Raw genomic sequence first — 42,340 nt, 5'->3', positions numbered from 1 at the left:
AGCCTGTCAGCGCCGATGATACTACCCAACTCGGGTGGAAAAGTAGGACACCGCCGAACACACACAGAAACACCCCCCACACACGTGGGGGGCGTTTCTATTTCCAGGGTGGTAATTCCATTCTTTGTTGATTCGTCCATTATTGGAATGGCGAATTGTCGCAAAATCGGTGCACCCCGTATCCTGAACACGAGGCTTTTCCGGGAAACGGGCAGGAACAGACGTGGTCGACAACAGGCAGGGCGGCGAACGGCGGCCGGCACGGGATTCCCGTGGCGGCGGTCCGCGCGGTGAACAACGGCATGGACAGCGCAGTCAGATGCCACAGCGGGGCGGTCCTGACCGCGCCCGACGCGCACAACCCCGGCCGGCCGGCGATGGCAGGGACGACGGCGATCGTCGCAGCGGCCCCGCGATTCCCCATGAGATCGAAGCCAAACAGTTGGCCCCGGATGTCCGCCGTGAGTTGAGCACGCTCGACAAGAGCACCGCGGACACCATCGCGCGGCATCTGGTGATGGCAGGCGAACTGCTGGACGACGACCCCGAGGCGGCGCTCGCTCATGCGCAGGCCGCCCGCACCCGCTCGGGTCGCATCGCGGCCATTCGCGAGGCCGTCGGCATCGCGGCCTACCGTTGTGGCGACTGGGCCCAGGCGCTGGCCGAACTCCGTGCCGCCCGCCGCATGGGGAGCAGATCGACGCTTCTGCCGCTGATCGCGGACTGCGAACGTGGTGTCGGACGCCCCGAGCGCGCCATTGAATTGGCCCGCACCCCGGAAGCGGAGGCGCTGACCGGAGACGATGCCGACGAGCTGCGCATCGTGGTCGCCGGCGCCCGCGCCGACCTGGGACAGCTGGAGCAGGCGCTTGCGCTGTTGTCCGCACCGGCGCCCGATCCGTCGAAGTCCGGCCAGACCGCGGCCCGACTGTTCTACGTCTACGCCGAGACGCTGCTCGCGCTCGGCCGCAGAGACGAGGCCCTGCAGTGGTTCCTGCATTCGGCCAGTGCTGATGTCGACGGAGTCACCGACGCCGAAGAACGAGTCAGCGAGCTCGCCTGACGTGACGACTCTGGCCCACCTTCACGACTGTCTGCTGCTCGACCTCGATGGGACGGTGTTCCGGGGGCATGAACCCACCGACGGAGCCGTCGGCGCTTTGGCCGACACTTCGTCGCGAACCCTGTTCGTCACCAACAACGCTTCGCGCCGTGCCGAGGAGGTCGCCGAGCATCTGAGGGACCTCGGCTTCACCGCCAGCGCCGAGGACGTCGTCACCAGTGCGCAGAGCGCGGCCCATCTGCTGGCGGCCCAATTGGCGCCCAAGAGCCGGGTTCTCGTGGTGGGCACCGATGCACTGGCCGAGGAGGTCAGCACGGTCGGCCTGACCCCGGTGCGGCTGTTCGCCGACGAACCGGTCGCCGTCGTGCAGGGCCATTCGGTGGAGACGGGGTGGGCCCAGTTGGCCGAGGCCGCGCTGGCCATTCGGGCCGGTGCGCTGTGGGTCGCCGCGAACGTCGACAAGACCCTGCCGTCCGAGCGCGGCCTGCTGCCCGGCAACGGGTCGATGGTCGCGGCGCTGCGGACCGCGACCGACGCCATCCCGCAGGTGGCCGGCAAGCCTGCGCCCGCCCTCCTCAATGACGCGCTGTCCCGCGGCTCCTTCCAGACTCCACTGGTGGTCGGGGATCGGCTCGACACCGACATCGCGGGCGCCAACGCAGCCGGCCTGCCCAGCCTCATGGTGCTGACCGGCGTCAACACCGCGCGTGACGCGGTGTTCGCGATCCCCGACCAGCGGCCCACCCACATCGCGGAGACGCTGACCGGTCTGCACGCACCCGCCGCCGACCTCGAGGTCGCGGCGAACGCCGCGTGGCGGGTCACCGTCGGCGACGGAGTCGCGACCGTCACCGCCGCCGGCACACCCGCCGACGACCTCGCGGTGGTGCGGGCCGTCGCCCGCGCTGTCTGGGACGCTCCCGACGGCCAGGTGGTCTCCGTGCGCGGTGGCGATGATGACGCGGCGGGCGCACTGGCCCGGTGGGCCCTGTCCGACTGAGCGATCGACTAGCGTAGGCGTCGAGATGACCACCGACCCGAACCAGATCCGCTCCCTGATCGGCGCGATCCTTGCTGAACTGCCCGACACCGATTCGGAGTCCGGGCCGACCACGGCTGGCGACGTAGACATCGACACGATCGCCCAACGACTCGAAGAGGCGCACGACGTGTTGGTCCTTGCGCTGGAGTCGGTCGAGAAGGGCTGAACAGACCATGGCACGGCGTACGCGGGTGGACGCCGAGTTGGTCCGCCGTGGACTGGCGCGCTCGCGCCAGCAGGCGGCCGAACTCATCAGTGCGGGCCGGGTCAGCATCGACGGTCTGCCCGCCGCAAAACCGGCGACCTCCATCTCCATCGACGCATCTCTCAAGGTCGCCGATGCTGGGGAACGGTCGTGGGTGTCGCGCGGCGCGCACAAGCTCATCGGCGCCCTGGACGCATTCGGGATCGACGTGACGGGCCGGCGCTGCCTGGATGCCGGCGCCTCCACGGGCGGCTTCACCGAGGTGCTGCTGGATCGCGGTGCGCGGGAGGTGGTCGCGGTCGACGTCGGCTACGGCCAGCTGGCGTGGTCCCTGCGTTCCGACGACCGGGTTGTCGTCATCGAGCGCACCAACGTGCGCGACCTGACGCCCGAGACCATCTCCGGTCCCGTCGACCTGGTGGTGGCCGATCTGTCGTTCATCTCGCTGTCCACGGTGCTGCCCGCGCTGACTGCGTGCGCCGGCCCCGACGCCGATATCGTTCCTATGGTGAAGCCGCAGTTCGAAGTCGGGAAGGGCCTGGTCGGCGCGGGAGGCGTGGTGCATGAACCGGGCCTGCGTGCCGATGCGGTGCTGCGGGTGGCGCAGCGTGCCGCCGAACTGAACTGGCACACCATGGGTGCGGTGGCCAGCCCGCTGCCCGGTCCGTCGGGCAATGTGGAGTACTTCCTCTGGTTGCGCGGCCACGCCGAGCAGGCGCTGTCCGACGAGGATCTCGAACCGGCGATCCGACGCGCCGTCGACGAAGGGCCGCGATGACAGGCGAACGCACCGTGCTGATGGTTGTGAACACCGGCCGCGACGAGGCGACCGAAGTCGCATGCCGCGTGGAGAAGGTGCTGAGCGACAACGGAATCGGGCTGCGCCTGTTGACCGCCGAGGCGGTTGACCGCGGCTCGCTGAAGTTGGCGCCGGACGATGTGCGGGCGCTCGGCGCCGCGATCAACGTCATCGACCCCGACGAACAGGGCGCGCACGGCTGCGAACTCGTGCTCGTGCTCGGCGGTGACGGGACCTTCCTGCGGGCGGCGGAACTGGCCCGCGACGCCGACATTCCGGTGCTGGGGGTCAACCTCGGGCGGATCGGGTTCCTGGCCGAGGCGGAGGCCGACGCGATCGACAGCGTGTTGGACCACGTCGTTCAGCGTGACTACCGGGTGGAGACCCGGATGACGCTCGACGTCGCGATCAGCGTCGACGGCACGGTGCTCAGCCGCGGCTGGGCCCTCAACGAGGCCAGCCTGGAGAAGGGCCCGCGGCTGGGCGTGCTGGGCGCGGTGGTCGAGATCGACGGCCGACCGGTGTCGTCCTTCGGCTGTGACGGCGTGCTGGTGTCGACGCCGACGGGGTCCACGGCCTACGCGTTCTCGGCCGGCGGGCCCGTGCTGTGGCCGGATCTGGAGGCCATCCTGGTGGTGCCGAACAACGCGCACGCACTGTTCGCGCGGCCCATGGTCACCAGTCCCGCGGCGGTGATCGCGGTGGAGACCGACGCCGACAGCCATGACTCCCTGGTGTTCTGCGACGGCCGGCGTGAAATGGTGCTGCCGGCGGGCGGCCGGATGGAGGTCACCCGGTCGGCCAAACCAGTCAAGTGGATTCGTCTCGACAGCGCCCCGTTCACCGACCGCCTGGTGCGCAAGTTCCGGCTGCCGGTCACCGGGTGGCGCGGAAAGTAGACCGTGCTCTCCGAAATTCGCATCGAGTCTCTGGGCGCGATCAGTGCCGCCAACGCCGAGTTCGACCGTGGCCTGACCGTGCTGACCGGCGAGACCGGCACCGGTAAGACCATGGTCGTCACCGGCCTGCATCTGCTCGGCGGCGCCCGCGCCGATGCCAACCGCGTCCGTTCGGGTGCGCAGCGCGCCGTGGTGGAGGGTCGGTTCATGACCACCGACATCGACGGCGACCTGGTCTCTGCGGTCGACGAGATCCTCGACGCCTCGGGCGCCGAACGCGACGAGGACGGCAGTGTCATCGCGCTGCGCTCGGTGAGCCGCGACGGTCCGTCGCGCGCCTATCTGGGTGGGCGCAGCGTTCCGGCGAAGTCGTTGAGCACCTTCACCACCCAGCTTCTGACGCTGCACGGGCAGAACGACCAGCTGCGGTTGATGCGGCCCGACGAGCAGCGGGCGGCGCTCGACCGGTTCGCCGACGTCGCCGACAAGCTGCGGCGGTATCGGGCACTGCGCGACGAGTGGCTGCAGGCGCGGCGTGATCTGGTCGAGCGCACCAACAGTGCTCGCGAACTCGCGCAGGAGGCCGACCGGCTGACATTCGCGCTCGAGGAGATCAACGCCGTCGATCCCACTCCCGGCGAGGACGAGGCGTTGGTCGCCGAGATCCGCCGACTCTCGGAGTTGGATGCCCTGCGGGAGGCCGCGGCCGCGGCCCGGATGTCGCTCAGCGGCGGCGACGACGCCGACGGTGCGACCGACACGTCGTCGGCCGCACAGTCCCTGGCGCAGGCCGCCGCCGCGCTCGAGGCCACCGACGACGCGACACTGCAGGGGCTTGGGCAGCAGCTCGCCGAGGCGCTGACCGTCGTCGCCGACGTGTCCAGGGAGGTCGGCGCCTACCTCAACGACCTGCCCAGCGATGCCAGCACGCTCGAGGGCAAGCTCGCGCGCCAGGCCGAGCTGCGGACCCTGACCCGCAAGTACGCCGCCGACGTCGACGGGGTGCTGGCCTGGGCCGCGCAGAGTCGCGAGCGGTTGGCTCAACTCGACGTGTCCGAAGAGGCGCTGGCGGGCCTGCGGCAGCGGGTCGACGACCTGGCGGTCCGAGTCGCCGAGGCTGCCGGGGTGCTGACCCGGGTCCGCACCAAGGCCGCGAAGTCGCTGGCCAAGGCCGTCACTGAGGAGTTGGGCGGTCTGGCGATGGCGCAGGCCGACTTCACGATCGGCGTCACACCGATCCCGGCGGCCGCCGACGACTCCGCACCGCTCACGCTGCCGACCGGTGAGGTCGTGCACGCCGGGTCGGCCGGTGTCGACGCGGTCGAGTTCGGGTTCACGGCGCATCGTGGTTCGACGGTGCTGCCGCTGGCCAAGAGCGCCTCGGGCGGTGAGCTGTCGCGCGTGATGCTCGCGCTCGAGGTCGTGCTCGCAGCCTCGGTCGAGGGCACCACGATGGTGTTCGACGAGGTGGACGCCGGCGTGGGTGGTCGCGCCGCGGTGCAGATCGGGCGCAGGCTCGCGCGGTTGGCGCGCACCCATCAGGTGATCGTCGTGACACACCTGCCCCAGGTCGCGGCCTACGCCGACACCCACCTGGTGGTCGACGCCGTCGGTGGGAACGGATCCAGCCGGGTGCGTCGACTCGACGACGACGAACGGGTCGCCGAACTGGCCCGCATGCTGGCCGGGCTGGGGGAGTCGGACACCGGTCGAGCGCACGCGCGGGAGCTGCTCGCGGCTGCACAGGAAGATCGCGTTTCCGCTTCATAACTGTTGCGGATGTGACGCAATGTGACTTCTGAGGCAGATGTTACGGCGCGCCTCCCGGGACGAACCCGGATCTGCCGACAGAATCGGCGCCATGAGGATGGCAGCGCTTCTGACACGTAATGGCACCTCTCGGCCCGGCGTGGTCGGTACGGCCCGGGTGGACCGTGACATCGACCGCCTGCTGCGCCGGATCGAGCCTGGCGACATCGTCATCCTCGACGTGTTGGACCTCGACCGCGTCACCGCGGACGCGTTGGTGGAAGCGCAGGTCGCCGGCGTGGTCAATGCCTCGCCGTCGATCTCCGGTCGGTACCCCAACCTGGGCCCCGAGGTGCTGGTGAACAACGGCATCGTGCTGATCGACGAGACCGGCCCCGAGGTGTTCAAGAAGGTCAAGGACGGCGCCAAGGTGCGCCTGCACAACGGTGGCATCTACTCCGGTGACCGGCGGCTCATCCTGGGCACGGAGCGCACCGACGAAGAGGTCATCGAGAAGATGCATGAGGCCAAGAGCGGCCTGGTCAGTCACCTCGAGGCGTTCGCGGGCAACACCATCGAATTCATCCGCAGCGAGAGCCCGCTGCTCATCGACGGCATCGGCATCCCCGACATCGACGTCGACCTGCGTCGCCGTCATGTGGTCGTGGTGGCCGAGGAGGCGAGCGCGGCCGAGGACCTCAAGGGCCTCAAACCCTTCATCAAGGAGTACCAGCCCGTCCTGGTCGGCGTCGGCACCGGCGCCGACGTGCTCCGCAAGGCGGGTTACCGTCCCGCACTGATCGTGGGTGACCCCGAGCAGATGAGCGCGGAGGTGCTCAAGTCCGGCGCCCAGGTTGTGCTGCCCGCCGACGCCGATGGACACGCTCCGGGCCTGGAGCGCATCCAGGACCTCGGCGTGGGCGCCATGACGTTCCCGGCGGCCGGGTCGGCCGCGGATCTGGCCCTGCTGCTGGCCGATCACCACGGCGCGGCGCTGATCGTGACGGCGGGCCACACCGCGACGATCGAGGAGTTCTTCGACCGCACGCGTCAGCAGAGCAACCCCTCGACGTTCCTGACCCGGCTCAAAGTGGGTGAGAAGCTCGTCGACGCCAAGGCCGTGGCGACGCTGTACCGCAGCCGGATCTCCGGCGGTGCGGTCGCCCTGCTGGTGCTCGCGATGCTGGTCGCGGTGATCGTCGCGCTGTGGGTTTCGCGCACCGACACCATCGTCATCGAATGGGCGACGCACTACTGGAACCGCCTCACCCTGCTGGTCCACGGCTGGATCACCTAGGCCACGCGGGCAGTCTGTTCGGTAGAAAGGAATCGCCGTGATATCCCTACGCTCGCACGCCATTTCGCTGGCCGCGGTCTTCCTGGCGCTGGCGGTCGGCGTGGTGCTGGGGTCGGGTCTGCTCTCCGACACGCTGCTCTCGAGTCTGCGGGAGGAGAAGCGCGACCTGCACGGGCAGATCAACGCCCTCACCGATGACAAGAACGCGCTCAACGAGCGCCTGCGAGCCGCGGACGACTTCGACACGCAGGTGGCGCCGCGGATCGTCCGCGATGCGCTCGCGGGCAGGTCCGTCGTGCTGTTCAGGACGCCGGACTCCAACGACGACGACGTCGACGCGCTGGATCGGCTGATCCGCGATGCGGGCGGCACCGTCGGCGGCACCGTCAACCTGACGCAGGAGTTCGTCGACGCGAATTCGGCCGAGAAGCTGCGCACCGTGGTGAACTCGCCGATCCTGCCCGCCGGCACGCAGCTGAGCACCACGCTGGTGGACCAGGGTTCACAGGCCGGTGACCTGCTGGGCATCTCGATGCTGATCAATCGCGACCCGAAGGCACCGCGCGTCGACGACCTGCAGCGCCAGACCGTGCTCACCGCACTGCGCGACACCGGGTTCATCACCTACTCCGGCGACAACGTGGGCGCGGGGGACACCGCGATCGTGGTCAGCGGCGGTCCACTCGGTGACGACGGCGGCAACCAGGGTGCGACCGTGGCGCGGTTCGCGGCGGGGCTGGCTCCGCACGGTTCGGGCACGGTGCTCGTCGGTCGCACCGGGTCGGCCACCGGCACGGGCGCCGTCGCGGTGCTGCGGTCGGATGCCGGCCTGACGTCGGCGGTCAGTTCGGTCGACGACATCGACGTGGAGTCGGGGCGCATCACCGCCGTCCTGGGCCTGCAGGACCTGATCAAGGGCGCAAAGCCCGGTCAGTACGGCGTGGGTCAGGGCGCCACCGCGCTCACCGTCGCCCAGTGACGCCCTCGGTGTGAAACGGACAACCCCCGGCGCGTCAGCAACGACCTGACGGGGTCGGTGTTAAGGTGGACTTCCGTGGGTCAGCAGGCCCAATTCCTGCTCCATCGCCACGGAGGTTGCACTTGCCATCGCTACGCAAGCATCCACAGACCGCCACTAAGCACATCTTCGTCAGCGGCGGTGTGGTGTCCTCGCTCGGCAAGGGTTTGACCGCCAGCAGTCTCGGACAGCTGCTCACCGCGCGTGGGCTGCAGGTGACGATGCAGAAGCTCGATCCCTATCTCAACGTGGACCCGGGCACCATGAACCCGTTCCAGCACGGTGAGGTGTTCGTCACCGAGGACGGCGCCGAAACCGACCTCGACGTCGGGCACTACGAGCGCTTCCTGGACCGCAACCTCTCCGGTTCGGCGAATGTGACCACGGGACAGGTGTATTCGACCGTCATCGCCAAGGAGCGTCGCGGCGAATACCTCGGTGACACCGTGCAGGTCATCCCGCACATCACCGACGAGATCAAGCGCCGCATCCTGGCGATGGCCGAGCCCGACAGCGACGGCAACCGTCCCGACGTGGTCATCACCGAGATCGGCGGCACGGTCGGCGACATCGAGTCACTGCCGTTCCTCGAGGCCGCCCGGCAGGTGCGCCACGAAGTCGGACGCGACAACTGCTTCTTCCTGCACGTGTCGCTGGTGCCGTTCCTCAAGCCCTCGGGTGAGTTGAAGACCAAGCCCACGCAGCACTCGGTCGCGGCCCTGCGCAGCATCGGCATCACGCCCGACGCGCTGATCCTGCGGTGCGACCGCGACGTGCCCGAACCGCTCAAGAACAAGATCGCGCTGATGTGCGACGTCGACATCGACGGTGTGATCTCGACACCGGACGCGCCGTCCATCTACGACATCCCCAAGGTGCTGCACCGCGAGGAACTCGACGCCTATGTGGTGCGGAGGCTCAATCTGCCGTTCCGCGATGTGGACTGGACACAGTGGAACGACCTGCTCCAGCGCGTGCACGAGCCCAACGAAACCGTGCGAATCGCCTTGGTGGGCAAGTACATCGACCTCTCGGACGCTTACCTGTCGGTCGCCGAGGCGCTGCGTGCGGGCGGGTTCGCACACCGCACCCGCGTCGAGATGCGCTGGGTGGCCTCCGATGACTGCGAGACCGAGGCGGGTGCTGCGGCAGCGCTCAGCGAAGTCGACGGCGTGCTGATCCCCGGCGGCTTCGGCATCCGCGGCATCGAGGGCAAGCTCGGGGCCATCCGCTATGCCCGCACGCGCGGCATCCCGTTGTTGGGACTGTGCCTGGGCCTGCAGTGCATCGTGATCGAGGCGGCGCGCTCGGTCGGGCTCACGGAGGCCAGTTCGGCCGAGTTCGACCCCGACACGCCGGACCCAGTCATCGCGACGATGGCCGATCAGGAGCGCATCGTCGCCGGTGAGGAGGACCTCGGCGGCACCATGCGCCTGGGTGCCTATCCCGCTGTGCTGCAGAAGAAATCGATTGTCGCGCAGGCCTACGAGGCCACCGAGGTCTCGGAGCGGCACCGGCACCGCTACGAGGTCAACAACGCCTATCGCGACAAGATCGCCGAAAGCGGGCTGCGATTCTCCGGGACCTCGCCGGACGGCCACCTCGTCGAGTTCGTCGAGTACCCGCCCGAGGTGCACCCGTTCCTGGTCGGCACCCAGGCCCACCCGGAGCTCAAGAGCCGACCCACCCGCCCGCACCCGCTGTTCGCGGCGTTCGTCAAGGCGTCGATGGAATACAAAGCGGCCGAACGTCTTCCGCTGGATCCCTCGGAGCTGAAGCACCGTCACGACGGCGGTGACAGCGATCACGCCGCTGAGGACGAGCTGATCTCCGAGTCCGCAGCGCGTGGCTGAGCACGGGTTCGACACCGTCTCCAGCGAGACGGTGTACACCGGCAAGATCTTCGCGCTGCGCGCCGACGACGTGCGCATGCCCGGCGGCAACATCGCGCGCCGAGAGGTGATCGAGCACTACGGTGCCGTGGCCGTCGCCGCGATCGACGACGACGGCAACATCGTGCTGGTCTACCAGTACCGGCATGCGCTGGGCCGGCGCCTGTGGGAACTGCCCGCGGGCCTGCTGGACCTCGACGGCGAGCCGCCGCAGGACACCGCCGCACGGGAACTGGCGGAGGAGACCGGCTTGGCCGCGCAGGACTGGTCGGTGCTGGTCGACCTCGACTCCACGCCTGGGTTCACCGATGAGAGTGTGCGGGTGTTCCTGGCCACCGGCCTCAGTGACGTGCAGCGCCCGGAGGCCGACGACGAGGAGGCCGACATGCGGGTCGAGCGCGTCCCGTTGGCCGATGCCGTGCAGATGGTGTTCGCCGGCGACGTCGTCAACTCCACTGCGGTGGCGGGGATTCTGGCCGCCCACGCGGTGCGCACCGGCGTGGCTGCGCCGCGGCCCGTCGACGCCGATTGGACCGACCGGCCCCACCGGTTCGCGGCCCGGAAGAGGTCGGCGACGACGTGACCACGGTGCGGCCCGCGCTCGACGGACAGCTGCAGGGGTACCTCGACCACCTGGCGATCGAACGTGGCGTGGCCGCGAACACCCTGAGTTCCTACCGGCGCGATCTGCGCCGCTACCAGGACCACCTGACGTTGCGCGGAGTCGACGATCTGGCCAAGGTCACCGAGGCCGACGTCAGCGATTTCCTCGTCGCGCTGCGGCGCGGGGACCCGGACACCGGGGCCGCCGCCCTGTCCGCGGTGTCGGCCGCACGGGCGCTGATCGCGGTCCGTGGCCTGCACCGTTTCGCCGCCGCCGAGGGACTCACCGACGTCGACGTCGCGCGAGCCGTGAAACCGCCGACCCCGTCGCGACGCCTGCCGAAGGCGCTGTCTGTCGACGAGGTGCTCGCCCTGCTGGAGGGCGCCGGCGGTGACAGCCCGTCGGACGGACCACTGACGCTGCGCAACCGGGCGCTGCTGGAACTGCTGTATTCGACGGGGGCGCGCATCTCCGAGGCGGTCGGCCTCGACGTCGACGACGTCGACACGCAGTCCCGTGCGGTGCTGCTGCACGGCAAGGGCGGAAAGCAGCGCCTGGTCCCGATCGGGCGGCCCGCGGTCGCGGCTCTGGACGCCTATCTGGTGCGGGGACGTCCCGGACTGGCCGGCCGGGGTCGAGGCACTCCGGCGATCTTCCTCAACGCCCGTGGTGGGCGGCTGTCCCGGCAGAGCGCCTGGCAGGTGCTGCAGGACGCCGCCGAACGAGCCGGGATCAGCGCGGGAGTGTCACCGCACACGCTGCGGCACTCGTTCGCGACGCACCTCCTCGAGGGCGGCGCCGACGTCCGCGTCGTGCAGGAACTGCTGGGCCACGCGTCGGTGACGACGACACAGATCTACACCATGGTGACGGTGCACGCGTTGCGCGAGGTGTGGGCCGGAGCCCACCCGCGTGCCCGTTAGGCGACTCCGGCTGCGAGAGCCGAGAGCACCGCGCGGCTCGACTGCCGGGTGCCGACGGTGATCCGCACACCCCCGTCGGCGTAGCCGCGCACCCGCACGCCGGCCTGGGCGTACATCCGTTCAGCACTTGTGACGCCGTTCGGCACGTACAGGTAGTTCGCGTGGGACTCGGTGCAGCTGACACCGAGGGCACGCAGGCACGCCTGCAGATAACCGCGCTCATCGACGACGGCCCGGATGCGCTGTTCGAGCTGCCGTTGCGACCGGTACGACGCGACGACGGCGGCAAGGCTGGTCACACTGCTGCCGAACGGCAGCTGCGTCGTCCACAGCGCACGGGCGACGTGCGGCGCGCAGCACCCATAGCCGGTGCGGATGCCCGCGAGCCCGTAGGCCTTGGAGAAGGTGCGCACCGCAAGGACATTGGGGAAGTCGTCGATGAGCTTCTCGACGTCGATCCGATCGTTGGGCTCGACGAATTCGACGTAGGCCTCGTCGAGCAGGACGACGGTGTCGCGCGGGATGCGCATCAGGAACCGACGCAGTTTCGCCTCGGACTCCAGCGTGCCGGTCGGGTTGTGCGGTCGGCACAGCACCACGACCCGGGCGCCGACGGCGGCCCGCGCCATGGCATCGAGATCGTGGTGGCCGTCGTCGGCCAACGGCACCGGGACGCAGATCAGCGACGCGATCTGCGCGAAGATCGGGTAGCCGTCGAACGTGGGGTAGGCCAACACGATTCGATCGCCCGGTGACGTCAGCGCCCGCAGCGCCTGCATGATCACGCCGGTGGCCCCCGCGCCGATCACGATGCGCTCATGGGCCACGCCCATGTGGTCGGCGATCACGGCGCGCAACTCGACCGGCAGGAACTCGGGGTAGCGGTTGGCCGCACGCGCGGCTCGCGCCATCGCGGCCTGCACCGAGGGCAGCGGCGGGAAGGGATTCTCGTTGAGCGACAAAGCCATCGGATCGCTGCCATCGGGCAGCGCCACCCGATCGAGTGGGCTGAGGCTGTGCAGGGGCTTCACGGCGGGCTACCCTCGTCCGCCCCAGCGGATCGCGGCCGCCCCCGCGAAGTCTCCGGCGTGCGCGAATCCGGCCATCAGGGCGACGTCGCCCGGCTTGACCTGTCCGTCCTCGATCGCGGCCGCGAAGTTGACCGGGATGCCGACGGCGAACAGGTTGCCGCATTCGTGGAACGTGTCGCGGTGGCGTTCGCGCGGAAGTTCCAGCGCCTCATTCCAGTTGCGCAGAAACACCCGGTTGGGCTGATTGGTCACCAGCAGGTCGATGTCCTTGGACTTGACGCCGATGCGGTCGCAGACCGCCAGCGCGACCTCAGGCACCACCCGGTTGCCGCGGGCGAGCACCTTGGCGATCTTGGCCTCGTTGAAGCTGACGTAACCCTCGCCGGGTCCGGCCTGCCACCACAGCCGAACGGGGTCGGATGTCAGCGTCATGTCGCCGGCGAACTCGCCGTAGTAGCGGCACTCGATGTCGAGGATCGGCGACGTGTCGGACACCGTCAGCAGTCCGACGGCGGCACCGTCTCCCGGCACCGACGACTGCGCCTTCTTACGCACCTGCTCCTGGACGAACACCTTGCCCGCGCAGGTCTGCGACACCGCGATCAGCGCCGTGCGCCCGGCCCCGGAGGACAGCATCTGCCGGGCCATCTTCATCATCAGGATGAACGCAGCGCATCCGCCGTTGTGCACGTCGATGATCCATTCCGGCGTCATGCCCAGGCGGTCCGCGACCTCGCCGCCGCAGCCGACGATCGGCAGATCCGGCAGCTGGGAATGGGTCAACAGCACGTCGACGTCGGCGAGCACCGCCTCGCCGTGCCGCTGCACCAGACCTTCGACGGCGCGTTCGATCATGTCGACGTTGCTCACCTCGAGACCGGCATGGTGGCGGTACTCCGGTGCCCGGAACATCAGGCTGTCCCTGAGATCGTCGGTGCCCGCGAACTGCGCGAAATACTCTGCCGGCACGCGATTCTCGGGAAGGTGGGTGGAAACGTCGAGCAGACTCACCGGGTAGCCCATGAAAGGTCTCCTGTCATCCAAGCCGGCGTGATGGGCAGACCGTTGCGGTGCCGGTACTCCGCGATGGCCTTGAGGTTCTGCAACTCCAGGTGGTGCCCGGCGCCGAACATGTCCCAGAAGTCGCCGACCCACACCGGGCGCTGCGGGGGAGCGGTCTCCGGGTACGGGTTCTTGTCGTAGAAGGGGTGGCGGCAGTTGGTCCACAGCACCACCGAACCGGGCCGGTCGAGGACGGTCTGCGCGTCGACGACCCGCATCAGGTAGATCATCCAGAGGTGGCGCCCCTGGTCCCAGGCGCAGTGGTAGTCCACGGTGCGGGCTTCTCGGTTGGCGACCGTGCGGGTGTAGATCTCGGTCTCCGAGCCCAGGCGGTCGTAGGCCAGCCACAGCCCCGGCTCCTCGGTCCTCTCGAATCCGCGAAGGCTGTAGGTCCACTCCTCGAGGCACCGGGTGTCGGAGAGGTAATCGAACAGCTCGTCCGGCGGGCAGTCGACGTAATCGTTGACCGTGCAGTACTGGCCGAACACCTGGTCGTGCGGGTACACCGACCGCATCATCTCCATGATGATCGGAGTGGCCTTCTCCCTGGGGCTGGTTTCGATGCGGTGCACACCGTCGATCGGGTCGGCATTGCCGGCGTGCGCGACGATGTCCTCAAGCGCGGGCAGCGACATGATTGGGGACCTCTCTCTGTTCTGAACTGGTCGGGGGGCGCTGGTGTGCCGCACCGAGGAACGGCGCGAACGGGGGGATCTCGTCGGCGGAGCAGTCGATGCTGATCACCGACGGCCCGCGCGTGTGACACGCGCGGTGCAGTGCCTCATGCAGTGCGGGCAGGTCGGACACCTCGGTGGCCGGCAGCGTCGGGAACATCGCGGCCAGACCGGCCGCCAGACGACTGGGCCGGAACCGGTTGTAGGTGTAGTCGCCGCCGTAGAACAACTGCTCCCGCGTGACGCACATGGCGTGCGCGTTGTTGTTGAACAGCACGAACGTGATCGGCAGCCGATGCTCGACCGCGGTGTGGATCTCCATGCCGTGCATGAAGAAGGATCCGTCGCCGGCGATCACCACCGTGGGTCGTCGGCGCCAGCAGGCGACCCCGATGGAGGCTCCGAAGCTGTACCCCATGCCACCCATGCCCAGGGCGACGAGGAACCGGCCGCCCGGGCGCACCGGCAGGTCGTGGATTGCGGCGGCGCCGGTGTTGCCCGCGTCGGCCACGATGTCCACCCCGTCGGCCAGGTGCTGGTCGAGGGCCGTGACGGCGTCGGCGTAGCGGATGCCGGGCCCGTCGTACGGCGGTGGCGAGAGTCGTGTCGGCGGTGCTGCCGGTGCCTGACGGGAGCGGCTGTGGCCGAGGATGTCCGCCAGTTCGGTCAGCGTGGTGTGCAGGTCGTCGGAGTGGAAATGCACCGCCTCGACGAAGGGGCGCGCCGAACCGATCGACAGCGTTCGGGTTCGGCTCAGCGCCTGCTGCAGCCCGGCGCTGGCGGTCGCGGGCAGTCTGGTGCCGATCAGCAGGCACAACGCGGCGGCGTCGACGGCGTCGGCGACGCCGGGATGGCCCATGACGCCGGTGACACCGACCCAGTCGGCGCCGCGGTGTTCCACGCAGTCCTTGGCGTCGGGTGCGGCGGCGATCCGGGCGCCGAGCGCGGCCCGGAGGCGTTCGACAGCGTCTCGTGCGTCATCACGGGCGACCTGGTCGCCGACGATGATGGTCACGGGGCCGGTGTCGATCGCGTGCGCGATCAGTCGTGGGTCGACGTGGCCGCCGGGCGGCTGGATCGGGCGGGGGCGGCGTCGGTCCCGGTGGGTCCGGGCCTGCTGAATGTCCTTGGGGAGCAGCAGCACTGCGGGCCCACCGGTGCGGGCGGCGGCGATCGCGTCGCTCAAGGCGGTATGGATCTGCGCGGACGACTCGATCCTGCGGCAATACACCGACACCTGGGCGAACAGCGCCTCGGCGTTCAGCGATCCGCCGCGGCCGCTGGTGTCCTGGAAGCTGCCCCGACCATCCATGGCGATGGGTGCCTGTCCGACCAGGGCCAGGACGGGAACGCGGCTGGTGAATGATTCGCCCAGTGCGGGAACGAGGTTCAGGCTGCCTCCACCGGAGGTGGCCAGCACGACACCGAACGGGGCGCCGGCGCGTGCGTATCCATCGGCCATGTTCGCCGCGGCCGCCTCATGTTTGGCCAGCACCCCGGTGATCTCCGGTCGGGCCTCCAGAGCGTCGTAGACGTCTTCGATATTGGCTCCGCCGACACCGAACACATGGGTGATTCCGCTGTGCGCCAACGCTTCCACGATCTCGTCGGCCACGCGGGGGAATGCGTTGGCGGCGGTGTCCGGCACAGTGTGCGAAGTCATTCGGCGAACGCCTGCATGGTGGGTCTCACAGGCAGTTCACGATGTGGTTCGGCGTCTGGTTCATGGATCTGCGCTGAGATGTCGCTGAGAGATCGCCGTGCCGGTGGCGGACGGATCCGCGCCCGAGTTGCCCGCGCCAGCTGACCGGTCCCTGGGCAGCGCGGATATCCGGATTCGACGGTTGCCCGCGGGTCTGCCTTCCCGTGCCGACGTGCGCGTTAGACTTCCCTGCAATGTCCGCCACACGACCGACTGAGGGGGGCGACCGGCCGTGACCGACGAGGCTGCCGATAACACGGAAGTCGGTCTGACGGGGCGCCCGCCGCGTCCGATCCCCGAACCCCGACCGCTGTCCAGTCATGGGCCCGCCAAGGTCATCGCCATGTGCAACCAGAAGGGCGGCGTCGGCAAGACCACGTCGACCATCAACCTCGGTGCTGCGCTGGCCGAGTACGGGCGGCGGGTGCTGCTGGTGGACCTGGATCCCCAGGGCGCGCTGTCGGCGGGCCTGGGCGTGCCGCACTACGAGCTCGAGCACACCGTGCACAACCTGCTGGTCGAGCCCCGGGTGTCGATCGACGAGGTGCTGGTCAAGACGCGGGTCAGCGGCATGGACCTGGTGCCCAGCAACATCGATCTGTCGGCCGCGGAGATCCAACTGGTCAACGAGGTCGGCCGTGAACAGTCGCTGGCGCGCGCCCTGCACCCCGTGCTGGATCGCTACGACTACGTGCTGATCGACTGCCAGCCGTCGCTGGGCCTGCTCACCGTCAACGGTCTGGCCTGCTCGGACGGCGTCATCATCCCCACCGAGTGCGAGTACTTCTCGCTGCGCGGCCTCGCCCTGCTGACCGACACCGTCGACAAAGTGCACGACAGGCTCAATCCGCGACTGGCGATCAGCGGAATCCTGATCACCCGGTATGACAGCCGCACTGTCAACGCCCGGGAGGTGATGGCACGCGTCGTCGAGCGGTTCGGTGACCTGGTGTTCGACACCGTCATCACCCGGACCGTGCGATTCCCCGAGACCAGCGTCGTGGGTGAACCCATCACCAGTTGGGCGCCCAAGTCCTCGGGAGCGCTGGCCTACCGAGCGTTGGCCCGCGAGGTCATCGATCGATTCGGAACGTGACGGACACGCAGCCGCCGAACGGAGCCGATGAGGCAGGGCAGCCGCAGACCGGATTCCAGGTTCGGCTGAGCAACTTCGAGGGACCCTTTGATCTGCTGCTGCAGCTGATCTTCGCGCATCGCCTCGACGTCACCGAGGTGGCCCTGCACCAGGTGACCGACGACTTCATCGCCTACACCAAGGAGATCGGTTCCCAACTCGAACTCGAGGAGACCACGACCTTCCTGGTGGTGGCGGCCACGCTGCTGGACCTCAAGGCCGCTCGTCTGCTGCCCGCGGGCCGGGTGGACGACGAGGAGGACCTGGCGCTGCTGGAGGTCCGCGACCTGCTGTTCGCGCGACTGCTGCAGTACCGCGCGTTCAAGCACGTCGCGCAGATGTTCGCCGAACTGGAGGCCGCGGCACTGCGCAGCTATCCGCGCGCGGTGGCGCTCGAGGACCGGTTCGCCGATCTGCTGCCCGAGGTGATGCTGGGCGTCGACGCGAAGGCGTTCGCCGAGATCGCGGCGGCCGCGTTCACGCCGCGACCGGTGCCGACGGTCGGCACCGACCACCTGCACCATCCGAAGGTGTCGGTGCCCGAGCAGGCCGAACTCGTGCTGCGGATGCTGGAGAGCCGCGGGGCGGGCGAGTGGTCCTCATTCACCGAACTGGTCGCCGACTGCGAAATCCCGATCCAGATTGTCGGGCGCTTCCTGGCGCTGCTCGAGTTGTACCGAGCCCGGGCGGTAGCATTTGAGCAAACAGAACCGCTTGGTGTGCTCCAGGTTACGTGGACCGGAGACCGTCTCACGGACCAACAATTGCGCGATGAGCTGGTGGAAGAACAAGAATGACCGACGAGGTGGCAGGTCCTGATGCCGTCGAAACCGTGACGACGGCTGAGCCGACAGACCCCGGTGACGTCGAATCCCACGCCGAGGCGCCGAGCGCTTCCGAGGCCGGTTTCGACGCTGCTGTGCTCGAGGGCGCTCAACTCGACGGCGCCGAACTCGATGAGGCCGAACTCGATGACGACGAACTCGGCCGCGTCCTGGAGGCGCTGCTGCTGGTCGTCGACACGCCGATCAGCGTCGACGCGCTGGCCGGCGCCGCCGGCCAGCCCGCGTACCGCATCATGGCCAAGCTCGCGCTGATGGCCGAGGAGTTCACCGCCCGCGACAGCGGCATCGACCTGCGGGAGGCCGCGGGTGGGTGGCGGCTGTACACGAGGTCGCGGTTCGCCCCGTACGTCGAGCGGCTGCTGCTCGACGGGTCGCGGTCGAAGCTGACCCGGGCCGCGCTGGAGACGCTGGCTGTGGTGGCCTACCGGCAGCCCGTGACCCGAGCGCGCGTGAGCGCGGTGCGCGGGGTCAACGTCGATGCGGTGATGCGCACGCTGTTGGCGCGCGGCCTGATCACCGAGGCGGGCACCGACGCCGACAGTGGCGCCGTGACGTTCGCCACCACCGAGTTGTTCCTGGAGCGGTTGGGGTTGACGTCGCTGACGGACCTGCCCGACATCGCTCCGCTGCTGCCCGATGTCGACGTGATCGACGACATCTCCGAGACGCTGGACTCCGAACCGCGTTTCATGAAGCTCGATGGCGGGCCCGCGCCTGAGGCGGCGCCGGCCCTCGATGTGGATGAGGACCAGTGATGCCGGATTCGTCGGTTGAGGGCGTGCGACTGCAGAAAGTGTTGTCGCAGGCTGGGATTGCGTCACGGCGCGTCGCCGAGAGGATGATCCTCGACGGCCGCGTCGAGGTCGACGGCCGGATCGTCACCGAGTTGGGCACGCGGGTTGACCCGGACAACTCAGTGATCCGGGTGGATGGTGCGCGGGTGATGCACGACGACACGCTGGTGCATCTGGCGCTGAACAAGCCGGTCGGCATGCAGTCGACGATGTCCGACGACCGTGGTCGGCCGTGCATCGGCGATCTCGTTGAGCATCGAGTTCGCGGCAACAAGAAGCTGTTTCACGTCGGTCGCCTGGACGCCGAGACCGAGGGACTGATCCTGCTGACCAACGACGGCGAGTTGGCGCACCGGTTGATGCACCCGTCGTTCGAGGTCCCCAAGACCTACCTGGCCACCGTGACCGGCAAGGTGCCCAAGGGGTTGGGCAAGAAGCTCAAGGCCGGTGTCGAACTCGAGGACGGGCCCGTGCAGGTCGACGACTTCGCGATGGTCGACTCCATCCCGGGCAGGTCGCTGGTCAAGGTGACCCTGCACGAGGGCCGTAAGCACATCGTGCGCAGGCTGCTGGACTCGGTGGGCTTCCCGGTGGAGGCGTTGGTGCGCACCGACATCGGTGCGGTGTCATTGGGGGATCAGCGTCCGGGCAGTCTGCGGGCGTTGACGAGCAAGGAGATCGGGGAGCTTTACAAGGCGGTTGGATTGTGACCACTGTGGCGATTGACGGACCGGCGGGCACGGGGAAGTCGAGCGTGTCGCGCGGTCTGGCCACCGCGCTCGGCGCCCGATACCTCGACACCGGAGCGATGTACCGCATCGTGACGTTGGCGGTGCTGCGCGCCGGGGTGTCGCTGGACGATCCCGCCGCGATCGCGGCCGTCGACGCCGACCTGTCGGTGAGTTACGACCCTGCCGACTCGCGCGCTTTCCTTGCCGGAGAAGATGTCTCGGCTGAGATCCGCGGTGACGCCGTCACCCGCGCGGTCTCTGCGGTCTCTGCGGTGCCCGCGGTTCGGGCGCGCCTGGTGGACCTGCAGCGAGTGCTGGCCGGGGGTTCGGACAGCATCGTAGTGGAGGGCCGCGACATCGGCACCGTGGTGCTTCCCGACGCCGACGTGAAGATCTTCCTCACCGCGTCCCCCGAGGTGCGCGCGAAGCGGCGCAACGACCAGAACGTCGCCGCCGGGCTCGGCGATGACTACGACGCGGTGCTGGCCGACGTCCTTCGCCGCGACCACCTGGACTCGACCCGCGCGGTCTCGCCGTTGCGGGCCGCCGAGGACGCCATCGTCGTCGACACCGGCGACATGACCCAGCTTGACGTCATCTCGCATCTGGCAGATCTGGTTCAACAACGCAGTGGGGCGGTTCGATGACCGACGAGGACGGCACCTGGTCAGACGAAGCCGACTGGGAGATCGACGCTTCGGACTACGCCGAAGAACTCGAGGAGTTCACCGCACCGCCGCCGGTGATCGCGGTCGTGGGTCGGCCCAACGTGGGCAAGTCCACACTGGTGAACCGCATCCTGGGTCGCCGCGAGGCCGTCGTGCAGGATCTGCCCGGCGTGACCCGCGACCGCGTGTCCTACGACGCGCTGTGGTCCGGGCGACGAATCGTGGTGCAGGACACCGGCGGATGGGAACCTGATGCGCAGGGCCTGCAGCAGTTGGTGGCCGAGCAGGCCTCGGTGGCCATGCGCACGGCCGACGCCATCATCTTCGTCGTGGACTCCGTCGTCGGGGCCACCTCCGGTGATGAGGCCGCCGCGCGCATCCTGCGCCGCTCCGGCAAGCCGGTGTTCCTGGCGGCCAACAAGGTTGACGGTGAGAAACAGGAACCCGAGGCCGCCGCACTGTGGTCGCTGGGGCTGGGGGAGCCGCACCCGATCAGCGCCATGCACGGCCGCGGTGTCGCCGATCTGTTGGACGCCGTGGTCGCCGATCTGCCCGAGGTGTCCGAGGTTTCGGGCAAGTCCGGTGGCCCGCGACGCGTGGCGCTGGTCGGCAAGCCCAACGTCGGGAAGTCGTCGCTGCTGAATCGCCTGGCCGGTGACGAGCGTTCCGTGGTGCACGACATGGCCGGCACCACCGTCGATCCCGTCGACTCGCTGATCGAACTGGGCGGCAAGACATGGCGTTTCGTCGACACCGCGGGCCTGCGTCGCAAGGTCGGTCAGTCCAGTGGCCACGAGTTCTATGCGTCGGTACGCACCCACGGGGCGATCGACTCCGCCGAGGTCGTGATCGTCCTGATCGACGCCTCACAACCGCTGACCGAACAGGATCAGCGCGTGCTGTCGATGGTGATCGAGGCCGGTCGCGCGCTTGTGCTGGCGTTCAACAAATGGGACCTCGTCGACGAGGATCGGCGCTATCTGCTGGAGCGCGAGATCGATCGCGAACTGGCTCAGGTGAAGTGGGCGCCGCGCGTGAACATCTCGGCGATGACAGGCCGGGCCGTGCAGAAGCTCGTGCCGGCCCTGGAGACCTCGCTGGCCTCCTGGGATGCCCGGATCACCACCGGCCAGCTGAACACCTTCCTCAAGGAGGTCGTGGCGGCCACGCCGCCGCCGGTGCGTGGCGGCAAGCAGCCCCGGATCCTGTTCGCCACCCAGGCCACCGCGCGTCCGCCCACATTCGTGCTCTTCACCACGGGCTTCCTGGAGGCCGGGTACCGCCGTTTCCTCGAGCGTCGACTCCGCGAGACCTTCGGCTTCGAGGGCAGCCCGATTCGCGTCAACGTGCGGGTGCGCGAGAAGCGCGGCAAGCCCCGCAAGTGAGCGATTTCGGCGCGCTTTCCGGCGCCCAGCGCACGTAACCGCGCCGAAATCCCCGCGAGTAGGGTCGGGCGGGTGTCCGTCGCCCACATGATCTTGATCGCGGTCGCCGGTGTCGGCGCCGGCGCGATCAACGCCATTGTCGGGTCCGGCACGCTGATCACGTTCCCCACGCTCGTCGCGCTCGGCTTCCCGCCGGTCACCGCCACGATGTCGAACGCCGTGGGCCTGGTGGCCGGCGGGGTCTCGGGCACCTGGGGGTACCGCCGCGAACTGCGGGGGCAGTGGCATCGACTGCGCTGGCAGATCCCGGCATCCCTGGTCGGTGCGGGCCTCGGAGCATGGCTGCTGCTGCACCTGCCGGAGAAGGTGTTCACCCAGATCGTCCCGGCCCTGCTGGTGGCGGCGCTGGTGCTCGTCGTGATCGGCCCGCGCATCCAGTCGTGGGCCCGTGAGCGTGCCGAGCAGGCCGGGCGTTCGGTCGAACACATCACGCCGGGACGGATGGCGGCTCTGGTCGCCGGAACGTTCGCGGTCGGCGTGTACGGCGGTTACTTCACCGCGGCCCAGGGCATTCTGCTGATCGCGGTCATGGGCCTGCTGCTGCCGGAGTCGATGCAGCGCATGAACGCTGCCAAGAACCTGCTGTCGTTGCTGGTCAACATTGTGGCGGCGCTGGCCTACACGGTCGTGGCGTTCGACCGGATCAGCTGGCTTGCGGCGGCCCTGATCGCGATCGGTTCACTGGTCGGCGGCTTCCTGGGCGCGCACTACGGCCGACGGCTCTCCCCGAACGCCCTGCGCCTGGTGATCGTGGTGGTGGGCCTCATCGGGCTGTACCGACTGCTGGCGGTGTAGGCTGATCGAGATTTGCTGACGTAGGGAGGACCGGTGGCTCACCAGCCGATGTGCATCGCGCCGTCGGTCCTGGCTGCCCTCGAACCGTTCTGGCCGTCGCGCCGGTTGCTTGCTTTCGACGAAATGTGTTGTACGCGCTGAATTTCGCGCGTCCCCATTTCCTCCTCGGCTGCATCTGCGGCCATTGACCGAAAGCATCGCAGCCCGTGCGCTCACTGTTGATCTTCACCCTTGTCGGAGTCGGCGCCCAGTTGGTTGACGGCGCACTTGGAATGGCCTTCGGTGTGACGGCGTCCACGCTTCTGGTGCTCAGCGGCGTCGCGGCCGCGCAGGCCAGTGCCGCAGTGCATCTCGCCGAGGTCGGGACCACCCTGGCGTCGGGGTTGTCGCACTGGCGTTTCAAGAACATCGACTGGAGCATCGTCGCCAAGCTCGGTGTCCCCGGCGCGGTCGGCGCATTCCTCGGGGCGACGGTGCTGTCGTCGCTGTCGACGGAGGACGCGGCCCCGCTGATGGCCGCGATCCTGCTCGCGATCGGCCTGTACGTGCTGATCAGGTTCTCCCTCGGCAGACCGCCCGGCCTGGCCGCGACGCACACCCGGCACACCGCCAAATTCCTTGCCCCGCTGGGACTGTTCGGCGGCTTCATCGACGCCTCCGGCGGCGGCGGATGGGGACCTGTGACCACAAGCACACTGCTGTCCCGCGGGAAGACCGCGCCACGCACCGTGATCGGGTCCGTCTCGGCGTCGGAGTTCCTGGTCGCGGTCTCGGCGTCACTGGGATTCCTGGTCGGCCTTCGTGAGGAGTTCCTGCACAACCTGCCGATCGTGCTCGGACTGGCGGTCGGTGGAATCCTGGCCGCGCCATTGGCGGCGTGGCTGGTCAGCCGGGTCAGCCCAGCGCTTCTGGGCACCGCGGTGGGCGGTGTCATCATCCTGACCAACAGCCAGAAACTGGTGAAGTACTTCGGAATTGCCGGTCCATGGTCGACGGGCATCTACGCGACCATCGTCGTCGTCTGGGCGGGACTGCTGTTCTACGCGTGGCGGGCCATGCACGCTCCAGCCTACGTGCCCGACGAACTGGAGGCCTCGGTCGGCGAACCCGTGCCCGACGAGACCGCGGGCTGACTCACGGTGCCGGTGCGGTAGACTCATATCAACGTTGGCGCATGAGAATGCCGGCCAACGACGTCGTGGAGCCAGTGATCATCCCGCATGTTGGGCCGTGAAGGCCAGCGGTGATCAGTGCGTCAGCACCGGATTTCTTACGGCGATCGAAATTGCCGACCGGCAGTCTCGCCCCAGTGTTGACGGCCCTCCAGGCCGCATCACGTCTCTGTGCCTGAAAGGCGATATGAGTAACCCTCAGACTTTTTCTGACCTCGGCGTGCGCGCATCCATGGTGCAGGCCTTGGCCGACATCGACCGCACCCAGCCGTTCCCCATCCAGGCCGCGACCCTGCCTGACACCCTGGCCGGACGCGACGTCCTCGGGCGCGGCAAGACCGGCAGCGGCAAGACGCTCGCGTTCTCGATCCCGCTGGTGAGCCGCCTCGTCGGCGCCTCACGCACCCCGTCGCGGCCGACCGGCCTGGTGCTGGCGCCGACCCGCGAACTGGCCACGCAGATCACCGCCACGCTGGAACCCCTGGCTGTCGCGCACGGACTGAAGGTCACGACCATCTTCGGTGGCGTGGCGCAGAGTCGCCAGGTCACCGCGCTCAAGGCCGGCGTCGACATCGTCGTCGCCTGCCCGGGCCGCCTCGAGGACCTGATGCGCCAGCGCCTCATCAGTCTCGACGCCGTCGAGATCACCGTGATCGACGAGGCCGACCACATGGCCGATCTGGGCTTCCTGCCCGGCGTCACCCGCATCCTGGCCGCCACGCCCGCCGATGGGCAGCGCCTGCTGTTCTCCGCGACGCTGGACAACGGTGTCGACAAGCTGGTCAAGCGGTTCCTGCGCAACGAGGTGCTGCACTCGGTCGACGAGGCCAATTCACCCGTCGCCGCCATGACGCATCACGTCTTCCACGTCGCCGGCGTCGACGCCAAGAAGCAGCTGGTGCACCGCCTGGCGTCCGGCACCGGACGGCGAATCCTGTTCATGCGCACCAAACATCACGCCCGCAAGATGGCCAAGCAGCTGACCGACGCCGGCATCCCCGCCGTCGATCTGCACGGCAACCTGTCGCAGCCCGCGCGTGACCGCAACCTGGCCGCGTTCTCCTCGGGCGAGGTCCGGGTGCTGGTGGCCACCGACATCGCGGCGCGCGGTGTGCACGTCGACGAGGTCGAGTTGGTGGTGCACATCGATCCGCCCGCCGAGCACAAGGCGTACCTGCACCGGTCGGGTCGCACCGCGCGTGCCGGCAGCGCCGGTGACGTCGTCACGGTGGTGCTGCCCGAGCAGCGCAGGGACACCCAGACGCTGCTGCGTCGTGCCGGCATCTCGGTGACCCCGCAGACCGTCGATGCCGACTCCGAAGCCGTGCACGCGTTGGTGGGGGAGATCGCGCCCTACCGGGCTCCTGCTCCCAAGGCGGCCCCCAAGGCCCCGCCGTCGCGCCCTGCGGGCGCGGGGCGGTCCGGTTCGGGCTCCAACTCGCAGCGTCGCCGCGGTTCCGGCCAGGGCGCGGGTGCGCACCGTGGCTCGGGGCAGGGTGGCGGCACGCATCGCGGTGACGGGCACGCCGGTGGCGGTGCGGGTGCTTCACGGTCCTCGCGGGGTGGCCGCGGGCGCCGTCCTGCGGGTTCGCGGAACGCAGGCTGACTCGAAGCGCCGCGCGGGCACCCGGATTGGGATTCGCGCGGCGCTCTGAGGTAGGCTTTCGTCTCGCTGCCGGAGTTACTCCGGAGGCAACGGGCTGTGGCGCAGCTTGGTAGCGCACTTGACTGGGGGTCAAGTGGTCGCAGGTTCAAATCCTGTCAGCCCGACCAAACGTCAGAGGCACTTTCTGCTCATGCAGAGGGTGCCTCTTTCGCGTTCGTAGGCCCATTGTTTACACCCTTCAGGTGTTGCCCTGTCGTACCGTGCAGGCACACTCGCAGCATGACTGACTACATCTACCGCGCAGACGGGAATGCTGCTGGCTACATCCGCGGGCGGTTCATCCACGACATGCGTGGAAAGCCCATTGGCCAAATCAGCTCGTCGGGTCACGTCCACCGCCTCACCGGACAGTACGTAGGAGAGATCTACGACAGCCAGATTGTGGACATGCACCACGGGAACTACGGCAACATCGGCAACCCTGGAAACCCCGGCAATGCCGGTAGTCCCGGCAATCCCGGAAACCGTGGGCGTCGGGGATGTCCGTACAGAGACGTGTTCGACAAATTGCTTTAAGCCGGATGAAGCTTTGCGGCCAATAATTGGACGGCGCTCTTGGCCTGCTCTTACGTCGTGTGGCCATACGGGTCTGCTGCACGATCAGCTGACAGTTTCGGTCACGCGGCCTGACGGGCCCGTGTGGTCATAATCGCTTCGAATTCGACCGGGGTCAACCGCCCGAGTCCAGATTGGCGCCGGCGGCGATGGTAGGTCCGTTCGATCCAGGTGACGATCGCGATCCGCAGCTCTTCTCGTGTGCTCCAGCGACGGCGATCGAGCACGTTCTTCTGCAGCAGGGCGAAGAAGCTCTCCGTGGCCGCATTGTCGCTGGCGGCACCGACGCGGCCCATCGATCCGACCATCTCGTGATGGTTCAGTGCGTGTACGAATCGCCTTGACCTGAATTGAGATCCGCGATCGGAGTGCAGAATGCACCCGGCCACCTCACCGCGGCGAGCCACCGCACTGCTGAGCGCTGTGGTGGCCAGCCGGGACTTCATCCTAGAGTCGATCGAGTACCCGACGATGCGGGTGGAGAACACGTCCTTGATCGCGCAGAGATAGAGCTTGCTTTCATCGGTGCGATGCTCGGTGATGTCAGTGAGCCACAACTGATTTGGGGCGTCAGCGGTGAAGTCACGCTCAACGAGGTCATCGTGTACCGGCGGTCCCACTCTGCCGTTCTTGCCCCGTTTTTTCCGAACACGCTCCACAGCCGATTCTGCGAGCCGATCCGCCAGGCGGTGCGCTCGGCCATCGATTCGTCGGCATCCTGGGCCTCCTCCACGAGATAGCGGTACCCGAACTCGGGGTCGTCTTGGTGGGCGTCGAAGAGGGCGTTGGTGCGGTGGGCCTCGATGCGTTCGGCATCGGTGATGGGATTGGCCAGCCAGCGGTAATACGGTTGGCGGGCGAGCTTGAGTACCCGGCACGTCACCGCGACGGCGATCCCGTCAGCGGCGAGCTCAGTTACGAGCGGGTAGAGCCTTTTCCCGGAAGGTTGGTCTGCGACAGATGGGCCGTGGCCCGGCGCAGCACCTCGTTCTCCTGCTCCAACAGCTTGATCCGACGCCGCGCCTCACGTAGCTCAGCGGACTCGGTGGTGCTCTTGCCGGGCGTGGCGCCCTCATCGATGTCGGCCTGGCGCATCCACTTGTGCAGCGTCACCGGGTGGACCCCGAAATCGGTGGCGATCTGCTCGATGGTCACACCGTCATCGCGGTTGCGAGCGACCCGCACGACGTCGTCGCGGAACTCACGGGGATAGGGCCTTGCCATGAGGACATCCTTCCGGCCTGCCCACGCTGGGCAAGCCAACTCGGATGTCACCTATTCGTGCAGCAGACCCGTGAGCCAGATGCCCGCGGCGGCTGGCAAGAGTGTTCGGCGATCGACCGGCGCCCGCCTCTGCGACCAGACCGGCCGAAGCCGGCGGCAGCGGTAGCGGTACGGGACCGCTCACATACGTCCAGCACGGTCGCGGAGACGTTACTCCGGATTCGGCCACGGCGATTGCTGCCGTGCCGCTTCTTCGCGAGGGGCTCGCTAGAGTCCCGTCGCGAACAAAACCCAGTTACGCCTAGCGACCTCTCATGATCCGGCGTCCGTGCCGGTGTCAGGCTCCCGGTCGGGACGCTCAATGAGTTCACGTGCAGCCATATTGTCTTCTAGATCGATGATCTCGTTGAGCGCTCCGAGTAAGCCTTGAGGATTATCGAGCAATCCCGGCCGACTGTCGAGAATGGCTGCTTCGCGCGCCGTAATGCGACGAGAGACCTGTCGCTTACTTCCGTTCGGAAGAGTGACTCTGTACGAGATAACCCCGTGCAGACAGACCGCATAGTCGTTGTCTCCCGCCGATTGAGAGATCGTCAGCAAGGTTTGCGCGATGGTGTTGTCCACATGTGCAATTGACGTACTCACGTGCGACTTGCCGTATTGCTCTATCACCGCGAGAGCCTCGTTCAGTTTTTCGGCAATCTTTTCTTTATTTGCAGGCCTCTTGAACCAAGTCTTAATGGACCCGAAGACCGATCCTCGCTCGACCTTCTCGATCCGATGGCTGAGGCTCAAACTGTCGAGAAGGCCGCTGACCTGCTGGTAGAAGCCCATGACCAGGGCTGCATCATCTGAATCTATATAGAAGTAGGCCGGACCCGCATCAGCGTCTGTCTCCGCGTCAACCAACCGGGGGCCGGTCCCGATTAACGCGGCACTCTCACCCTCAGAGGTTCGACGCCAAAGACGTCTGAAACGAGATGGGATTCTGAATGCGGCGCCAGCAATTATAGCCTGGGCTAACAGTCGGACTTTACGACGAAGAGGGTTCCGATCTCGCTCTATCTGCTTCCTTATTCGGTCTGTTTCCTCGGCAAACTTTCGGGCCCAGTCCGCGTTGTGCTGCTCCCCCTATGCGGACATCTTGACTGGGTCCCACTGCGATCCTGGCTTTCGTCTCCGAGTTCGCGCCTTGCTGGATCCACCTGCCTCGGAGCCGTCGGCCCAACGGTCGTCGTGTTTACCCACAGGTCCCCCTCAAGAATTTGAATTCAGCGTGGTATCAACGTTAACAGCGGACACGGTCTTTCTCAGGTCACTTGGCATGGTGCGTGTGCCTTTGGTGTGTGCTGTCTTGACCATCGTGCCGACCGCGACTCGGGCACGTGGGAAACAAAGTGCGGTCGTACCGCCATTCATACCGCCATTGCGTCGACTTAAACACGGTTTTCCGCGTTCGTCCGTGACCGTCTGCACGCAACCTAAACCTCTGCGCCACAACGCAAAAAATCGACTGTGGTGGATGCTTACGCATACCGCCTTTTAGTCTGGGGGGCAAGTGATCGCAGGTTCAAATCCTGTCAGCCCGACATAGCGAAACCCCTTCCGAACAGCATCGGAAGGGGTTTTCTCGTCTCCGGAGACGCTCCGATTCGAGCCTGATGACACGAGGTGACACTCAACGTCGGTATCGCCGTGCACCGTCACCGTCATGGCGCGCATCCCCGCCTACGTGAAGGTCGTCGAGCTGTCCAGCGGGGCGGCCCGCTACGAGGTCCGCATCGAGACTGGCAGGGCCGACGGAAAGCGGCAGCAACAGCGGCGCCGGTTCACGTGGCTGCAGGACGCGATCGACGCGTGCAAGGGTGAGCGCGTAGACCGCAGTCGCGGAGTGCAGGCGACACCCAGAGGTGTCACCTTGCGAGAGGCGGCGGATGCGTACCTCGACGCCCTGCAGGGCACTCAGCTTCTCATGCGATGGTGTGCTTCTCGGCCGAGCCTGACACCAGGACCAACCGCGTGTAGTCGTTCGCCTTCCCTTCGTCCTTCACGAACTCGTTGTCGTAGAACAGAACGACGTTGGAACCTGCCCCTTGCGCACTCGGGAAGATCATCCCGTCCAGCCGTCCGGGGAACGACTGTCGGATGTACTCCGTGAACACCTGCGTAGGGACATATTCGATGTGTTCTCGAGCATCCAGCTCGACTGGCTTGATGACATCTGCGACGAAGCGTCGCAGGAACCGCGTCATGAAGAAGCGGTCAAGCTGCGCGGGGTCGAACCTCATCCGGAGCGAGGCGGGCCCAGTTCGCTGGTAGCCAGAGGGTGTCGCGCATCGCTTTCGCCATGTCGCCGCGGATCTCATCGACATAGCCGTCGCCTGGTGGCATCAGGTCATCGAGGACGTCGTCTGCATCGCAGGTCTTGACCATCGTTTCGCCGTCGAACTCGATCGGACCGTCGGCCCGTTCGTAGAAGCGGGAGGCTGCGCTGATGAATGCCGATAGCACAATGTCGAGTGACGCAGCTACAGGTTCTTCGGACCCATCGCTAGACGCGCCGCAGTACGAACAGGTTTCCTCGTCGAGGTTGCGCTCTACAAGTGCCCGCAGGTACGAGTCATTGAGGTGTGCTGGACATATCGACTTGTCCGACGGCCAGTAGCCGTCCTCATCGGCTGCCATCATGGCGTTCTTCGCGAATCCCATGGTTCCCCATCCCTAGCGTGACTGCTGGCGCCGACGTCATGCTTACGTGCTGTTGGATTCGAGTGTTACCACAGCGATCTTGTCTCCACCCATCGGTAGAGCTGTTACACGACGGTCGGAATCGGTGTGTTTGCCCCCGCAATTCCGCCGGTAACTTCATTGCCAGGGATCTGCCGTAGCGCGCAGCAGTCGCCCCCACGCCAGCTCCTGTTCGAGGTGCGACTGCACTGCCGGCGGTAAGACGGGCGGGTCGTTTAGATCGTCGGCGGCTGTTCTGAATTGGACGCAGCGGAGCCCAGATCGGTTCCGCGGTTTATCGGCATGCACTGTGCCTGCGGCCGTAGTCTCACCCGCGTGGACGAGCCCGATCGCACAGAGGTTGATTCCCCAGGCGCAGGTGCCTTCCTGACCCTCGGTCACGTGCTCGCCGCAATCGGCGCCGAGCACGATCCGCCCATTGGGCTCGACGATATCCGCGTGATCCGGCACAGCTTCAACACCGGTGAAGCCCTGGGTTTGCGGGGGCCCGACGATCTGACCGAGGAGAAAGTCCGCGAGTACACACGGTTTCAGGGCGCCTCACCCCGCCAGTTCCCCGCCGACCCTGAGCGCTATTGGGTGGTATTGGTCGCTGACGGCAAGAAGCGGTCGCGGCTCTGGGGTGCGTTCGAGAATCGTGGCGAGATCGTCGCCGAGCGTACAGCAGAAGTCCGCTACTTCGATCTGCGCCGAAGCGACATCCTGAAACCGCTTGTGAACCGGCTCGTCATCGAGTGGGACACTCCGCGTACCTGGCACCGGCGGGCGACCAACGCCGCGCACATGCCTGTTCTTGAGATCGCCGACCGCGACAGGGTGCCGTTCCCCGGATTCGACAACGTGCTGCTCACCTTCCACGAACTCCTCGAGATGGTGTCGGACCGTCGCTACGAGGCATGGCAGGTAGCCCTATCGCAGGTGCAGGGCATCTACCTAATCACCGACGCATCGAACGGCAAGCAGTACGTCGGAAAGGCCGATGGTGCAGAACGGATTCTGCAACGCTGGCGGTCCTACGCCCAGGACGGCCACGGCGGCAACCGCGCACTCCGGGACCTCGCCAAGGTCAGCATCGGGGCCGGCGGCGGCAAAACCGACCATGCCCGGCACTTCGTGTTCAGCATCCTCCGGGTGTTCGGACCCAGCACATCGCCATCGGAAGTCGACAAGGCCGAGTCGCACTATAAGAAGGCACTGATGACCCGTGAACACGGCCTCAACCGGAACTAACGGCAGCCTCAGTGAGCGGAGCTGCCAGGTACCCGGCGTCGCGGCCTGCATGAACGCGGCCCGCACATCATCTTGCCGGTGTCAGCCACATGATCACGGGCATGACTCATCACTGCTCGAAGGTCCAGTACGCCATCGCCAACCCGAGCACCCGCGCCGAGATCGCCGCCGCGGTCCACCCGTGAGGGTGCTCCCGGCCGGCGGTGCCTCCAACATCCCAGCCTTCGTCGCGCTGATCGGGCGAGCGCTCGACGTCACCGTGCTAATCGACTCCGGGACCGAAGGCGCGGGGAAGCTGGAAGCCGCGCTCGCCGCCGTCCGCATCCCGGGAAAGCCGCCTGATCCAGGTCGGCGAGATCATCAGCCGCAAGCATGCTGATGTCGAGGATCTTCGCCGTGGACGAGTACCTGAGTCGGTATAACGCAGCGTTCGGCACGACGGTCGCCGAGGGCGACCTGCCGCACGGCGACCGGATCATCCACCGGCTTGAGAAGGTGCGTCGGGGGGAAGTTCGACCACTACCGACCGGCGGAACAGTTGCTGCGAGATCCGGCGGTGCTCGACGGTCTCGGGGAGGCCACACTCGACAACTTTGAGAAGCTCATCCAGCGCATCAACTCGACGTTCGACTGACAGCGCGTTCACCGACACCGGCGTGTAGTCCGGTCAGCCGACACCTTCAAACAAGAGGTCAAACCACGCCGATGCGAGTTCGAATCTCCGACGGCAAATATCCCTGCCTGCTGAGATGCAGGATCGGGTACGGCCGACCGGCATCGTCGGTCTCGCTCCGCCCGACCACGACGAATCCGTGGTGCTCGTAGAAACCCAGCGCCTGAGTGTTTTGTTCGTTGACGTCGACCTTGGAGACGTCGAACTCGCTGATCGCGTGTCGCAGCAGTGTGGTCCCGATGCCGGTTCCGCGGGCGGATTCGGCAATGAACAGCATCTCCAGTTTCTGGCCCGCGACTCCGGAGAACCCGACTGGGCCCGCGCCGGAGTCAGCCACTGACACAGTGACGGCATGCAGGTACTCGTCGCGCATACCCACCTCGATCGCCTGACGGTCTGCCTCGTCGAGGAAGTCGTGCGTCGCTTCGACCGCTCCGCGCCAGATTTCGATGAGTGCTGGAAACTCCGCTGGGCCGGTCAAGGGACGGATGGTCAGAGGTGTCGGAGCCACACCAGCACGGTAGGGCGTTGCCACCACTTGGCGCGACAGGTTTGTTTGCGCTCCACCCCCGGTATGTCCCTGCCGACGGCGTGATCCGAGTGGGGCTGCCTCGAATCTCAATCTCTGCTTCTAGCGACGCCGAACACCACCGACCAGCCCAAGGACACGTTTCGCAGACTTCGCCATGCTGTCGGTGATTCAGGCTCAGTGATCGACCGGCTGCTTGATGTCCCCGGCCACCCGCACGTAGTCGACCTGCATGCGCGCCGGAAATGACGTCGAGTCGTCGGGGTCGCCGGGCCAGGTGCCACCGACCGCCAGGTTGAGGACCACCGCCATCGGCCTGTCCAGCACCCACCGCTTGTCGGCCGGGATGTCCGTGCGGCGCAGAGATGCGTACTCCGCGCCGTCGACCGACCAGGTGACCCGGTCCGGCCTCTTGTTGACGGCGTACACATGGAAATCGTCGGCGGCGTCGCCGGCCAACTCCGTCGAGGCTGAGGGGCCCTCGTCATCCGAGTAGCCGGGGCCGTGAGCGGACCCGTAGATGGTTGTCGGCTCCCCGCCGACGACCTCGGCGATGTCGATCTCTCCGCCCTCGGGCCACTCACCGGGCCCGAGCAGCCATATGGCCGGCAGCAACCCGACGTCGGTGGGCAGCTTGGCCCGGACCTCGACCCGTCCCGACTCCACCTCCATCCGATGGCGCGTGGTGAGCCGGGCCGAGGTGTATGGGCACAGCGGCACGGTGTGGCAGGGTCCCGCCGGTGTTCCGTCCCTGGCCGTGATGACGAGGTTTCCTTCGCCGTCGAGCGCAGCGTTTGCCGGACCGGCTGTGTACCACTGCAGTTCGTTGTTGCCCCAACCATCGAATTGGTCATTGCCGACGTCGTTGGTCCATACCGAGGGATCCGCGGATGAGCCCGCCGGCCCGTCGAATTCGTCGGCCCAGTGGTCTTCGGTGGTGCCGGTGCACCCGGCGAGTACGAGCGACACTGCAACGGCCAATGACCAACACCGTGCACCGTGCCTCGAGCGGGACATCGTCTCATGCTCCTACGGGCGTTCGCAGCGTGCCACAGATGCGGAATCCGCGGCCGATGAACGGCTCGGTGAGGGAGCTTGCCATCTCGGCGTGGTGTGCTCGGCTCGGCGTCTGACGATCACATGCGCCCGTTTCGTCTGGTTGGACTGCCGCAGGTTGACTCAGGAGCACGACGCCGATTCGGAGCGCAGGCGCCAGGGGATGCGTGTGACGACACCGCCCCAGGGACGCGCTCACCGAGTGCGACCACACGGTCGCGTAAGTTCTGAGGGACAGAGCCAAGCAGTACACAGCATTCAACGGAAGCGATCATGTCCCAGGACCAGAACACCGACGTTCCCCCGAATCACCTCTCCATCGATCCGCGTAGCGACGGATACAACGAGGAGGCGCTTCTGCGCGGCGTGGGTATTCGCTTCAACGGCGCCGAGAAGACCAACGTGCACGAGTACAACGTTGCCGAGGGTTGGGTGCGGGTTGAAGTCCCCACCGCCAGGGATCGCCGCGGAAATCCGATGGTCGTCAAGCTCAGCGGCACGGTCGAACCGTATTTCCGCGACGCGGACTAGCGTCCGGGTCGGGACTTGCCTGGTCTGAGGCGCCACCCGGGCCCGGTGCCTGAAGCGCCCGCCCGGCCACCGGAGCCTCCTCGTCATCGACGGGCGGACAGCTCCACTCGGTGATCCGGTGTTTGAACGCCTTGGCCTCGCTGCCGGTCATCTGCACCCTGCCGCCCACTCGCGGTGTCCGCCCAGCGCCGAGTCGAGCCCTGTGGTCGACGTGAACAGCCAGGCGGGTCTGCGGATGCAGCGTGACGCGTCACCATTGCCGTTGCGGCACTTGAGGTTCGCGATGGGCTCATCACCCAGGTCTGGGTGGTGAGAAACTCAGACAAGCTCACCCGCTGGAACACCGCTGAGCACTGCGCCACGGGACGTACGAGCCGCCGGTGGGTCGGTGTCCCGATCGACTCCGGGAAGAATCGGCACTGCCGCCGGCGTTGAGTGACTACGACTGGAGCACACCATCTCAGCCGGCCGCCTCTGAGCTAACCGGCTCATTCGAGGAGCAGCTATGACCGCCAGACACCGGTTCTCGTCATGGGCTGCCGTATTCGCCTTCGCGATGGTCTTCCTCGCAGCGCCGGTGTTGGCGTCGCCACCGGTCGCCGCCGGCGCTCCGGACGGGTGCCCGGATGTCGAACTCGTCTTCGCGAGAGGCACATTCGAACCGTCGGGACTCGGCCGGGTCGGTGACGCGTTGGCATCATCTCTGCAGTCTCGACTTCCGGAGCGGACTGTTGGGGCATATGCGGTCAACTACCCGGCGTCGCTGGATTTCGGTCGCGCCGCGGAGGGTGTCGCCGATGCGAGCGGGCACATCCGGCGACTGGTCGAGCGGTGTCCCGACACCGACATCGTGTTGGGCGGCTACTCCCAGGGTGCTGCGGTGAGTGCCTACGTGACCTCGGACACCGTTCCGGCGGGCGTCGTCCTTCCCGCCGGCATCGACGGAGTGCTGCCGACAGCGATCGCCGAACACGTTGCGGCCGTGACCCTGTTCGGCACACCTTCCAGTGAGGTGGTCCAACTCGCGCGCCGCGGATCCCCGCCGTTGGTGCTCGGAGCGCCGTATGCGGGCAAGACCCTCGATCTCTGCGCTCCGGCAGACCCGGTCTGCCAACCCGGCAGCCTCGATCGTGCAGCGCACAGCAGCTACACCGTCAACGGGATGGTGGACCGGGCGGCCGACTTCGTCGCAGGGCGACTGCAGACGCACTGAGCTGGTCAGCCGCCACAGCAGTCGGACCCGCACCCGCTCTGGTCGGCGTCGGGTGTCACGAGGCGCGTTGGCGCACAGCAGCTGTCACCCCGCCACGCCTCGACACCCTCCCGAAAAGCAACGGCGGCGATGACCAACCCGGCGATGGGGTCGGCCCACCCCCACCCGAACAGGCTGTTGAGGGCCAGGCCGACGAGCAGGACCGCTGACAGGTACGTGCACAGCAGCGTCTGCTTCGAATCCGCCACCGCCGACAGCGACCCCAGTTCACTCCCGGCGCGGCGCTGCGCGTAGGAGAGCACCGGCATGATGACCAGGCTTGTCGCCGCGAGCACGATGCCGATTGTCGAATGTCGGGCCTCCCCGACACCGAGCAGGGTGCGGACGGCGTCCACCGTGACGTAGGTGGCAAGTCCGAAGAACGAGAACGCGATGACGCGCAGCGCCACCTTCTCGCGTGCCTCGGGGTCGCGCCCGGCGAACTGCCATGCGACCGCCGCCGCCGAGGACACCTCGATCACCGAGTCGAGGCCGAATCCGATGAGCGCCGTCGATGAGACGCGCGCACCTTCGGAGATCGCCACGATCGCCTCGATCACGTTGTAGGAGATCGTGGCGGCCACGAACCACCGGATGCGGCGGGCCAGCACCATGCGCCGGGCCTCGGTCAGTCCCGCACCGTGCACGGACGCCATCAGTCGCACCCGTTCGGTTCGACGCAACGGCAGGCCGGATCGACGGCCAGCACCAGGCCGAGCAGATCATCGAGGGCGTGACCGATGCGGGCGTCGGCCAGTTCATACCGGGTGCGACGGCCCTCCCGCACCGCCAGCACCAGGCCGCAACCACGCAGGCAGGCCAGGTGGTTGGAGAGCATCTGCCGGGAGACGCCGATGCGGTCGGCGAGGTCGGCCGGATAGCTCGGCGCCTCGTTGAGGCTGAGCAGGATCCTGGTGCGGGTGACGTCTGACAGGGCGTGCCCGAAACGTGCGAGGGCATCGGTGTGGGCGAGGGTCTGCACGCCCCCCAACGATACATATCACTGTGTATTCATAGAAATCTGTAGGAAGGTCCGTCGGCCTGGAGGCCGGTCCGCGATCGCGGCCATCGCTCGTCGGTGGGTCCGGCTATGGTGCGCACACGTGCCGCTTGCCACGACGGGGGTCGGGTCGGCGCACAGCAGGGGGATCTCAATGGGGGGCAGTATCGAATGAGTGGTAAGCGCTCGTCGGATGGAGCTGACGCCGTGGTCGGCGTCATCATCTTTGTGATCGTCCTCATCGCGGCGATCCCAAAGGAAGTGTGGATCGCGCTCGGCGTGATCGTCGCGCTGACGTTTGTCGCGTGGGGTCTCTACCTGCTGTTCGTGACCCTGGACAAACGTCGTGCCGAGGCGGAGGAACGGGCGCGTGCCGAGCGGGCGCGCAAGGCTGAAGCGGCCAAGCGTGAACGCGAAGAGCGGGCACGGAAAGAGAAGCAGCGCCGCATCGACACCCTCGGCAAGGACAACGCCGCCCTGGTGGAGTCCGCGTTGGCCGCCGTCACCCAGGTGGCCGAATCGGAGGCCGCGCGTGAAGGATGGTTGGGCGATGTCGACTTCACCGCCGACATCAAGGGAATCACCGCCACCTTCGAGAAGGTGCACGAACTGCGCGCCGTGACGAGCAGGCTGTCGGTTCTGGACAAGCCCACTGCCGACGACCGCAGAATTCTCGCCGAGGCGAACAGAACCATCGAGACTCTCGAACGCGCCGCGATCGAACGCGTGGACCTGATCGGCAAGTGCGCCAAGGAAGCGCGCCTGATCGACACATCGCTGCGCACCGAACGTGAGGATGCCGTCGTCGCCGAGCAGCGTGCCGAGTTGCACGCGAAGTTAAGCGCGATGCTCTACGGCATCGAGGCCAGTCCGGCCTCCCCGCCCTCCGATTCGGCGGTGGACGCCGTGATGGCGCGCGTCCAAGCCTATCGGGAGATCAAGAACCAGATCCAGCAGACGCGGTGACTGTACGGGGCGGTGATGCGCCCCGGGGGCGCTCGACCATTGCCGCCTGCCGTTCGACGGAGGAGGATCAGACCCGACGGCAGCGCCGTCACGACGCTGCCTCGTCGGGAGGAGGCAGATTGTGTACGCACGAACAACGACCGTCTGGGGGCGGCCGGAATCCATTGACGACGGAATAGCCAGCATTCGCGGTCCCGTGATGTCCGAGTTGCAGAAGATGCACGGCTTCATAGGTTTGTCGCTGCTCGTCGACCGAGAGTCGGGCCGGTGCATCGCCACCAGCGCGTGGCAGTCCGAGGACGCCATGCACGAGAGCGGACCCCTGATTCGCGAGGTGCGTGATCGTGCGGCCCAGACCCTCGGCGGTGCTCCGGAGATCGCCGAATGGGAGATCGCCGTGATGCACCGCGATCACGAGAGTGCCGAGGGCGCCTGCGTGCGCGTGGGCTGGGCCAAGGTCGACCCGGCCCGGATGGATGCGGGCATTGACCTGTTCAAGGGTTCGGTCCTGCCTGCATTCGAGGAACTGGAAGGCCACTGCAGCGCGAGCCTGATGGTGAATCGGGACACCGGCCTCGTGGTGGTCTCAACCGCCTTCGACAGCGCCGATGCGTTGCACCGAACGATGGGCAGGCTGGACACCCTCAGGGACGACACCGTGTCGGAGGCGGGCGCGGAGATGCTCGAGGAGTGCGACTTCGAGCTGGCGATCGCGCACCTGAGGGTGCCGGAACTGGTCTGAGCGGTTCACACCGAGACTGCGTCCCGCCGTGACGGCGCTGGACGGTGCATCCGCGCGCTTTGAGTGGCTCGAACATCACGTCAGGGGGCACACTGGGGCCCGTATCACCGCAATCGGTGACAGGGGGATGCGGATGCCGCCCAGGCTCATCTCGGTCAACGTCGGCATGCCCGCGGATGTGCAGTGGCGCGACAGGACCGTGCACACCGGGATATGGAAATCGCCGGTCCGTGGACCAGTCATGGTGCGACGACTCAACATCGACGGTGACGGCCAGGGCGACCTGGCGGGCCACGGCGGCGAACACCGCGCCGTCATGGTCTACCAGCAGGAGTCGTACGAATTCTGGCGGCGTTTCCTGAACCGGGACGATCTGGCACCCGGGAGCTTCGGCGAGAACTTCACGATCTCCGGTCTGGCAGACGACGAGGTCTGCATCGGCGACCGGTTCCGCATCGGCGACGCGGAAGTCGAAGTGACGCAACCGCGAGTCACCTGTTTTCGGGTAGGTCTCCGACTGGGGGAACCCCGAATGCCCCAGCTGCTGGTGTCGCAGCGTCGCCCCGGCTTCTATCTCCGAGTGACAGTGGAGGGGAAGGTCGAGGCCGGCGATGAGATCGTGCGCATCCGCGATGGCCGGAACCACATGTCTGTGGCGGATGTCGACGCTCTGCTCTATCTGCCGGACCGCGACATCGGGCAGCTGCGCAGGATCGTCGATGTGCCCGCTCTGAGCCCCGGCTGGCAGCAGTCCTTCCGTGAGCTCCTCGAAGCTCACGACGGTGGTGCGGCGCCGGTCCGGACCGGTGCTGAGCCGGGATGGAGCGGCTTCCGACGGTTGCGAGTCTGTGCAGTGCGGCGGGAATCCGCTGCGGTGCTGTCGATGTCGTTGGAGTCCGATGATGGAGGGGCACTGCCGGGTGCCCGTCCTGGCCAATACCTGACGGTGCGTGTTCCGGATGCGGGTGGTCCGGTACCGATACGGAGCTACTCACTGTCGGGCGATTCTCGAACTGGTCGCTACCGGATCAGCGTCAAACGTGAGGACCGCGGATTGGTGAGTCGCTGGCTTCACGACCACGCCGACGTCGGAACGGTGATCGAGGCTGCCGCACCGCGGGGCGATTTCCACCTCACCGACTCCGCGGACCCGGTGGTGCTCCTGTCGGCCGGCATCGGTGTCACGCCAGTTTTGGCGATGCTCAATGCGCTGGCCTCCGACCGCAGCACTCGGACAGTCTGGTGGCTGCACACGGTTCGAAGCCGCGCATCGGAGGCGTTCGCAGCCGAAGTGACGTCGCTGATCGCGGCGCTTCCGAACGCGCACTGCCGGGTGTTCTACACCGACACCGACGGACGGCTGGACCAGCCCAAGATCGCCGCGCTCGATCTCCCGGTCGAGGCGACTGTCCACCTCTGTGGGCCGCCGCAGTACATGACGGATATGCGCGAGGCGCTCATCGCGACGGGGTTCGACAATGCACGCATCCACACCGAGCTGTTCGGTGCGCTCCCGCCGATCCATCCGGGGATAAGGGACCCGTCGACGGTCCCGCGTCCGCACCCACCGCCCGGCCCGGTGGGGGCCGGACCTGCGGTGACGTTCGCCCGCAGCGGGCTGTCGGTTCCTTGGCGCAGGGACTGCGCGAACATCCTCGAGCTGGCCGAAGCCTGTGATGTTCCCACCCGGTTCTCCTGCCGAAGCGGTGTGTGCCACGTCTGCGCGACGGGGGTCGTGTCCGGATCCGTCGAGTACACGCCGCAACCGCTCGAGCTGCCCCATGCCGGAACGGCACTGATCTGCTCGGCTGTGCCGAGCGGTGATGTGGTGCTGGACCTCTGACCTGCTCTCCGCCGGTGATGGCGATGGCTCGCTGAGGCGGCCGCGCACTCCGCACCGGTTCACACTGAGCGGATCGATTCACTGCCAACCCTTAATGGCGTTACCTACAGTAAGGGCAACGTGTCGACCACCACCGAAGGGTGACGCCTGTGAGTACAAGCCCCGACACTCGGACCAGGCGTCGCGTGGTCCATGTCGGCACCGGTATGACCGGAAGCGTCGCGCTTCGCGCGATCATCGACGATCCCGCTCTGGAGCTGGTCGGGCTCAAAGTGTCCACACCGGCGAAGGTGGGCACCGACGCCGGACAACTGTGCGGACGCCCCGACGTCGGCGTCGCGGCCACCGATGAGGTGGCGACAGTGCTGGACGCCCGGCCCGACTGCATCGCCTACTGTGCGACGGCGGTCAGACGTGAGGACGACGTGATCGCCGACATCGTGGGCTACCTCGAGGCTGGAATCAACGTCGTCACCATCTCCGCGATTCCGATGGTGTATCCCGAAGCGGCCCCGGCGAAGTGGCGCGAACCGATCGCAGCGGCCGCACAGAAGGGCGGTGCGACCTTCTACGCGACCGGATGCGAGCCCGGATTCGTGAGCCTGAATCTGCCCACCGCCCTGCTGGCCGGTGCCGGCGCGATCGACTCCTACCGGATGGACGAGTACGCACTCGACCTCGACCTGGCCTACCCGATCTGGGAAGTCCTGCACGAGTCGATGGGCTTCGGAAAACCCGACGGCCACGTTCCCATGCGCATCGCGTCAGGCAAGGTGAACAACGACTGGGAACCCGTCGTGCGCTACATCGCCGACACCCTGTCCGCCGACGTCGAGGAGGTCGCGTTGGACTGGGAGACACTGCTTGCCCCGCAGGATCTCGACACCGCACTCGGGGTGATCCCGAAGGGCACCATCTGCGCGCACCGCTGGCAGCTTGGCGCGATCTGCGACGGCCGACCCGTGGTGTCGGTGCAGTACTTCGCCACCGTGACGTCCACGCCGTGGCCCGACAGTTGGCCGCGCCCAGCCAAACCCGGCCAGGGCGGCATGGTGTTCCGCATCGACGGTTCCCCCAGCATGACCCTGGATCTGCATCTGGACCCGTCGCCCGGGGACAGAACCAATCCCGGTGTCGCCGCGACCGCGATGGCGGCGATCAATGCCATACCGGCCGTCATCGACGCGCCGCCGGGACTGCTGTCCGCGCCCTTGGCCGGGCCCGCGGTTGTCACGCGCCAAATCAGGCGCGGCGCAGGGTCTTAGCGCGCGGGTGACCGCGGGCGCAGCTACCGGCAGCAGTTCGGATCGAGCACCGCGCACAACGCGCCCACGGCGTCATGGCTGGGCCGGTGGTAGACGTTCATGCCGCGCCGGTCCGACTCGACGAAGCCCGCGCGCCGAAGCTGCGCAAGGTGGTGGCTGACCGTCGACTCGGTCAGTCCGAGGCGCGCGGCGAGTTCGCCGCTGTTCTCCTCACCGGCCTGCGAACTGAACAGCAGGGACATGATCTTCACCCGCGCCGGGTCGGCCAGGGCCTTGAGGCGCAGCGCCACCTCAAGGGCGTCGTCGTCGCTCATCGGTCCGGACGCGACGGGCGCGCAGCACACCGGTGCGGTGATGTCGATCGTCGGCAGTGCCTTGGGCATGCAACCAGTATGCGAAGGTCTTTGACATAAGTCAAAGAGGTGGGCATGATGAAGGAGTTCGACATAAGTCGCACAGGTAAGGAGATCCAGCCATGTCCCGCATGCAACTCGCGCTCAACGTCGACGACCTCGACGAGGCGATCACCTTCTACTCCACGCTGTTCAAGACCACGCCCGCCAAAGTCAAACCGGGCTATGCGAACTTCGCGGTCGCCGATCCGCCGTTGAAGCTGGTGCTGCTGGAGAACCCCGGCAAGGGCGGCACCATCAACCACCTCGGCGTCGAGGTCGAGTCCAGCCAGACCGTGCACGCCGAGATCGCCCGTCTCACCGAGGCGGGGCTGTTCACCGACGAGGAGATCGGCACCACCTGCTGCTTCGCCACGCAGGACAAAGTCTGGGTCACCGGACCGGCCGGCGAGAAGTGGGAGGTCTACACCGTGCTCGCCGACTCCGAGACCTTCGGCACCAGCCCCCAGCATGCCGACGGTGGCACCGCGGAGGGCGGAGTCTGCTGCGGTACCACCGCGGCCGATGCAGAGAAGGCGCCGGCCGCCACCGGCTGCTGCTGATACATGGCCGTCACCGAACAGGCGCACCCCGCCGTCATCGCAGGGCTCTCCCGGCTCGACAGACTCCTGCCGGTCTGGATCGGGCTCGCGATGGCGGCGGGCCTGCTGCTGGGCAGGTTCGTGCCCGGCCTCGACAGCGCACTGAATCGCATTCAGGTGGACGGCATTTCGCTGCCGATCGCGCTGGGGTTGCTCATCATGATGTACCCGGTGCTGGCCAAGGTCCGCTATGACCGACTGGACACCGTCACCGGCGATCGCCGGCTGCTGTTCAGCTCACTGCTGCTGAACTGGGTGCTGGGACCGGCATTGATGTTCGCACTGGCCTGGCTGCTCCTGCCGGACCTGCCGGAATACCGCACGGGCCTGATCATCGTCGGCCTGGCGCGCTGCATCGCCATGGTGATCATCTGGAACGACCTCGCCTGCGGGGACCGGGAGGCCGCGGCGGTCCTGGTCGCGCTCAACTCGATCTTCCAGGTCGCCATGTTCGCGGTGCTCGGTTGGTTCTACCTCTCGGTGCTCCCCGGCTGGCTGGGACTGGAACAGACCACCATCAG

General features: G+C 67.3%; 42 protein-coding genes, 1 tRNA gene and 2 pseudogenes (1 of these 45 cut by a window edge). 32 read left to right on the top strand and 13 right to left on the bottom strand.

The window, feature by feature from the left end; translation table 11 throughout:
- Positions 1-223 precede the first annotated feature (223 nt).
- The 11 genes from A5727_RS09055 (at position 224) to xerD (ending at position 11,491) form a co-directional block, all read left to right on the top strand.
- A complete protein-coding gene (locus A5727_RS09055) occupies positions 224-1,063 on the top strand; it encodes a tetratricopeptide repeat protein (protein WP_231991999.1) in 840 nt (279 codons plus the stop codon).
- Between the two features lies 1 nt (position 1,064).
- The gene (locus tag A5727_RS09050) at positions 1,065-2,063 is read left to right on the top strand and encodes an HAD-IIA family hydrolase (protein ID WP_068247835.1); all 999 of its coding nucleotides are present in this window, start codon (positions 1,065-1,067) and stop codon (positions 2,061-2,063) included.
- Between the two features lie 25 nt (positions 2,064-2,088).
- Positions 2,089-2,271 (top strand): hypothetical protein, encoded by a 183-nt coding sequence (locus A5727_RS09045; RefSeq protein ID WP_068247832.1) that lies wholly within the window; start codon positions 2,089-2,091, stop codon positions 2,269-2,271.
- A gap of 7 nt (positions 2,272-2,278) precedes the next feature.
- A complete protein-coding gene (locus A5727_RS09040) occupies positions 2,279-3,088 on the top strand; it encodes a TlyA family RNA methyltransferase (protein WP_068247829.1) in 810 nt (269 codons plus the stop codon).
- On the top strand, positions 3,085-4,008 hold the full coding sequence (locus A5727_RS09035; protein ID WP_068247826.1) for an NAD kinase: 924 nt from the start codon (positions 3,085-3,087) through the stop codon (positions 4,006-4,008). The genes A5727_RS09040 and A5727_RS09035 overlap by 4 nt, the downstream gene beginning before the upstream one ends.
- Before the next feature lie 3 nt (positions 4,009-4,011).
- On the top strand, positions 4,012-5,778 hold the full coding sequence (gene recN, locus A5727_RS09030; RefSeq protein ID WP_068247823.1) for a DNA repair protein RecN: 1,767 nt from the start codon (positions 4,012-4,014) through the stop codon (positions 5,776-5,778).
- 91 nt (positions 5,779-5,869) lie between these two features.
- A complete protein-coding gene (steA, locus tag A5727_RS09025; RefSeq protein WP_068247820.1) occupies positions 5,870-7,054 on the top strand; it encodes a putative cytokinetic ring protein SteA in 1,185 nt (394 codons plus the stop codon).
- Between the two features lie 37 nt (positions 7,055-7,091).
- Positions 7,092-8,033 carry a copper transporter gene (locus A5727_RS09020; protein ID WP_068247817.1) on the top strand — a complete coding sequence of 314 codons (942 nt, stop codon included), beginning with the start codon at positions 7,092-7,094 and terminating at the stop codon, positions 8,031-8,033.
- A 122-nt stretch (positions 8,034-8,155) separates the two neighbouring features.
- The gene (gene pyrG / locus A5727_RS09015; RefSeq protein ID WP_068247814.1) at positions 8,156-9,925 is read left to right on the top strand and encodes a CTP synthase; all 1,770 of its coding nucleotides are present in this window, start codon (positions 8,156-8,158) and stop codon (positions 9,923-9,925) included.
- The gene (locus A5727_RS09010) at positions 9,918-10,547 is read left to right on the top strand and encodes an NUDIX domain-containing protein (protein ID WP_068247811.1); all 630 of its coding nucleotides are present in this window, start codon (positions 9,918-9,920) and stop codon (positions 10,545-10,547) included. Before pyrG ends, A5727_RS09010 begins: the two co-directional genes overlap by 8 nt.
- Positions 10,544-11,491, top strand: a complete 948-nt coding sequence (gene xerD, locus A5727_RS09005) for a site-specific tyrosine recombinase XerD (protein WP_068247932.1) — start codon at positions 10,544-10,546, stop codon at positions 11,489-11,491. The genes A5727_RS09010 and xerD overlap by 4 nt, the downstream gene beginning before the upstream one ends.
- Here xerD and A5727_RS09000 read toward each other — a convergent pair.
- The 4 genes from A5727_RS09000 to A5727_RS08985 all read right to left on the bottom strand — a co-directional run bounded on the left by A5727_RS09000 (position 11,488) and on the right by A5727_RS08985 (position 15,921).
- Positions 11,488-12,459, bottom strand: a complete 972-nt coding sequence (locus A5727_RS09000) for a pyridoxal phosphate-dependent aminotransferase (protein WP_082949700.1) — start codon at positions 12,457-12,459, stop codon at positions 11,488-11,490. The two genes, xerD and A5727_RS09000, sit on opposite strands and share 4 nt — an antisense overlap.
- 69 nt (positions 12,460-12,528) lie before the next feature.
- Positions 12,529-13,545 (bottom strand): 3-oxoacyl-ACP synthase III family protein, encoded by a 1,017-nt coding sequence (locus A5727_RS08995; protein ID WP_068247805.1) that lies wholly within the window; start codon positions 13,543-13,545, stop codon positions 12,529-12,531.
- On the bottom strand, positions 13,530-14,219 hold the full coding sequence (locus A5727_RS08990) for a hypothetical protein (RefSeq protein ID WP_068247802.1): 690 nt from the start codon (positions 14,217-14,219) through the stop codon (positions 13,530-13,532). The genes A5727_RS08995 and A5727_RS08990 overlap by 16 nt, the downstream gene beginning before the upstream one ends.
- A complete protein-coding gene (locus A5727_RS08985) occupies positions 14,200-15,921 on the bottom strand; it encodes a thiamine pyrophosphate-binding protein (protein WP_068247798.1) in 1,722 nt (573 codons plus the stop codon). The genes A5727_RS08990 and A5727_RS08985 overlap by 20 nt, the downstream gene beginning before the upstream one ends.
- 271 nt (positions 15,922-16,192) lie before the next feature.
- Here A5727_RS08985 and A5727_RS08980 point away from each other — a divergent pair, with 271 nt between their 5' ends.
- The 11 genes from A5727_RS08980 to A5727_RS27415 all read left to right on the top strand — a co-directional run bounded on the left by A5727_RS08980 (position 16,193) and on the right by A5727_RS27415 (position 25,727).
- Positions 16,193-17,056, top strand: coding sequence for a ParA family protein (locus A5727_RS08980; protein ID WP_068247795.1), 864 nt, complete (start codon positions 16,193-16,195; stop codon positions 17,054-17,056).
- Positions 17,053-17,892, top strand: a complete 840-nt coding sequence (locus A5727_RS08975) for a segregation/condensation protein A (protein ID WP_068247793.1) — start codon at positions 17,053-17,055, stop codon at positions 17,890-17,892. Before A5727_RS08980 ends, A5727_RS08975 begins: the two co-directional genes overlap by 4 nt.
- Positions 17,889-18,695 (top strand): SMC-Scp complex subunit ScpB, encoded by an 807-nt coding sequence (gene scpB / locus A5727_RS08970; protein ID WP_068247789.1) that lies wholly within the window; start codon positions 17,889-17,891, stop codon positions 18,693-18,695. The genes A5727_RS08975 and scpB overlap by 4 nt, the downstream gene beginning before the upstream one ends.
- A complete protein-coding gene (locus A5727_RS08965) occupies positions 18,695-19,444 on the top strand; it encodes a pseudouridine synthase (protein ID WP_068247786.1) in 750 nt (249 codons plus the stop codon). The genes scpB and A5727_RS08965 overlap by 1 nt, the downstream gene beginning before the upstream one ends.
- Positions 19,438-20,112, top strand: a complete 675-nt coding sequence (cmk, locus tag A5727_RS08960; RefSeq protein WP_068247783.1) for a (d)CMP kinase — start codon at positions 19,438-19,440, stop codon at positions 20,110-20,112. Before A5727_RS08965 ends, cmk begins: the two co-directional genes overlap by 7 nt.
- Positions 20,109-21,518 (top strand): ribosome biogenesis GTPase Der, encoded by a 1,410-nt coding sequence (der, locus tag A5727_RS08955; RefSeq protein WP_068247780.1) that lies wholly within the window; start codon positions 20,109-20,111, stop codon positions 21,516-21,518. Before cmk ends, der begins: the two co-directional genes overlap by 4 nt.
- A gap of 87 nt (positions 21,519-21,605) precedes the next feature.
- Complete coding sequence (locus A5727_RS08950) at positions 21,606-22,373, top strand: sulfite exporter TauE/SafE family protein (protein WP_082949698.1); 768 nt, start codon at positions 21,606-21,608, stop codon at positions 22,371-22,373.
- 206 nt (positions 22,374-22,579) lie between these two features.
- Positions 22,580-23,506 (top strand): sulfite exporter TauE/SafE family protein, encoded by a 927-nt coding sequence (locus A5727_RS08945; RefSeq protein ID WP_068247774.1) that lies wholly within the window; start codon positions 22,580-22,582, stop codon positions 23,504-23,506.
- A gap of 226 nt (positions 23,507-23,732) precedes the next feature.
- Positions 23,733-25,151: a DEAD/DEAH box helicase gene (locus tag A5727_RS08940; RefSeq protein ID WP_068247771.1), complete on the top strand. Its 1,419-nt coding sequence runs from the start codon at positions 23,733-23,735 to the stop codon at positions 25,149-25,151.
- 90 nt (positions 25,152-25,241) lie between these two features.
- Positions 25,242-25,318, top strand: a tRNA-Pro gene (locus tag A5727_RS08935).
- Between the two features lie 112 nt (positions 25,319-25,430).
- A complete protein-coding gene (locus A5727_RS27415) occupies positions 25,431-25,727 on the top strand; it encodes a collagen-like triple helix repeat-containing protein (protein WP_157521289.1) in 297 nt (98 codons plus the stop codon).
- A 101-nt stretch (positions 25,728-25,828) separates the two neighbouring features.
- On the opposite strand, the pseudogene A5727_RS08930 reads toward A5727_RS27415, so the two are convergent.
- The 4 genes and pseudogenes from A5727_RS08930 to A5727_RS27830 all read right to left on the bottom strand — a co-directional run bounded on the left by A5727_RS08930 (position 25,829) and on the right by A5727_RS27830 (position 29,699).
- Positions 25,829-26,990: pseudogene (locus A5727_RS08930) on the bottom strand (IS3 family transposase).
- 312 nt (positions 26,991-27,302) lie between these two features.
- Positions 27,303-27,824, bottom strand: coding sequence for a hypothetical protein (locus A5727_RS08920; protein WP_068247765.1), 522 nt, complete (start codon positions 27,822-27,824; stop codon positions 27,303-27,305).
- Positions 27,825-28,960: 1,136 nt separating this feature from the next.
- Positions 28,961-29,278, bottom strand: a complete 318-nt coding sequence (locus A5727_RS08915; protein ID WP_068247762.1) for an RES family NAD+ phosphorylase — start codon at positions 29,276-29,278, stop codon at positions 28,961-28,963.
- On the bottom strand, positions 29,253-29,699 hold the full coding sequence (locus tag A5727_RS27830) for a HEPN-associated N-terminal domain-containing protein (protein ID WP_197507622.1): 447 nt from the start codon (positions 29,697-29,699) through the stop codon (positions 29,253-29,255). Before A5727_RS27830 ends, A5727_RS08915 begins: the two co-directional genes overlap by 26 nt.
- 354 nt (positions 29,700-30,053) lie before the next feature.
- Between A5727_RS27830 and A5727_RS08905 the strand changes: the two genes are divergently transcribed.
- Together A5727_RS08905 and A5727_RS27410 are read left to right on the top strand one after the other, a co-directional pair.
- Positions 30,054-30,968 carry a GIY-YIG nuclease family protein gene (locus A5727_RS08905; protein WP_231991998.1) on the top strand — a complete coding sequence of 305 codons (915 nt, stop codon included), beginning with the start codon at positions 30,054-30,056 and terminating at the stop codon, positions 30,966-30,968.
- Positions 30,969-31,455: 487 nt separating this feature from the next.
- Positions 31,456-31,602, top strand: coding sequence for a hypothetical protein (locus A5727_RS27410; RefSeq protein WP_157521288.1), 147 nt, complete (start codon positions 31,456-31,458; stop codon positions 31,600-31,602).
- 58 nt (positions 31,603-31,660) lie between these two features.
- Here the strand turns inward: A5727_RS27410 and A5727_RS08900 are convergent, their stop codons facing one another.
- On the bottom strand, positions 31,661-32,152 hold the full coding sequence (locus A5727_RS08900; protein WP_082949688.1) for an acetyltransferase: 492 nt from the start codon (positions 32,150-32,152) through the stop codon (positions 31,661-31,663).
- A gap of 195 nt (positions 32,153-32,347) precedes the next feature.
- A complete protein-coding gene (locus A5727_RS08895; RefSeq protein ID WP_231991997.1) occupies positions 32,348-33,151 on the bottom strand; it encodes a glycoside hydrolase family 16 protein in 804 nt (267 codons plus the stop codon).
- A 348-nt stretch (positions 33,152-33,499) separates the two neighbouring features.
- On the opposite strand from A5727_RS08895, the gene A5727_RS08890 reads away from it, so the two are divergent.
- Both A5727_RS08890 and A5727_RS08885 read left to right on the top strand, forming a co-directional pair.
- Positions 33,500-33,757 (top strand): DUF3297 family protein, encoded by a 258-nt coding sequence (locus A5727_RS08890; RefSeq protein WP_068247754.1) that lies wholly within the window; start codon positions 33,500-33,502, stop codon positions 33,755-33,757.
- Between the two features lie 505 nt (positions 33,758-34,262).
- Complete coding sequence (locus A5727_RS08885; protein WP_068247751.1) at positions 34,263-34,970, top strand: cutinase family protein; 708 nt, start codon at positions 34,263-34,265, stop codon at positions 34,968-34,970.
- Positions 34,971-34,975: 5 nt separating this feature from the next.
- Here the strand turns inward: A5727_RS08885 and A5727_RS08880 are convergent, their stop codons facing one another.
- The gene (locus A5727_RS08880) at positions 34,976-35,665 is read right to left on the bottom strand and encodes a cation efflux transmembrane domain-containing protein (protein WP_068247924.1); all 690 of its coding nucleotides are present in this window, start codon (positions 35,663-35,665) and stop codon (positions 34,976-34,978) included.
- A complete protein-coding gene (locus A5727_RS08875; protein WP_068247749.1) occupies positions 35,665-35,991 on the bottom strand; it encodes an ArsR/SmtB family transcription factor in 327 nt (108 codons plus the stop codon). The genes A5727_RS08880 and A5727_RS08875 overlap by 1 nt, the downstream gene beginning before the upstream one ends.
- Before the next feature lie 189 nt (positions 35,992-36,180).
- On the opposite strand from A5727_RS08875, the gene A5727_RS08870 reads away from it, so the two are divergent.
- The 4 genes from A5727_RS08870 to A5727_RS08855 all read left to right on the top strand — a co-directional run bounded on the left by A5727_RS08870 (position 36,181) and on the right by A5727_RS08855 (position 40,825).
- Entirely contained in the window at positions 36,181-36,975 is a 795-nt protein-coding gene (locus A5727_RS08870) for a hypothetical protein (RefSeq protein WP_068247746.1), read from the top strand.
- Between the two features lie 121 nt (positions 36,976-37,096).
- A complete protein-coding gene (locus A5727_RS08865; RefSeq protein WP_082949686.1) occupies positions 37,097-37,717 on the top strand; it encodes a hypothetical protein in 621 nt (206 codons plus the stop codon).
- 133 nt (positions 37,718-37,850) lie between these two features.
- Positions 37,851-39,560, top strand: a complete 1,710-nt coding sequence (locus A5727_RS08860; RefSeq protein ID WP_068247921.1) for an MOSC and FAD-binding oxidoreductase domain-containing protein — start codon at positions 37,851-37,853, stop codon at positions 39,558-39,560.
- A gap of 206 nt (positions 39,561-39,766) precedes the next feature.
- Positions 39,767-40,825 (top strand): dihydrodipicolinate reductase, encoded by a 1,059-nt coding sequence (locus tag A5727_RS08855; RefSeq protein WP_231992003.1) that lies wholly within the window; start codon positions 39,767-39,769, stop codon positions 40,823-40,825.
- Positions 40,826-40,848: 23 nt separating this feature from the next.
- Here A5727_RS08855 and A5727_RS08850 read toward each other — a convergent pair whose 3' ends face one another.
- Positions 40,849-41,208 carry an Rv2640c family ArsR-like transcriptional regulator gene (locus A5727_RS08850; protein ID WP_068247738.1) on the bottom strand — a complete coding sequence of 120 codons (360 nt, stop codon included), beginning with the start codon at positions 41,206-41,208 and terminating at the stop codon, positions 40,849-40,851.
- A gap of 92 nt (positions 41,209-41,300) precedes the next feature.
- Between A5727_RS08850 and A5727_RS08845 the strand changes: the two genes are divergently transcribed.
- Positions 41,301-41,780, top strand: a complete 480-nt coding sequence (locus A5727_RS08845; protein ID WP_068247735.1) for an ArsI/CadI family heavy metal resistance metalloenzyme — start codon at positions 41,301-41,303, stop codon at positions 41,778-41,780.
- Positions 41,781-41,783: 3 nt separating this feature from the next.
- Positions 41,784-42,340, top strand: a pseudogene (gene arsB / locus A5727_RS08840) (ACR3 family arsenite efflux transporter) (it continues 939 nt past the right edge of the window).

This window comes from Mycobacterium sp. ACS4331, from assembly GCF_001667265.1.
Classification (GTDB): Bacteria; Actinomycetota; Actinomycetes; order Mycobacteriales; family Mycobacteriaceae; genus Mycobacterium.
The sequence above is the reverse complement of the archived record's forward strand: the minus strand, read 5'-3'. Positions and strand labels throughout refer to the sequence as shown.

What these genes read in the sequence shown, in the direction of transcription:
- A5727_RS08860 (WP_068247921.1), top strand. Translation starts at nt 37,851, where the DNA reads ATGCCGCCCAGGCTCATCTCGGTCAACGTCGGCATGCCCGCGGATGTG.
- A5727_RS08985 (WP_068247798.1), bottom strand. Translation starts at nt 15,921, where the DNA reads ATGACTTCGCACACTGTGCCGGACACCGCCGCCAACGCATTCCCCCGC.
- A5727_RS27415 (WP_157521289.1), top strand. Translation starts at nt 25,431, where the DNA reads ATGACTGACTACATCTACCGCGCAGACGGGAATGCTGCTGGCTACATC.
- A5727_RS08845 (WP_068247735.1), top strand. Translation starts at nt 41,301, where the DNA reads ATGTCCCGCATGCAACTCGCGCTCAACGTCGACGACCTCGACGAGGCG.
- A5727_RS09000 (WP_082949700.1), bottom strand. Translation starts at nt 12,459, where the DNA reads ATGGCTTTGTCGCTCAACGAGAATCCCTTCCCGCCGCTGCCCTCGGTG.
- A5727_RS08965 (WP_068247786.1), top strand. Translation starts at nt 18,695, where the DNA reads ATGCCGGATTCGTCGGTTGAGGGCGTGCGACTGCAGAAAGTGTTGTCG.
- A5727_RS08855 (WP_231992003.1), top strand. Translation starts at nt 39,767, where the DNA reads ATGACCGGAAGCGTCGCGCTTCGCGCGATCATCGACGATCCCGCTCTG.
- scpB (WP_068247789.1), top strand. Translation starts at nt 17,889, where the DNA reads ATGACCGACGAGGTGGCAGGTCCTGATGCCGTCGAAACCGTGACGACG.
- steA (WP_068247820.1), top strand. Translation starts at nt 5,870, where the DNA reads ATGAGGATGGCAGCGCTTCTGACACGTAATGGCACCTCTCGGCCCGGC.
- A5727_RS08990 (WP_068247802.1), bottom strand. Translation starts at nt 14,219, where the DNA reads ATGTCGCTGCCCGCGCTTGAGGACATCGTCGCGCACGCCGGCAATGCC.
- A5727_RS08940 (WP_068247771.1), top strand. Translation starts at nt 23,733, where the DNA reads ATGAGTAACCCTCAGACTTTTTCTGACCTCGGCGTGCGCGCATCCATG.
- der (WP_068247780.1), top strand. Translation starts at nt 20,109, where the DNA reads ATGACCGACGAGGACGGCACCTGGTCAGACGAAGCCGACTGGGAGATC.
- A5727_RS08950 (WP_082949698.1), top strand. Translation starts at nt 21,606, where the DNA reads ATGATCTTGATCGCGGTCGCCGGTGTCGGCGCCGGCGCGATCAACGCC.
- A5727_RS09045 (WP_068247832.1), top strand. Translation starts at nt 2,089, where the DNA reads ATGACCACCGACCCGAACCAGATCCGCTCCCTGATCGGCGCGATCCTT.
- A5727_RS08850 (WP_068247738.1), bottom strand. Translation starts at nt 41,208, where the DNA reads ATGCCCAAGGCACTGCCGACGATCGACATCACCGCACCGGTGTGCTGC.
- A5727_RS08870 (WP_068247746.1), top strand. Translation starts at nt 36,181, where the DNA reads ATGAGTGGTAAGCGCTCGTCGGATGGAGCTGACGCCGTGGTCGGCGTC.
- A5727_RS27830 (WP_197507622.1), bottom strand. Translation starts at nt 29,699, where the DNA reads ATGGGATTCGCGAAGAACGCCATGATGGCAGCCGATGAGGACGGCTAC.
- A5727_RS08890 (WP_068247754.1), top strand. Translation starts at nt 33,500, where the DNA reads ATGTCCCAGGACCAGAACACCGACGTTCCCCCGAATCACCTCTCCATC.
- A5727_RS08880 (WP_068247924.1), bottom strand. Translation starts at nt 35,665, where the DNA reads ATGGCGTCCGTGCACGGTGCGGGACTGACCGAGGCCCGGCGCATGGTG.
- A5727_RS08885 (WP_068247751.1), top strand. Translation starts at nt 34,263, where the DNA reads ATGACCGCCAGACACCGGTTCTCGTCATGGGCTGCCGTATTCGCCTTC.
- A5727_RS09040 (WP_068247829.1), top strand. Translation starts at nt 2,279, where the DNA reads ATGGCACGGCGTACGCGGGTGGACGCCGAGTTGGTCCGCCGTGGACTG.
- A5727_RS09035 (WP_068247826.1), top strand. Translation starts at nt 3,085, where the DNA reads ATGACAGGCGAACGCACCGTGCTGATGGTTGTGAACACCGGCCGCGAC.
- A5727_RS08920 (WP_068247765.1), bottom strand. Translation starts at nt 27,824, where the DNA reads ATGGGCTTCTACCAGCAGGTCAGCGGCCTTCTCGACAGTTTGAGCCTC.
- A5727_RS08915 (WP_068247762.1), bottom strand. Translation starts at nt 29,278, where the DNA reads ATGAGGTTCGACCCCGCGCAGCTTGACCGCTTCTTCATGACGCGGTTC.
- A5727_RS08995 (WP_068247805.1), bottom strand. Translation starts at nt 13,545, where the DNA reads ATGGGCTACCCGGTGAGTCTGCTCGACGTTTCCACCCACCTTCCCGAG.